This is a genomic window from Pauljensenia sp. C0254C2 (assembly GCF_056583835.1).
Window position 1 is genome coordinate 57672 of record NZ_JBWPJO010000007.1, and the last position, 57671, is coordinate 115342.

Sequence of the window (57671 nt, forward strand, 5' to 3'; positions counted from 1 at the left end):
CATGACGCCTCCTTGTGAGCGGGGACTATCGCATGGCATCCATAATACGAACCGCATCCAGCACGGGCATGTACGGCAACGGGTCAACACCTGATTCAAGGACATAGGTGGTCAGTTGGTCGCGCACCGTTGCCACCAGCTCATCACGTACCCACGGCTTGGCGATGTAATAGTCCAGACTGGCTTCATTCAAGGCGCGGATCGTGTCGCTTTGATCGGCCTGACCGGTCACCAGGACGCGCCGCGTATTGACCGTGGAGGGCTCATCCATCATGTCGATCAGGAAGTCCACGCCGTTCCGTCCGGGAAGACGGTGGTCAGCCAGGACCAGCGCAAGCTCATCGCCGTCTTCGTCAATGCTGCGGATCGCCTGCCATGCATCGTCAACATCTTCGGCAGTCTCCAGTCGCAGCGTGTCCCAGAACTCGTCACAGTCGCGTTCCAGAGCGTCACGCACTTCCGCTTCATCTTCCAGTATGAGAACAGCTAACGTCATGATCTCTCCTTGTGTTCACTGTGGGTAGGGCCGCCCTCGTGGTCGGCAGCTTTCGGCAGACGTATCGTGACCTGTGTGCGTCCGGGCTGAGATACCACGTTGATGGTGCCGCCTGCGTCTGTGATAATCGACCGGCAGATCGACATCCCCATGCCCAGACCGTAACGAACGCGGCCCGATTTGGTGGTGAAATGCGGCTCGAACATTTTTGCCAGCACGCTGGCGGGAATCCCCGGACCGTTATCCACGATGTCGACCACCACATCCGGCCCTGCTGTGCGCGCACTGACCGTGATACTCGGTGGCTCATCTCCGCGCGCCGGCTGGGCGTAGGCATCGGCTTCGTCCTCGTCTTCGAATGCTTCAGCCGCGTTGACCAACACATTCGTCCACACTTGTTCGAGTTTGGCCGGATGACCCACCACGAGCGGCTCGCTCTCGAAATCACGGAGCACCTCGACGTGGCGTAGGCGGTGCGTCGTCAGACGCAATACGTCCTCGATCCCTTCACGCACGTCAACGATGCGCGCATCGGTACCATCAGGCCGCGCGTAGCCCTTCAGGGAATCGGTCAACTGCACCACGCGCCCCGCCGCCACCGTCAGCGAGCGCAGCGAGGATCCGATCTGCGCGCCGGTCTCCACCATCGTCATATACGAGGGAGGCGCTGACGCCGCAACAAGAGGTCGCGCAGTTGCCACATCGTGTACTCCTGCTCGCACCAGGCGGCGAGCGAACTGGCGGCTGACTTTCAGTTCCGACATGAATTCGCTGACCAGTCGGCGTTCATCGGCGGTGGAACGCGGATGTGCGTCGAGCGCGCGGGTCATGGCTTCATGAGCGGCGCGCAGCTTGTCACTGGGGTCATGGTCCGCGTAGGCACTGTCCATCAGCGTTGTGATGTCGTCACGCAAATGGTCGGCAGCCCGGTCCACCGCGGTGATCGGATTGTTCAGTTCGTGCGCGATGCCGGCGCTGAGTTCACCGAGCATGGCGTAACGGGCTCGCTCCACAAGTTCTGCGCGCGTGTGCCGCAGGTCGTCAACCAGGACGCGGTTTTCGATGTGCAGATATTCTGCGCGCACGAGGCGGCGGGCCAGGGATTGAATGGCGAGGGCAGCCAACGTCGCCGCCATCGGAGGATCTTCAGCGATGACCAGCTGGAGTTGTTCATTGGTCAGGCGCACTACCTTGACCGGCGTGGTGGTCGTCGACGTGAAGAATGCGTTTTCGCCGCGCGCCAGGGACACCAACCCTATCAGGGGTCCCGATGTGGCATGGTGCAGCAGAATGTCACCCTGGTCGGAATCGCGGTGCAGGGCAACGTGACCGTCGAGTACCAGGTGCACAGCGCGCACGGGCTGACCCTGCGTGGTCAGATCGGTATGAGGGCCAACCTCCAGGATGGGGCGCGGCCCCAGGACTCGTTCAGCCCCGGCCAGAAGGTCATTCAGTACTTCCCGTTCACTGTGGTCAAGGCCAAAGAGCACAGGGCCTCGCACGGCATTGTCGGGAACAGGGCCGGCGATTCGTTCACGTTCGGCCTCGTTCATTTCATAGCGCAACAGCAGCCGCGTGATCGCACCGTAGCTTTGCGCCACCAGCGTCGGAAGGGTCCACGGCACGGAGATGACAGATGCCAGCAGCCCCGAGGCCAGGGCGCGGCTCATGTCGGTGTGCGTGCGGCTGCGCGTCACCACCACCCATTCATTGTGCTGCGTGCACGGGTATGCCTTCAGTGCCTCGAAGGCGCGGTCAAGAGAGCCGACCTCGCTGGTGACAAATCCCAGGACGAGGCGCGTACGGCTGCGCGCCAGGTATGCGCATTCGGCGTCAATGCCGTCGATGTCGGCCATTGAGCGAACCTCGATATGGCTGAAAGCACCCGTTAAGTCCTCAACCAGTGTCGCGGCAATCCCGTCCGACCCGTCGCCTATCACCAGGATGGCGCAGGCATCTGCGTGCCGCGGATGGAGTGCGGATGGGGTGCCCTCGTCAATCACCTACAGCACCCCCAGTACGCGCCACGTGAGCGGAGCGACGAAGGCGAGCAGAAGGACGCCACTGATGCCGACAACCATGCCGACTTTGACCATTTCGGGGGTGGGTGTCGTGCCTGTCGAATACGCGATGGCGTTGGGTGGGGTGGAGATCGGCAGGCACATTCCCAGCGAGCATCCCAGAGCCAGGACAACCGCGATCTGGCTCGGGGACGTGCTGACCGTTGCTGCCAGCCCCATCCCCATCGGGATGAGTAGGTTGGCGGACGCGGAGTGGGAGATAACGTTCGAGGTCACCCAGCCCACTGCTGCCAGAGTCAGCAAGAGTAACGCCATCGGGATTGCCTGCCAGGAGATTGAGCCGATGAGCCACTCGTCCAGGCCGGTTGCTCCCACTCCCGCTCCCAGGGCGATACCGCCTGCGACCAGCCACAGTACTGGCCAGTCGAGTTTCTTGACGTCGTCGCCGCCCATGACACCCAGGATCATCAGACCGGCGACAGGGATGAAGCCCACTGTGTTGGAGGAAATGTGGTGGAGCGATTCAGTCATCCACAAGCCGATCGTGATCACGGCGACCACGTAGAATATGATGGCTTTCGGGGTGCGCTCGAAGGTTGCGGATGTGTCGACGTCGAACTTGACGTCGGAGGGGATATATCGCCAGACGATGAACAGCCAGGCGATGACCAGTACAACAAGCATGAGCGGAACTGCGGCCAGCATCCAGTCAATGAATGTGACGTGGATGCCGTGGTTTTGAAGGGCGCCCAGAGCGATGGCATTGGGAGGGGTGCCCACAGGTGTTCCCATGCCACCGACATTGGCGGCCACCGGCACCGACAACGCAAGGCCGGTTCTCGCGCGTCCCTTCGGCAAGGCTGTAATCACCGGCATCATGACAGCGAACATGGTGGCGGTGGTGGCGGTGTTCGACATGAACATGCTCATCAGCGCGGTAATCATCATGACCCCCATGACGGTCATGCGCGCATTACGCAGGAAGGGTTTGAGCATGAGAGCGGAGAGCGCTTTATCAACGTTGTATTTGGCGGCTCCGTCGGCGAGCATAAATCCGCCCATGAACAAAATGATGACGGGGTTGGCCAATGAGCCGAAGATGGCGGTTGCGGCGGGCGCTTCTTCCGAGACGCTGAGCACTGCCTGGTTGGAGATCAGGAGTACTTCCATCAAGATGACGCCAACTGCCGTTGCGGCCAGCGGGATAGCTTCGGTGACCCACAGTGCGATGGCTGCAATGAAAATGCCGAACATGCGTGAGCCGCTCGCATCAAGACCGGGCAGCTGGACGAACAGGAATGTCACAAGGGCAGCGGCCGCGATGATGCGGCCGACGAGTTTGCTGCGGGTCAGGGTTGCGGGGCGCCCTGATTCGGGGCGCGGTGAACGCCTCGGGCGTTGCCTGGCGTGTGCCTGTTTTCGTGTGCCACGCGAACGCTTCGACGTCGAAGTTGGCGTGGCTGGGTTGGGCTGGGTGTGGGTGTGAGCCGCGTCAGGATGCGGCGTGTCAGCGTGCGGCATGTCATCGGACGGGGGTCGCGTCATTGCGTCTATACCTCCGCACCTACTTTATGAAGTGGTTCACACACCATGATCCGACGAAAGTCCCATGCCGTCAGAGACAGACGCCAAGCGCCGGGCAGCGGATGGCCGGCAGTGAGTGGGGATGCATGGCCGCGGGTTCTGCTGGACTGAGGCGGGGTGGGGGCTTCGGCTGGCGGGCGGTGGGCGATAGGTACGCGGCAGACTTTCCACACGATGAGGCATCGGAGCTCCTGCATGAGGGTTGCGTCGAGCCCCTCAAGCTGGTACCCCGTCAGATCCTCAAACATGAGTCGCGTCGGAACGCGTCCGTGTCGACTGATACCGAGCTGTGACCTGTGTTGCCTTTTTTCTAGCCCAATGTGCGGTAGCGTTGATGTCGCAGTCGTTATGTTCCGCTTTGCGGTGGGCATGAAACTGTGTCGGTCTCAACCGGGATCGAGGTTTTTCCCCTGCGCAGGGGCTTTTGTAGACAGGACAGCGCTTTCATGACCACTGGTGTCGTTAAATGGTTCAACGCGGACAAAGGCTACGGCTTCATCACTCCCGATGACGGATCTGCTGACGTGTTCGCTCACTACTCACAAATCGAGGCGTCAGGCTTCCGCACTCTCAACGAGGGTGAGAAGGTTGACTTTGAGGTCTCGCAGGGCCCGAAGGGTCTGCAGGCCGAGCACATCAAACGCGTCGAGGAGTAAGGCCGACAGGCCTTCATCTCAAACCTCCACGTCAATCCGGGTGATATTCGGGTTGGCTGGAGGTTTTTGTGTATTTTCGGTTGATGCCGAAACGTTGGCATGAACCGAAGCCTGGGCGCTGAATGGACCAAAAAGTGCGACGATGCTCCACCATGGCGACGCGTCTTCAATTCTCGGAGGGCGTGACCACCCCGCTTATTCGAAAGGTTCGGTGAAATCACCATGGCTGATTTCTTCTCCGCACAACGTGTCACAAACCGTGTGACCGCTATTCGCACATTGACTGGTGAACTCCTCTACCTGGTGGAGGGTGCTACGCGCGCTGCTCTCATCGATTCGTCATTGGGAATACGAGGCCTGCGAGCTTTCGTCGAACGTCTGACGAAAAAGCCGATCGTGACCATCTTGACTCATGGCCATGTCGATCATGCAATGGGCGGTCCAGAGTTTGACAACGTTTACATGAATTCTCTGGAGGTGCCGGTATACGACGAAATGGCAGTCCTGAAAGTTCGCCGTGAATACATCGACTTGTCTGTCGGTGATGCATCACCGCGAATGAACGACTCTGATTTTGTGCCACCTCACCCCTTGAACTTCGAAGATCTCACCGACGGTCAGATCTTCGACTTGGGCGGAATATGCGTGGAAGCCCTTCACTTCCCCGGGCACACTCCCGGCATGACTGCGATTCTTATCCCAGAAGAAAGAATCCTCATCACCGGCGACGCCTGCAACCAGCGCACCTTTCTGTGGGACCACAATTCAACGTCTGTGGAAGAATACCGCGACCGTGTGCTGAGCATGAAAGAGCGCACTGCAGATTCCTACGACCGGCTTTTCATTTCCCATATGACCATGGACATGCCGTTAAGCCTGTTCGATGAAGCCATCGAGTTGTGTGACCAGGTGCTGAACAAGGATGTTGATGACGTGCCCTTCGAGTTCATGGGCTCCAGCGCTCTGATTGCCAAGCGTTTCGACGAAAGCCAAGCCCGACTGGATGGAAAATCCTTCAATCTCGTCTACTCCAAAGATCGGATGTGGCGTCAGCAAATCAAGTGACGTTGTCAGTAGTCTGAACGCTTCACGACAGAGGTATCCCTGCACTGCGACGCAGGAACCTTTCCAGTATGTGTACGCCATTTAGCAAGAATCAGTCTCGTCAGCATCAGCTACGCCAACGGGGACTCGATCTACCACACGCTACCACGTGGCCCTGTGAGCACGCGTTCATTACTGTGATCAACTCAACCAGCATCGGTGCTGATAACGGGAGATAATGGAAGTGCATTGATCCACGGGGAAGAATCTGCCCCACCGGATTGAACACAATGCCGTGCGGGTGCACGGTGTGTGTCATCGGGTCTCCTGCATGGCCGACGAAGATAAACAGGAGAGACCATGACATCAACTCAATCGTATGCAATTGCACAGCCTGCCCTGACGCTTCAGCTGTCAGCACCGGCTCAGCATCGCATCTTTGTTGTTGCTCTTGTGATCAGCTTGGTCGCCCTCGTTGCCGGAATTGCCGCCGCTTCACCAGTTATCACACTGATTGCCGGACTGTGCACTCTGGCTCTGGGAGTACACGCACTGTTCACGCGTGTTCTTGATACCCAGGACTGACTGATCCCGATCGCGTCCAGCTGACGCGGCTTCACCTAGGCGATACCTTTCGGTATCGCCTTTTGCTTTGCTCGGGTGAGCATGCAGCATTCCAATAAGGGTGCGATGCCAGGTTGCGACCAGGTCCTGCGACCATGTGCCATCCACCGCGATGAGACATAGCGAGGACGGCCATACGCAACACCACATCTAGCAGTGCCGCGCACAGCCGCCCTCGTCAATGAAAAAGATCAGCGCACGGGAAGACCGGCGTCACTCTTCACGCTGGAACGACATCGTCGCCTCATAGGTCTTCTCACTGGGCCAGCGAGACGTGATCGCCTTGGCGCGCGTGTAGAAACGGACACCTTCCGGACCGTGGATGTGGGTATCGCCCAGCAGCGAATCCTTCCACCCACCGAAGGAGTAGTACGCAACAGGTGTCGGGATCGGGACGTTCACGCCCACCATGCCGGCCTCAACATCGAGTGTGAAGCGACGTGCGACGCCGCCGTCGTTAGTGAAGATTGCTGAACCGTTGCCGAAGGGGCTGGAGTTCACGATCTTCATCGCTTCCTCGTAGGTGTCGGCATGGACGATTGCCAGGACAGGTCCAAAAACTTCCTCGGTGTACACCGGCGCATCCAGCGGAACATCATCGATAATGGTCGGTCCCACGAAGTGACCACCCTCGTACCCCTCGATGACCAGGTCACGGCCATCGCGCACGATTGTGGCGCCGCGCTTTTCCGCATCGTCGATCAGGCCAACGATGCGTTCCTTTGCCTTGGCGGAGATGACCGGGCCCATTTCGACGCCCTCATCCATGCCGTAGCCAACCTTGATTGCATCGGCGTGCTTCTTGACCATCTCGGCCAGTTTCGGGCCGATTCCACCGACGGCGACAACAACCGGCAGCGCCATGCAGCGTTCGCCGGCCGCACCGAAGGCTGAGGCGGAGATGTGCTGTGCAGCGAAGTCCAGATCTGCGTCGGGCATCACGATCGCGTGGTTGTTGGCGCCGCCCAGTGCCTGGACGCGCTTGCCGTGGGTCACACCGGTGTCCTGCACGATGTGTGCCACCGGGGTTGATCCAACGAATGAGATCGCGTTGATTCCGGGGTGCTTGAGGATTGACTGCACCATGTCGCGGTTGCCGGACACGACGTTGAACACGCCGTCAGGCAGGCCCGCCTCCTTGTAGAGGCGTGCGGTCAGCAGTGCTGCCGACGGAGTCGGCGAGGCGGGCTTCAAGATGAAGGCGTTGCCTGTAGCGATCGCCAGCGGGTGCATCCACATGGGAACCATCGCCGGGAAGTTGAAGGGGCAGATGCCTGCTACTACGCCCACAGGCTGACGGGTGGTGAAGATGTCCACGCCGGTTGATACGTTGACGGAATGCTCACCCTTGAGTGCGACGTTGATGGCGGTGGCAAAGTCGAGGGTTTCGCGTCCACGCTGAATTTCACCGATTGCGTCGGAGTAGTTCTTGCCGTGCTCTTCAACGATCAGCTTGGCCATTTCATCCTGGTGATCCAGGACGAGTTGACGCATCTTGAACATGATCGCGGTGCGCTTGGCGAGTGACGTTGCTGCCCACTCTTTTTGCGCCTCGGTTGCAACCTCAACTGCGTGGTTGAGGTCGTCATCACTTGCCAGGAGCAGCTGGCTGACCACCTCACCGGTGCCTGGATTTTCGACATCGAGAGTCTTGACCGGCGTGCCTTCGTATTCGGCACCACCAATCCAGTGCTTAATTGTATTCACCTGTGACAGCTCCTTCGTCATTGTCATCGTTCGCGACCACTGTCATGGCCACACTTCCCGCGCCCGTGCCACCTCGTATTCCCTTGTTTCGATGAGGACGAGGGTGGCCTGCGCACTCACCACCTAGTATAACCACGCAGTCACACTTTGTCAGTACAAATTATGGGAGGATGTGTGATTGCCGTTCTGCCTCATCACACACTCTTGACTGTGCCATCGCTGCGACGCAGCAGGCTCGCGAACTCATTTGGCATACCAAACAGCCCACGAACCATTTAATCAAGTTCATGGGCCGTCTGGTATGCACGTTGGCTCGGTTTGTCGACCTCACCCGGCGTGCCACCGGAGCGATGCCGGATCAGGCCTGCGCGAGCGCGTCGATGATGTAGTTGTTGATGGTGGCCTTGACGCATTCGAGGTGGTCAGAGCGCACCGCCTTTATCAGGTCAGCCTGCGGCACATCGAAGGCATACTCTTCCAGGCTGGCAAGGGTTGCCGACCCGTCCTCAACTGTCGCACCGATTCCAGAATCGAATGACCCGTATCGGGTGGAGACCAGTTCTTCAATGAATCGATCCTCGTGCATCTTGGCGGCGACCAGCAGGCCTGCGGCATACGTATCCATGCCGACGATGTGGCCCAGGTACAGGTCTTCGGCGGTGAACGAGGTACGTCGCGGCTTGGCATCAAAGTTCAGTCCACCGCGCGGCCCGATCTGCCCCTCGTCGACGATTTCCCACATCACTGCAGTGGTTTCGTACAGGTCAGATGGGAATTCATCGATGTCCCAGCCAATGAGCTTGTCACCTTGGTTGGCATCGAGCGAGCCGAGCATTCCGGCGGCACGCGCCACGCGGATCTCGTGCTGGTAGGTGTGTCCGGCCAGGTTCGCGTGGTTACCTTCCAGATTGAGCTTGAAGTGATCGGCCAGGTCGTAGGTCTGCAGGAATGCGATCGACGTGGCAGCATCGAAATCGTACTGGTGCGTCGTCGGTTCCTTGGGCTTGGGTTCGATGAGGAACTGTGCGTCCAGGCCGATCTCCTTGGCGTAGTCCACGCACATGTGGAAGAAGCGGGCGATGTGATCCTGTTCGCGCTTGAGATCGGTGTTCCACAGATTCTCGTATCCTTCGCGCCCGCCCCAGAAGACGTAATTTTCCGCGCCCAGTCGCTTCGCGATTTCCAGAGAGTGCTTGAGCTGGCCGGCTGAGTACGCATAGATGTCCGCGAACGGCGAGGTGGCAGCGCCGGACAGGAACCGCGGGTTAGTGAACAGGCTCGAGGTATTCCACAGCAGTTTCATGCCGGTGTCGCGCTGGAGCTGTTCGATCCGGTCGACGACCTTATCCAGGTTTTTGTTGCTCTCACGCAGGGTGTCACCCTCGGGAGCGAGGTCGCGATCGTGGAAGCAGAAGTACTGCACACCGAGCTTGGTGTAGAAGTCGAATGCGTAGTCCACTTTTGCCAGTGCCAGTTCCATCGGATCGGTATAGCGGTCGAAGGGACGCTGAGCGGTTCCATCTCCGAACGGGTCAACCAAGCGCTGGTTGAATGTGTGCCAGTATGCCACGCCAAAGCGCAGCCATTCTGCCATTGTCTTTCCGGCAACGACGCGGTCTGGCTGGTAGTACCTGAATCCCATGCCCGCTTTCGGATCGTCGGTCCCGACGAAGGGGATAGGACCGTTTGACCACAATTCACTCATAGTAAAGACACCTCCATGTGCACGTACGCAGCTCTGTCGCCACATCACTTCAATTTGTTAATCACTAAAACAATATAGAGCATGAAGGCCTCTGTCAAGGCGGACACCATCGGCTTTCCGCGCTCCGCACCGACCAACCTCGCATGTCATAACAAATATTCGTTTGTCCTCAGGTGATACGATTCGCTCAATGACATGAACCCATCATGAGACGATCTGAAGGAACCCACAATGGCCAGTGACCAAGGAAATCTCGACGAACCCTTTGAGCTGTCAATCGATCTGGACCGTACCAGTTCAACGCCCCTGTACACCCAGATCGCCGAACCTCTCGAACATCTCATCTCCACCGGCACCCTCCTACCCGGCAGACTGATCGAAGATGAAATCTCCATGGCATGCCGCCTGTCCGTTTCCCGCCCCACCGCGCGCCGCGCACTCCAGGAACTCGTCTCCCGTGGCCTAGTGACCCGCCGGCGTGGCGTCGGCACACGCGTCACCCCCAAACACGTCCGCCGCCCCCTCGCCCTGACCTCCCTCAACGACGACCTGACAAAAGCCGGCTTCACCCCACGCACCGAAGTGCTGCGCTATGAAGTTCTCCTGGCCGACGAGGATGACGCCGCCAAACTCGGATGCACCGTCGACGAGGAAATTGTTCGCGTCACCCGCCGCCGCTGGATCGACAACAAGCCACTGGCGATCATGACGAATCTGCTGCCGGCTCGCTACGCCCCCTCATTCACAGATCTGGCGCACCAGGGCTTGTATTCATGCATCCGCGAGCGCGGCATCGAGCTGCTGTCCGCCACCCAGTCTGTCGGTGCCCGAAACGCCAGCGAGGTCGAAGCGGATCTGTTACACATAGGAACTGGAAGCTCGCTTTTGACAATGGAGCGCACGGCATATGACGGTGCGGGCGCAGCAGTTGAATACGGCCTTCACTACTACGATGCCCAGCGCTACTCCTTCAAGTTCACACTCTCATCGGAATAAACAGGCGCCGAAGAGCCCGGCCCGCTCGACGCTGCACGTGAAAGGAGCAGGGCCGTGCGCGATAATCCGTGGCGCCGTCTTGTGACATATCTACTCACGACATTCGCGATCACATGGATCTGTTGGGGCGCGACAGCACTCTTGGTCCACTTCACATCACTTCGCGCCACCGACATTCCCGCTATGGCGTTGTTTGTTCTGGGTGGATTCGGCCCGACCATCGCCGCTTGCGTGTGCCTGCCGGGTGGTTTTTCGTGGAAAAATCTCGCGCATTTTCTGACCCGTCGTGCCCCGCACGCTGCGCTTTATTTTCTCCTGTGCGCTTTGCTTGAGGTCGCCGCATTCTGGCTGTCATCACACGGATGGAGTGCACCCGCCGACTCGGCAGGCACCTCATTGATCGCCATCGTGTCCATCTTCTTGGTCGTGACGCTGGTGGCCGGCGGCAATGAAGAATGGGGCTGGCGTGGAATCATGCAGCCTCTGCTCGCGCGCCGCTTTCACAATTTCATAGCGCCAGACCTAGTAGCGGCCCTCGTTGTAGGGGCGGTATGGGCATGCTGGCATATCCCCCTGTGGTGGATCGACGGCAACCCGCATCAGGGATCCTCATTTGCGGCATTCGCACTGACCTCTTTCGCGCTCAGTGCGTGGTTGGGACTGTTGGTCGCCTTCACCAGATCAGTCCTGTGGTGCATGGTGTTCCACGGGATGGCCAATACGCTCATGACTGTGTTCCCACCGGCTGACGACATGCGCCATCACCTCGTCATTGCCGTCTGGTTCCTGCTTGCTATTCCCGCGTATTACGTGTTCCAGCGGGTGGCCCGTACCCCTTAGTTTCCTCCGGCCAGCATTGTGGTTCGAGGGCGAGCGCCCCGCATGCGCATATGCATACGCACTTCCTCAACGTCAATCATCGTCGTGTCGGTGTGACTACGGGCGGCAATATGGCGCGCATTCGTGCATTGAACATGGCGACGATCAGTCTGGTCGAATGACCGCAGCGTCGGGGTCATAGGTGTGGTGCCACGAAAAGTGTCGCGGAGTGTGCTCATCAGGTTTCACTCTCCTTCCTTGCCTTCTACCGTGCAACACTCAGCGCCGCTTGGCTACCCTCCAAACCGAAGGCAAGGGGAGATTCAGGGTAAACCCTGATGAAGTGAAGGGGTTATGCGCCCGGTTCTTCACGTCCCGTGAAGTTCGCAAAACGTGCCATATGACCCTGGAAGAGTGCGCGAATCGTCGCAGTTTCACCGTTACGGTGCTTGGCGACGATGATGTCGGCTTCACCGGGGCGTTCCTCGGAGTTGTAGTACTCCGGGCGGTGCAGCAACATGATGACGTCGGCGTCCTGCTCCAACGACCCGGATTCACGCAGGTCAGCCATCATCGGTTTCTTATCTGTTCGCTGCTCGGGCCCACGGTTCAGCTGTGCGACAGCCACGACCGGAACTTCAATATCTTTGGCGAGCAGCTTCAGCTGGCGAGACAGCGTGGACACTTCCTGCTGACGCGATTCCATCTCGCGTCCAGCTGTCATCAACTGCAGGTAGTCCACCACAACGAGGCCCAGGTTGTGCTGCTGTTTCAGTCTGCGGCACTTGGCCAGAATCTCCGTCATCGCCATGTTGGGCGAGTCGTCAATAAAGAGCGGAGCTTCGGACACTTTCGCCGTGGTGGCAGACACGCGCCTCCAGTCTTCACTGGTCATCTCACCTGCGCGCATCTTCTGCAAGAAGACGCCGGATTCTGCCGACAGCAGGCGCATGGCAATTTCGGAGCGCGACATTTCCAGTGAGAAGATCACCGATGTGACACCGTGGCGGATCGATGCCGAGCGGCAAAAGTCCAGTGCAAGTGTCGATTTACCCATTGCCGGTCGAGCGGCGACAATAATCATCTGACCGGGGTGGAGACCCTGGGTGAGTCGGTCCAGATCAGCAAACCCGGTGGGCACGCCCTTGAGCTTGTCCTTGTTGCGTTCAATTTCCTCAAGTTCGTCAAGGATGGACTCCGACACGTCCGACATCGACAGGTAATCCGTGCTCGCCTGACGTTCTGAAACAGCGTAGATTTCCGCCTGCGCCTGATTGACGATTTCATCGACGTCGCCGCCGGCATCAGCGTAGCCGAGCTGCACAATGCGTGTACCGGCACTGACGAGGCGTCGCAGCAACGATCGCTCGCGCACGATTCGCGCATAATATCCGGCGTTCGCCGCTGTGGGGACGGCTGCAATCAGGGTGTGCAGATATGTGGCGCCTCCGACGCGCTGCAGCTCGCCGCGACGCTGTAATTCGCCGGCCACGGTGACGGCGTCGGCCGGTTCGCCTCGACCGGAAAGATCCACGATGACGTTGTGGATAGTTTCGTGAGCAGGCTTGTAATAGTCCGAGCCGCGAATCTCTTCCGTGACGTCGTTGATGGCTTCTTTCGACAGCATCATCGAGCCCAGCACAGAAATCTCCGCATCCAGATCCTGCGGTGGAACCCGGTCAAAATCTGAATCTGACGCCATCGGCCTGCCAATCCTTCCATTGCCTGCGCCCGCTCGTGCGCGCATACGCGAGGTTATCCTCTTTTTCCGCCTCACGCGAAGCTCTCAAGGATCACTTGATGTGGATAACGTGTGGATAGACTGTGGACAACTCGGCAGGTCGTCCACAGTACATGTGGATAAAGTTGGGACGGGGATCTGATCCCCACCACCATGCAAATCGCTCAAGAGGCGTTTTCATGCGGAACATCACCACCAGGTTGTCCACAGATCTATGCACAATGTGTGGACAACAAATAGGAGCGTAATCAGTGGATGAACAGAAGATGAATTCTTGCGACCCTCAAGATGAACATAAAGGTACGGTTTCATCCACGTCACACTCCTCTCACAGCGCCCCCACCACCCCCTCAGGGTCACTGACCCGTCAGATTCTGTCCCTCGCAATCCCGGCACTGGGAGCACTCGTCGCAGCACCCATCTTCACCCTCATCGACACCGCGATGGTGGGCCACCTTGGCACTGAAGAGCTGGCCGGCCTGGCCACCGCCACCACCATCGTCCAAACCATCGTCGGACTGTTCGTCTTTCTGGCCTATTCCACAACCGCGCTCGCTGCACAGGCACTCGGGGCCGGTGACAGCGTGCGCGCCATTCGCTCCGGTATTGAAGCAATGTGGCTGGCAGCCGGATGCGGCATTGTCACCGCATGCGGCTTGATCCTGGGCGGTCGGGCGCTCGTGGAAACCCTGGGCAATTCACCTGACGTCATGCCGCACGCGCTCGCCTACCTGCACACGGCCTCTCCCGGCCTGGTCGGAATGTTCGTTGTCCTGGCGGCCACAGGCACACTGCGCGGCCTGCTCGATACGACCACGCCGCTGTATGTTGCCGCCGGAGGTGCAGCACTCAACGTCGCCCTCAACGCGCTGTTCATCTACGGGCTGGACATGGGAATCGCCGGGTCGGGACTGGGAACCGCGCTGGCTCAGACACTGATGGCTGTCGTCCTTGTCGCCGTCATCTTGTCCAAAGCGCGAGGCCGGCACGTGTCCTTGCGGCCATCAGGAGCGGGAATCTGGAATGCGGCTCTGGACGGCGCTCCCCTGTTCGTGCGCACCGTCGCCATGAGGATCGCCACCATCGCCACCCTCATGGTTGCCACCTCCATTTCCGTCACCGCCTTGGCGGCACACCAGGTGGTCAACGCCGTGTGGATGTTCACCGCGCTGGCACTGGATGCGCTGGCCATCGCCGCGCAGGCATTGGTGGGCTTCGATCTGGGTGCCGGACGCCGCGAGCACCTGCGCACCCTGCTGCGCAAACTCACCGTGTGGGGCGCAGCTGTCGGCCTGATTCTCGCGGTACTCATCGCTGCTTCCAGCCCGTTTTTGCCTCACTTCTTCGGCTCTGACCCATCGATGCACCACATTGCGACATGGGCGCTGATTGCCAGCGCCTGCGCCATGCCGTTGGGAGGGGTCGTGTTTTTGCTTGACGGCGTCCTGATCGGCGCGGGGCACGGCAAGACCTTGGCCTTTGGCGGTGTCTTCATGATGGTGGTCTACCTTCCGTGTCTGTGGACACTGGAGCGATGGATGGCTGCCCAGCGCATTGATGACGCACTGAGCCCAGCGGATCAAGGTATAGCAATGGTGGCGCTGTGGCTGATCTTCGGTTACGTGTTCCTGGGGGTGCGCGGCCTCGTGAACGCGTGGCGCACCTGGTGGTCACCGCGCCGCGCTATTGCCGACCTGCACTGAACATGAGCCTCCTTGCCGGCCGTTGGATGTGGCGAACTCGACCGCACAGATTCACTCCGCGGGGTAGCTAAGAGAGCCTCGAAGCGACTAAAATAGACACTCGGACCGTGTTCTGCATAAGGGACACTGTCCACGCATTACCCTCCTGTCACGGAAAGTCCGTGACCGCTAAGACCATAGGAGGTGGGTACACACGTGCGTACATATGAACTGATGGTGATCCTCGATCCAACGATCGACGAGCGCACCGTCGTCCCCATGATGGAAAAGTTCCTGGCCCCTGTGAAAGCCAGCGACGGCTCCGTCGAAAAGGTGGACGTCTGGGGCAAGCGTCGTCTTGCCTACGACATTTTGAAGCAATCTGAAGGCATCTATGTTGTCATTAACATGACAGCAACGCCTGAGGCTGCACAGGAAGCAACACGTCTGATGGGCTTGAATGAGTCCATCCTGCGCCACAAACTGATGCGCCCTGACGCACGCTGAATTAAGAGCGTTTGACCACCCACCAAAGGAGTTGACATGGCTGGAGAACCTGTCGTCACAATCGTCGGAAACCTGACCAGAGATCCCGAATTGCGTTTCACGTCATCGGGAGTAGCCGTTGCCGACTTCTCGGTGGCAATGACCCCACGCTCGTTCGACCGCAGTGCGAACGAATGGCGCGACGGAGACACACAGTTCTACCGTTGCTCCGTCTGGCGCGACGCGGCTGAGAACGTGGCCGAAACCCTGCGCAAAGGCATGCGCGTCATCGTCCAGGGTCGCCTGACTTTGCGGTCCTATGAAACGCGCGATGGCCAGCAGCGCAGTGAATTGTCCCTGCAGGTTGACGAGGTCGGCCCATCCTTGCGTTACGCAAAGGCTGAAGTGACCCGCATTCCTCGAGGCGATTCCGGCCAGGGCGGATACTCCCAGGGTGGATACCAGAGCCAGTCAGGCGCTGGCGCGCAAGGTGGTTCCGGCAGCTACCAGGGTGGATATGGTCAGCAACAAGGCAGCTACAATGCGCCCGCCGGAGGGTCCACTTCCGATCCGTGGCGCACCGAGGGAGCGTCCTCTTTCGGTGAAGAGCCGCCTTTCTAAATTCAATTGACGAGGGCGACGCTGATCTGACGCAACGCGCTTTCGCAATGCATTCTTATCGCTTCATTTTTCGTATGGGGTAATCACAGCGATTACCTGGATCCAAGGAGAACACTATGGCGAAGCCTCAACTTCGCAATAAGCCCATTAAGAAGAAGGCCAACCCGCTGAAGTCGGCCAAGATCGAATCCATTGACTACAAGGACACTGCTTTGCTGCGTAAGTTCATCTCGGACCGCGGCAAGATCCGTGCCCGCCGTGTCACTGGCGTATCCGTACAGGAACAGCGCCGCATCGCCAAGGCCGTCAAGAACGCCCGCGAGATGGCTCTGCTGCCGTACTCTTCGTCCGGTCGCTGAGATTCATAGGGAGGCTTTTTCTGATGGCAACAACGAAACTCATTTTGACCCACGATGTCGACAAGCTCGGTTCAGCCGGTGACGTTGTCGAGGTGAGAAGCGGTTACGCTCGCAACTACCTGGTTCCTCGCGGCCTTGCCACTGCATGGTCCAAGGGTGCTCAGCGCCAGATTGACGACATGGCTCGTGCTCGCCGCAAGCGCGAAATCGCGTCCGTCGACGATGCCCGCGTCGTGCGCGATCAGCTCCAGGAAGTCAAGTTCGTGACTGTTTCCGGCAAGACCGGTTCCAACGATCGACTCTTTGGCGCCGTTTCAAGTGCCGACATCGCTCAGGCCGTTCAGGATCAGATCGGCCAGACGATTGATCGCCGCAAGATCGTTATCCCTGCTCCGATCAAGACGCTGGGAGACTACACCGTCAAGGTCAACCTGCACTCTGAGGTGTCTGCAAACCTGCATGTCCGCGTCATCGCTGAGTGACAGTGACACACCACCGAGTGTGATCCCGGCGTTCCGATGAGTACTCCGTTTCTGTAAGGAGGCTCCGGGACGCCGGGCACATTCATACCGGGCCGCACCCGCGCAGTGGATTTTTTCCACACTGTGGGTGCGGCTCGATTTTCATGCAGTCGGATAGCCAACCGGCTAGGCCCACGTGCCCACCAGCGCCAGACGCCTAGGAGGATTGAGAGCCGCCCGTATCGTGGTCGTCATCGTGACCCTGACCAGGCTGGCTGGGCTGAGTCGGTTCAGCTGGTTCGGGTTGTGTGGGCTGAGTCGGTTCAGCTGGTTCGGGTTGTGTGGGCTGAGTCGGCTGGGTGGGCTGGACCGACTGAGGTTGTGTCGGCGTTGGTGGAGTGTTCTGTTGAACTGGGTTCGGTTCGGTGTACCACGAGTAGTCACCGTTAGGCAGGTCAGCAGTTGCAGCCTCCATGAATTTCACCCACACGTCAGCTGGCCAGTCGCCTCCGTGGAACTGATACAGGCCGCCGATGTTATCCAGCGAAACCGGGTTGCCGGCCTCGTCGGACTGATACATCGAGACACTGGCGACAAGGCCCGGAACCATTCCAACAAACTGTGCGGACTTCTGATCATCTGACGTACCAGACTTACCGGCCGCTTCACGTCCCAGAACTGCCGCCTTCTCACCGGTGCCACCCGGCTCCATCACTGCCTTGAGCGCCGGCATAATCGCGCTGACCGTCTCTGCATCAAAGACCTTTTCCGACTCAAGCTGCGCGCTGTAGACCTTGTTGCCAACAGAGTCACGCACCTCTCGCAGGATATGCGGGTTCATCCGTGTCCCGCCGTTGGCGATAGTGGCATACGCATGGGTGAGGTCAATGTTGTGCGTTGATGCCACACCCAACGTGTTGAGCAGCGTCGCATCGAGCCCGTTCGTGTCTTCAGGGATTCCCAGCTTCACGGCTGTGTCCACTGTCGCCTGCGGACCGACTTTCTCATTCAACGTCACAAAAGCCGTGTTGATTGAATAGGACGTTGCCTTAATCAACGACACATTACCCCACGAGGTGTTCCCCACGTTCGACACTGGTTCAGCCAGGCCGTCAAATGAGCGCGGTGAACTGCCATCAACCTGATCGTAGACACTGCCGCCCTGATCGGCATACGCCAGCAAGGTAAACGGCTTGAAGGTTGAACCGGCCTGTGCAATGTCATCAGTGACCGCATTACGTTGAACTTTTTGATAGTCACTGCCCGCAAACTCAGCGACGATCTCCCCCGTTGCAGGGTCAATGGCAGACAGCGCCACGTGCATGGAATCAGGGTTCCATCCCTCGACCTCGTTCATCATCTGGGCCGCATTGATTGCGGCTTCCTGACGAGCCTTGTCGATAGTGGTGATGATCGACAGGCCACCCGAATCGATCTGCTCATCAGTGAACGCACCTGTCTCGGCCAGCTCGCGACGCACCTGCTGCAGGAGGTAGCCGGTCGTCCCGGTCATTGACGAGGTCGTCTCCTGGAAATCAATGGTCTGCGGGAATTGCTGCTGATCTGCTTCCGCCTGGTCGATCCACCCGTCCTGCACCATCAGTGAGATGACTCGTTCCCACCGTGAGTGCGCCATATCAGGATCTTCTGCAGGATCCCACGCCGATGGTGCCGGGATGATCCCTGCCAGCAGCGCGGATTCTGACAGGGTCAGTTCTGATGCCGGATGTCCGAAAAAGACTTTCGAGGCTTCTTCGATGCCGTAGGCTCCCCGGCCGAAATAGATAGTATTGAGGTAGTTGCCCAGCACTTCGTCCTTGGTTTGCTCACGGTTGATCTTCACCGCCAGGACCGCTTCCTTGACCTTGCCTTTCAGCGAAGTAGTCTCACCCATGTAGTAGCGCTCCACGTACTGCTGGGTGAGCGTGGAGCCACCTTGTCGCGGCAGTCCTCTCAGATTATTGACGAGGGCACGCGCAATGCCTTTCAGATCTATTCCGGAGTTGGAATAGAAAGTGCGGTCTTCGGAGGCAACAACGGCCTGCCCCACATAGTCCGGCAATGTGGACGTGTCGATAATGGAGCGATTGATCTCAGAGAACTTCCCCATCTCGGAGGTGCCGTCCGCGTAATACACGGTGCTGGTCTGAGCCAAGGCCACCTGGTCGGCCTTGGGAATATCCAACGTGGCGTACAGGAACAGGAAGGATGCCAGTCCGGCAATAATGACGCCGAGGACGCTGAACACGAAGGCAAGGCCGATGCGTTTACCCCATGACCGCCTTTTGCGCCCATTCGCTGTGCGTCCACTGGTCTTGCGTGAGTTCGACCGGCTGGTTTCGCCTTTCCGTCCACCGGCATTGCCTGCCGCAGCGGAGCCAGCCTGCCTGGAAGTCCCGGGCGACGAGTTGGAAGCGGATGACCGACGGGTTCCTTCATGTCGCGCTGCGCGCTTGGGGAATGCCGGATCGGGACGCATCGCCCCTCGCGATGTGCCGTGCGATGAGCGGGACGAGTGACGCCCGTTCTTGGCCTCATCCGGATTCATCCTGCCGTTTTTCGACACGCGTTCACCTTTCGTTACAGGCACCGTCTCTATGAGCCTTGCCCTTCAGCGTAAGCATGTCGACGGTGATCGCGCCATGAACCGCGCCACTATTCCCCTCGTTTCACATGGAAATCCCAGCTTTTCCATGAAGGGAATCACACCTGGGTATGGTCCGAGCCTAGTCCCACTGTTCTTCGGGCTTGCCCTCGTCAGCCCACCGCGTGTGGAATGTTCCCTCGCGATCGACGCGCCGGTAGGTGTGCGCGCCGAAGAAATCACGCTGACCCTGAATCAGTGCTGCCGGCAGTCGGTCGGCACGCACCGTGTCGAAGTAGGCCAGGCACGACGAGAACACGGGGGTAGGAATGCCGTGCGTCGCTGCCAATGCCACAATCTTGCGCAGTGACGGGATGCATTCCTCGATCCGGGAGGCGAAGGGTTCGGCTGCCATGAGCAGAGGCAGATCGGGATCCTCGTCGTATGCCTGCCCAATGTCGGACAGGAACGTGGCACGAATGATGCATCCTGCGCGCCAGATCCGCGCCACAGAGGCCTTGTCAATCGTCCAGTTGTAGGCGTATGCCCCCTGAGCGATCTCATCGAATCCCTGTGAGTAGGCGATGATCTTGGAGGCGAACAGGGCGCGTCGTACGTCCTCAACAAAGGAGTCATGATCGGCCTGTTCTACCTTCAGTTCCTGGGCGTGGCCCTCCATGTGTTGTGCGGCTTCACGCTGCGTGGTCTGCGAGGATGCGCCGCGCGCAAAGGTTGCTTCAGCAATGGCGGTGACGGGAACTGCCAGGTCCAGCGCTGTTTGCACGGTCCACTTGCCGGTGCCCTTCTGCGATGCCTGGTCCACGATCATATCCACCAGCGGCTCACCTGTGCTTGCATCCTTGTGGCGCAGCACCTGCGCCGTGATCTCGATGAGGTACGAATTCAGCTCGCCCGCATTCCATTCGTCGAAAATGTCCGCCAGTTCGCACGGTGTAGCACCCATGCCGCGGCGCAGCACGTCGTAGGCCTCCGCGATGACCTGCATATCTGCGTATTCGATGCCGTTGTGTACCATCTTGACGAAGTGACCCGCGCCATCAGCACCCACGTGCGTACAGCACGGCTCGCCGTCCACATGGGCGGAAATCGTTTCAAACATCGGGCCAAGGCGCTTGTAGGACTCTTCGGTTCCACCCGGCATGATGGACGGCCCCCACAGAGCACCTTCCTCACCGCCTGAAACGCCAGCACCGACAAAGTGCATCCCACGCTCACGCACCCACTTTTCACGGCGAATCGTGTCAGTGAACAGGGAGTTTCCACAGTCCACGATAATGTCACCCTCGTCCATGTGGTCCGCAAGCTGTTCGATGACCCAGTCAGTGGCCTCACCTGCCTGCACCATAATGATGGCCACGCGCGGCTTTTCGAGCGATTTCACGAAGTCTTCGGTGGTTTCCGAGGGAATGAAGATGCCCTCGGATCCGTCGCCATGTTGGTCCATGAGGCGCAGCGTGCGACCGGGTGAACGATTCGTCACCGCAGTGCGATACCCGTTGCGTGCGAGGTTACGCGCAAGATTCGACCCCATCACGCCCATTCCATACACGCCAATATCAGCACTTGCCGTTTCAGGTGAAGTAATCGTCATCGTGAGCTTCTTTCATCCTTTGTCGTGGCGCGAGGGCGTCTGATCCGCGCTATGACGCCCTTCACATTCAGTGTACAGTCCGGCCACTGTTTTACGGTGCGAACGCCGTGCCTTGGGCGGCCGGCGGGTGTTTCAGTCCCTGGCACCCTGCCGGGTCCACCAGCGCAGTAGTTCCTCACGTGCCGCGTCCTGACCCATCGGGCCGTTCTCCATGCGCAGGTCCAGCAGGTGCTGGCGTGCTCGACCCACATCGCGGCCAGGTGGAATGTTGAGGATTTCCATGATCTGACTGCCATCCAGATCCGGCCGGATCGCATCGAGTTCTTCCTGTTCACGTAGTTGAGCGATGCGTGCTTCCAGATCGTCATAAGCGGCCGACAAGTGCATCGCTTTCCGGCGGTTGCGCGTCGTGCAGTCAGCTCGAGTGAGGCGGTGCAGGCGCTCCAACTGGTCACCAGCATCAGCAACGTAGCGGCGCACAGCCGAATCAGTCCAGGCCTGTTCGCCATAACCGTGGAAACGCAGATGCAGCGCCACCAGATGCGTCACCGCATCAACTGTGTGTCTGTCAAAGGTCAAGGCCTTGAGGCGTTTGCGCGTCAGTTTCGCGCCGACAATCTCGTGATGGTGGAACGACACGGTGCCGTCTTTTTCAAAGCGCCGCGTGGCAGGCTTGCCCACATCGTGCATGATCGCGGCCAGCCGCAAAATCAGGTCCGGTGCCGGCACAGGGCCATCGAGCCCGGTTTCCAGGTCCATCGCCTGATCGAGCACGGTCAGCGTGTGCTCGTACACGTCCTTGTGGCGACGGTGTTCGTCGCGCGTATCGACCAGTGCGTCCAGCTCCGGAATGACAACAGCTGCCACGCCGGTGTGCACCATGACTTCGATGCCGCGCCGCGGGTACGGGCTGACCATCAGGCGTTCAAATTCGGCCCGGATCCGTTCGTTGGACACAATCGACAGCCGTGAGGCCATCGACTCCATCGCATCCATCACATCCATGTCGACGTCGATGCCCAGTTGGGCGGCAAAACGCGCCGCACGCATGATGCGCAGCGGGTCGTCGTCGAATGATTGTTGAGCGGTGACAGGTGTGCGCAGGCGTCCGTCGGCCAGATCGTCAAGACCGTGGTGAGGGTCCACAAGTGCCATCGTCGGCAGCCGCATCGCCATGGCGTTGACAGTGAAGTCTCTGCGCGTCAGGTCTCCCTCGAGCGTGTCTCCGAATGTGACGTCAGGCTTGCGTGAGCCGATGTCATACTCGTCGCACCTGTATGTGGTGATTTCCACAACGATGTGATCTTTGCGTGCCCCGATCGTGCCGAACTTCTTGCCGATGTCCCACACGGCGTCGGCCCACTTGCTGAGCAGCTCCTCGGTTTCGTCGGGGCGTGCCGATGTTGCGAAGTCGAAGTCATGCGGCGTCACGCCGAGGAACGCGTCGCGCACAGGTCCGCCCACCAGCGCAATTTCCTGGCCAGCGTCGTCAAAAAGGTGCGCCATTTCCAGTACTTGCGCAGGTAGATGGCTGAATGTGCGTTGAGCGTTGACCAGCAAAGCTGGCACGTCCTGAGATCCGACACCCTCGAGTGCGCGTGTCTTCACACCGTGTCCTTTCAGTTGCTGGCGGTCAGCGTGGGAACCGTGCTTGTGCGTATCCATTACGTACTAGAGTGCCACGTTTTCAGGCCTCGAAAAACCTCAGGAGCCGCGACGCAGGAATGTCACGTCACCCGCCATCGCTCCAAGACTAATAGAGTGGAACTATGTCAGCCCGTCGTTATGAGCGCCGTGTGGGGACACCTCGTCCCCCACGCCACCATGCCTCGATACGGGCGTATCACTCTGCCAGTTCCCGCCTGCCGATTGTGGGAGAAACATCGGCGGGCGGCCTCGTTATCGATGTTGTCAACGGTACCCCTTACGCGGCGATCATTGCGCGACGTAACCGGGCCGGCCGCATCGAATGGTGCCTGCCGAAAGGCCACCTGGAGGGACGCGAAACCGCTCAGGAAGCCGCATTGCGCGAAGTTGCGGAAGAGACGGGGATTACCGGACGGATCATTCGTCACCTCGCGTCGATCGACTACTGGTTTTCCTCTCCTGATCGGCGTGTTCACAAGGTGGTGCACCACTTCCTCATGGGCTACGTGTCGGGATCGATCACCGTGGAAATGGACCCTGATCACGAAGCTGAAGACGCGTCGTGGGTATCCTTGCAGCAGCTGATGCGCCAACTCGCCTATCCGAACGAGCGTCGTATCGTCAGAATCGCATTGGATCTTTTGTACCGGGACGTGTGATGAAGAGCCGCGCACGCGTTTTCTCCACGGTCGTCACTGCCATTGTGACTGCCGCGTGCCTGTGCGCGCCCGCGGGTGCCTCGAGCATGCCACTAACTGACACCAGTGCGCGTGTTGCTTCTTTTACTTCCACGTCCGAGGGTGACCCGTCCGGTATTCACACCACGCGCCCCAGCGTGCTCGGTGAAGCCGATGAGGGCGGCAATCTGCAGGTGTCGATCACGTCGATCACACCCACTGTCCTTGATGACACGTCAACGCTCACCGTGTCGGGCACATTGACGAACCTTTCGGGTGCACAGGCCACCTCGTCAACTGTGCTGCGCCTGTTCATGTCCGTCCATTCAGCGGTCGCGGCACCTGACCTGAGCGCATACTTTTCGGGCCACACTGATGCCGGCATCCCGGTAGCCGAACGCACCATCGACAGGCAGCTTGGCCCGCGTCAGAAAGTGGGTTTCACCTTGTCGGTTCCCGCCGAGGAGCTGCCGCTGGATGACAGTTTTGAGTGGGGGCCGCGCGGTATTTGCGTCCAGGCGCAGGCCACCACTGATGAGGGTGATATAGACGGTGAGGACCGCTCCGTGGTCGTGTGGGATTCTTACTATGAGCGTCAGCAGACACCCATATCGGTGCTGGTTCCTTTCACGTCGACTCAGGCATTTGGCTCCACGGAGCAGTGGAAAGCTCTCAGTGAACTTGCCCGCACACCAGGCGTGACACTGGCTGTTGATCCTGAAGCGTTGACCAGTTTTGTGCGCACCGGCATTCTTGACGCCGACGGGCGGCTGCGCTCACCGACTGCGACCGCTGACCAGGCTCAATCTGCCGGGACAAGCGCCCAGCCGCAGTCGACTGCTCCGACCAGCCAGTCCCAATCCACTGCCCGTTCCGATTCTGATTCGGCCTCCCCGGCGCAATCCGGTAAAAGCAGCCAACCTGAAGGCACTCAGTCCGACAGCGCGAACGGCACGGCGGCAGATGCAGGCTCTCAATCCGGCGATCAGCCTCAAAGCGGAAGCGCCGGTCCAGCAGAGATGACTCCGTTTCCTCATTGGCCTTCACCCAGGTACCCCACACCGTCATGGTGGCATTCACCGGCAACTTCCGCGTTTGTCTCGCGCGCACTGGACACCCTCGTCGGATCGGGGGGGCAGGTTGTTGCCCTGCCCAGCATGGATGCAGACCCCGCTCGGCTGCAAGAGCTAGGCGATGAGCGTCTGACCGAACTGGCGCGTGAGTCGATGAGCGTTTTCGGCACGCTGTCCACGCCCGAGCAGGTCGTCAATCAGGCCGGTCAGGCAGATTCGACCACATCACGCACTGGTTCAGCTCAGTCAGTCAGCGTCATCGGATCAGTGCTGTGGCCACGCTCATCGACTTTCGGGCTGTCCATGCTGCCGGAGTCAACTGGCCGCACGATCATTGCACCCGCCGGTGAAGTCGCGCCTCCCGAGGACGCCTCTTTCACATCCGTGACACGCGTCGAAGTCGATGCTGATGATGGTCACACCCACACGGAGGGCGCATCTGATTCGACTCGCACGGTGCTGACCTCGACTCGTGAGCTCACGGAGTTGCTGGCGTGGGATGCGCCTACAGACAGCGATGAGCTGGATGCGCGTCAGGCAGCCCAGGCAATGGGTGCTCTGATCACGCGTCAGCTTCCCAATATCGCCCGACCTCAGCTCGTGACCGTGGCGCGCAACACCGCCGTCAACTCCGAACTGGTATCACGTATCCGCTCCCTGACACAGTCGGACTGGATGGCACCGCGTTCCTTCGCCGAGATTGCAACGTCAGAGCCCACCGATACCGAGCGTGAAGACGTACATCCCACACCTGAGGTCCCTGACCATTGGGAGCACACACTGCACACGCTGAACGAAGTACGCGCTCAGGTTGCAGCCTTGGCGACCGCACTCGACGAACCCCACCAGCTGACGAGCGTCGTCAACATGGCGATGCTCAACGCCGTCAGTGCAGGACACGACGATGATCACGCCATTGAGGCGGCGAAGAACCTGCAGGGAGCGATCAGCGAGCTGTACTCACTGGTCCATGCCGAACCATCAGCGACGATCAATGTCATTAACAAGACGGCTGCGTTCCCTGTGCGCGTGACGAATAAGCTGCCGTGGACAATCACCGTCACCGCAACGCTGAAACCTGACGATGCGCGTCTTCGTGCGACACCCAGCGCCGCTCAGCCCCTCGAGGCGAACTCCACTGGTAACGTCGAAGTTCCAGTTCAGGCCATCGGATCGGGGAATATCGACGTCACCTACATTGTGGCCACACCGCGTGGCACCATACTCGATAGCTCTCAGTCCGTCATGGTACGTTTGCGCGCACAGTGGGAGGATATTGGGACGTGGTCAATCGCGGGGCTGGTTGCAGTGGCGTTCTGCGTCGGTTTGATTCGCAATGTGCGCTCGCAGTGGCGATCACGCGACCCGTTAGTGTCGTCGCGACGCAAGCACACACACTCAGATGATGGAGACACACCATGAACCAGTCACACGATGCATCTGATTCGCGTGCCCCCAGGCAGACGTCCCTGCTGAAGTCGTCAGCCATCATGGCGTCAGGCACCCTGGTCTCCCGCATCCTCGGATTCGTGCGAACCGCGCTGCTGATCATCGCGATCGGTGAAGGTGCCGGCTCCGTGTCAGCGACCTTCCAGGTGGCCAACACGCTGCCCAACACGGTCTACAACATTCTGGCGGCAGGTGTCATCGACGCTGTCCTCGTTCCGCAGATCGTGCGCGCACTGAAGTCACGTTCTGGGGATCGTTACGTCTCGCGCCTCCTCACGCTGGCCGGACTGATCCTATTCGGCGTCACTATCGTGATGATGGTGGGCTCGCCGCTCCTGGTGACATTGTTCGCCTCCAGCTACGAGGGTCCCGCCCGCGCACTGACCATCACCTTCACATTGCTGTGTTTGCCGCAGATTTTCTTCTATGGGGTGTACAACCTGCTGGGCGAATTGCTGAACGCGCGCGGCATGTTCGGTCCCTATATGTGGGCGCCGGTGCTCAACAATGTCATCGCCATCCTGGGTCTGAGCATCTTCCTGATCTTGTGGGGCCCTCACCACGGTGTCTTCCCGATTGAAGAATTCACCTCTTCTCAGTTCTGGGTGCTGGCCGGATCGGCCACGCTCGGCGTGATCCTCCAGGCATTGATCTTGCTGATACCGCTGCGTCACGCTGACGTGAAGCTGCGCATCGACTGGCATTTCAAGGGCACGTCCTTCAAGTCCGCCTCACGCGTGGCCGGCTGGACGTTCGCCACGCTCGGCGTGAGCCAGATCGGCATTATTTCAACGACGAACCTGGCTACGCAGGCTGACCACTGGGCCACTCTGCATGACGCGTCCATTGCCGGTTACGTGGCCTACACGGCAGCGTTCATGGTGTACATGGTTCCTCAGTCATTGATCTCCGTGTCGCTGGCGACCGCGATCTTCACTCGGATGGCCAATGCGGTCACCGAAAATGATCACCGGGAGGTCGCGCGGAATTTCCACACAGGCGTCAATGTCATCACCTTGTTGACGCTGCTGGCTGCAGCCATTTTGATCGCGGCAGCTGTGCCGGTCATGCAGCTGGTGTTGCCGATGGCCTCGCCGGAGAATGTGCGCGCCTACGCGGCAGTGTTGATCGCCCTGATGCCGGGCGTTGCTTCGACCGGCATGGTGCTGATGAGCCAACGCGTCTTCTTCGCCTACGAGGATGCCAAACCTGTTTTCCTGATGGGAATCGTCCCGACGATCATTCAGATCATCGTCGGATGGTCAGTTTTCTTCCTGGCAGGACCCGGCTGGTGGACCATCGGGGCCAGCGCAGCTGAAACGGTGTGCCGACTCCTCCAGGGCTTTATCGCCGTCTTCTGGGTTGCGCGAAAGATTCGCTACGTCAACCCGGGTCTGATTGTCGCCAGCTATATCAAATACTTCACTGCCGCCGGTGTGGGGGGTCTGGCCGGTGGTGTGGCTATCTGGCTGATGGGGGCTTCCACCCCGATCGATCAGTGGGTGGCGCGTTGGCTGGTCGCAGCTGTGAAAGCCGTGGCGGTCGCCCTCGTCGTCACCATCGTGTTCGCATTGATGATGCGTCTGCTTGATCCTGCCTCCACCAGTGATGCTGTGCGCAAGGTGAACCGTCGACTACCCGTACCAGCGTTGATCCGCAAGGTGTTCGTCGTTGAAGGAGCGGGCGCATCCACCGCCTCTTTTGCTTCACACGCACGTACCACCGTGCCGCAAGCCCCCGACGCTGAGCGCGACGAGTCGGATTCAGCTGCCGCAGATCACGCGCAGCCGACAGCGGATTCTGGTGAGCAGCAAAGCACGCGGGCCGACGCGGTGGTGGACGGGTCCTCGCACGATACCGATTCGCAACGCACGCAGATTCACTTCTTTGACTGGTCAAAGTTCCTGGGTCGCGAGCAGGCTGAGGTTGGTCAGGAACTCACCGACGCGCAATACGACACCACTCTTCATGCTGACCCGTTCCCCGCTGACGCTCATCACAGTGATGACCCGGCCCAGGTGGAAGAGGATGCACAGATCCTCTCGAGCATTCTGCAAAGAGGGTTTTCACCTTCAGATCCGACGAACACGGGTGAGATGCCGGTGGTCAGCAGGTGGGGTGCCGCGACGCCGGAGCCGGATGCTCAAGACGGCCTCGCCTCGGCGGTGACGCCCGACGAAGAGACTCCACACTTAGTACAATCCCAAGCGAACGACCTGCGCGCCTCTGAACCGACGCCAGCTCACACACCTAAGGAGCATCCCGTGCCCTACCCACCCGAACCTGATGAGAACGACGAACTCGATCAGTTTGGCTCTCATGAACATGGCGCTCATCAGCCCGCGCGTCCCAGCTTCGATGAGATTGCGTTCGGCAGGCTCACCGATCATGCCTCCTCGGGTCACGAGTCGAGTGATCACTCCGTGCCGCCGGCAGCTGCCGCTTCAGGTGGCATAGGTGCGGCCGGCGCTCTAGGTACAGCCGGCACAGCAAGTACGACGGGAACAACCGAGGCTGCGGGAGCTGCGTCTGAGACCAGGCAATCTGCAGCAACCGAACAGCCCACAGCAACCGAGCAGCCCGAGCCGGCCTCGAACGCATCTTCGACGACAAGCCGTGCCCTCACCACGCGCATCAATCCCACGATTCCGACCGTGATTTTTGCGGCGATCCTGGTCATCGGTGGCGGGCTGTGGGGTGTCAAGACCATGCTCGCACCTGTATCCGGCGAAGGCTTCTCATTCAGTCCTACCCACAACGAGCAGGAATCCGGCCAATCTGCAGAACAGTCAGGATCCGGCCAGTCAGGATCCGATCAACCTGTCGAACCGGAAATCATCCGTCCGCAGGTCACCTCCGTGGATGCTTTGTCGTGGCGTAACGACAATGGTGACAACCCGGACCAGGCGATCTACGCCATCGACGGGAAACTGGACACCGCATGGAGGTCGCGTTCCTTCGACTACAACCAGTTCCCGCCCGATGAGATCGTCTCACTCAAACTGAACCTGCAGGAAAAGGCCACCGTGTCCAAGGTGACTGTCCACATGGCTCCGGGCACTACCGGAGGCGAGCTGGTCCTCACCTCCGTCGACCCGTCAGTTGACGTCACCGCTGCACGTCACGGCACAGAGCTGGCAACCACGGCAATGAGTCCGACAACTGACATCACATTACCGGAGCCTGTTGAGACCCAGGGCCTCGTGTTAATGTTCCGCTACATGCCCTCGTCTGACGAAGGTAGCAACCAGGCGTGGGTCTATGAAGTCACTGTGGAATGACAAGGTGCATCATGACTGATTTTTCCGTCTCCTCTATCCCCTCTATCAACGCAATCAGCCTGGGCGACAGTCAGGCGGACGATGCAACGGCCCCTCAAACCGCCGACCAGGCCACCGAGGCTACACAGTCTCACACCGACGGCACCGTTCATGACGTCATCATCGTCGGATCAGGCCCCGCCGGATACACGGCAGCTGTCTATACCGGGCGCGCCGGCCTGAAGCCCATCGTCATCGCAGGTGAACTGGACGCAGGTGGCGCCCTGATGAACACGACGGACGTGGAGAACTTCCCCGGTTTCCCTGAGGGTATCCTCGGGCCCGAACTCATGGAGAATATGCGTGCCCAGGCCGAACGCTTCGGTGCCGATATTCGTTTCGAGGATGCCCGCAGCGTCAGCCTCGAGGGCGACGTCAAGACCGTGACACTCGATGACGAGACACTGCAGGCTCGCACCGTGATCCTTGCGACCGGCAGCGAATACCGCCACATGAACGTGCCAGGTGAAGATGAGCTTTCCGGCCACGGCGTCAGCTACTGCGCCACCTGCGACGGCTTCTTCTTCAAGGACAAGGACCTGGCGGTCATCGGTGGCGGCGACTCCGCAATGGAAGAAGCAACCTTCCTGACTCGTTTCGCACAGTCCGTCACGATCGTTCACCGTCGCGACGAACTGCGCGCCTCCAAAGTGATGGCAGACCGCGCCAAGGCTGACCCGAAGATTTCCTTCGCGTGGAACTCGACAGTAGCCAGCGTCGAGGGCGACACCGAGGTGGAAGGCCTCGTTTTGCGTTCCACCGTTGACGACTCTGAGACCACCTTGCCCGTCCAGGGCGTGTTCGTTGCGATCGGACACCTGCCACGCACCGACATCGTGCGCGGCCAGATTGACCTGGACGAAGCCGGTTACATTACCGTGAACGAGCCGTCGACCCACACATCACTGCCTGGCGTATTCGCCTGCGGTGACGCAGTGGACCACATGTATCGGCAGGCCATTACGGCAGCGGGATCAGGGTGCCGAGCCGCCCTCGACGCTGAACGGTACCTGGCAACACTGTGAAGCGTGTCGACCTGCGTGAACTCGACACGCTCCTTTCCGACGACCGCATCGTTTTCATTGCATGCCTGGCCCACTGGAGTCCCGAATCGCGCATGGTTGAGCCGGTTTTCGACGAACTTGCAGGTGAATTCGCTGCAGATGTCACGGTTGTGGCTGTCGATACCGACGCCCCGCAGTTCGTCACCTTTGCGAAACGATGGCATGTGACGTGGGTTCCCAGCGCCGTCCTGATCAATCCGTATGACGACGAGCAGCCCACCCGCACGTGGGATGGTGCGCAACCGAAAACCGAGTTGCGTCACGGACTGGACAGTGCTTGCGCGATGAAACATCGGCGCGCTAGTGTGACCTGATTCATCATATGTCGCCTCACGAGTGTCACCGTTACTGACCGTGTGTGAAGTGGTGGCACACTGGTGATAGAACGTGTGATCAGCACTTGCGTAGCACAATGGAAGGAAATCGTTGTGAGCCAGATGCCCGGCCGGGAAGCCGCTCAGCATGGAAACCGTCTCGACCCATGGTTTGACCATTATGCCGAGCGAGCTCACAACCTGCGCGCCTCTGAAATCCGCGCGTTGTTCTCGGTAGTGTCGCGCCCCGAAGTTGTTTCACTGGCTGGCGGCATGCCCAACCTGAAGGACCTGCCTATTGAGCGCCTGGCTGACTCGGCGCGCGACTTGATTGCACGCAACGGCTCGGTCGCAATGCAATACGGCTCCGGTCAAGGCTGGGAACCGCTGCGCGAACAGATCTGCGACGTCATGTCCTATGACGGCATCGCAGGTGCCGACCCCGATGACGTTGTCATCACCACCGGTTCGCAGCAGGCCCTGGACCTTGTTTCCGAATTGTTCATTGACGAGGGTGACGTTGTCATCGCGGAGTCGCCGTCATATGTGGGAGCCCTTGGTGTGTTTCGTGCGCGTCAAGCCGATGTGGTGCACGTCGACATGGATGCCGATGGCATCATTCCGCAGGCGTTGGAGGATATGATCCACTCTCTGCGTAAGTCTGGAAAGACGATTAAGTTCCTGTATACGATTCCGAACTTCCACAACCCAGCGGGCGTGACGCTGAGCGAGGAACGCCGACCGCACATCGTTGAGATCTGCCAGCGTGAACACGTGCTGATCGTGGAAGATAACCCCTACGGACTGCTCGGCTTCGGGTCAGATCCGCTTCCCGCATTGAAGTCCTACGCACCGGAAGTCGTGGTCTACCTGGGATCGTTTTCCAAGATGTTTGCACCGGGCTTCAGGATCGGATGGGCCTACGCACCCCACGCAATCCGCGACAAACTGGTCCTGGCCAGCGAGTCAGCGATCCTGTGCCCCTCGATGGTGGGTCAGATGGCGATCGGCGGGTACCTGGTTGATTACGACTGGTACAGCCAGGTCAAAACCTTCCGTTCCATGTATCACGAGCGTTGCGACGCAATGATGAAGGCGTTGGCTGAGTACATGCCGGACTGCACGTGGACACATCCTGAGGGCGGCTTCTACACGTGGGTCACGCTGCCCGACGGCCTGAACGCCAAGGCGATGCTGCCGCGCGCGGTGCGAGCCCAGGTCGCTTACGTGGCCGGAACTGCCTTCTACTATGATGGGCGTGGTACCAATCACATGCGATTATCGTTCTGCTACCCCACTCCCGAGGAAATTCGCGAGGGTGTGCAACGTCTGTCCACTGTGGTCAACGCTGAGAAGGAGCTGGTGGACATGTTCGGTGTCGGGTCGGTCCCTGCGAACGCGCACATCGATGTCGAGCCCACACTGCCGACTTCAGATAACTGAATAGGTCCGTGAACCTGCCTGAGCGCACTGTTCACACCACTCACGTTCTTTGACAGATATTGCCACGACTACCTCAGGAGGTATCGACGCTATGACTCGTCAGACAGATCACCCACAGCGGGTGTTGATCATTGCTGGTGGACTTACCCACGAGCGCGACGTGTCCGTGCGGTCGGGCCGCCGCGTGGCATCCACCTTGCATCACCTGGGCCACAAGGTATGCGTGTGCGACCTGGACAGTGAATTGCTGACAGGTATCAAGGATTTTCAGCCCGATGTGATCTGGCCGCTGATTCACGGCTCCCTGGGCGAGGACGGATCCTTGCAGGGCTTGCTCGAAAACCTTGATATTCCCTTCGTCGGGTCGAACTCGGCTCAGGCCATGATGGCGACCAATAAGCCCACAGCCAAGAGCCTGGTTGGTTCATCGGGTTTGAACACTCCCGGATGGGTGACACTCCCTCAGCAACTTTTCCGCCAGGTTGGCGCCTCCGGTGTGCTGGATTCACTGGATCAGACAATGCACTACCCGGCGATCGTGAAGCCGGCTGATGGTGGATCGGCCCTGGGTCTGTCGAAAGTGACCTCGGCTGAGGAGCTGCGGCTGGCGCTGGTTGACGCCTTTGCCTATGGTGAGCGCGTCATGATCGAGAATTTCGTGGAAGGCACCGAAGTTGCCGTCTCTGTTCTTGACCTGGAGAACGGGCCCACGGCCTTGCCGCCTATTGAGATCGTCACCGATGACGGGCGTTACGACTACGATGCCCGCTACACCACGGACAGCACGGAATACTTCGTGCCCGCCCGTCTTGACCAGGATGTTCTCGATCATGCCCAGGGAGCAGCGTTGGAGATCCATGCGTTGCTGGGATTGCGTCACCTCTCCCGCATTGACCTGATCGTTGATCCTGCTGGAACTGTGTGGTTCATCGATGCGAATGTGGCACCCGGAATGACAGACACGTCGTTGTTCCCTCAGGCTGCAGATGCGCAGGATTCATTCAGCGCGGTGTGCGACCGCATCGTGCATTTCGTGGCCTCAGATCTGTGAGGTTGTGGTCGAGCGTGCTTTCCGAAGGCGCCCTCGTCACTTCAGCACTTCAGCGAGTGTCTGCAGCTCGTGTCAGCTCGCTGCGACGCATTCGTCGAGCAGGTTGAGGTTGACCAGCGCCTCACGCGCGGTGGCTGGGTCGGTCCACTGAATGGTGTGCATTCCTGCCAGTGTGGCGGCGCGAATATTGGGCTGTCGATCGTCAATGAAGAGAATGCTGTCCGCTGGCACCCCTGAACGGGCGATTGCTTCTTTATAAATGCGTTGTGCCGGCTTGCACACGCCCAGCGGAGCGGAGAATGTGAAGTGGTCGAAGGCCTCAGCCCAGGACAATTGCGGGAAGCGGTCGGCAATCGCGTGCGGCGCGTTGGACAGGATCCCCAGGTTCATTCCGCGGGCTTTCAGTTCGCATACGAGTTCGAGGGCGTCCGGGTCAGGCAGGTCGAAGCGTGTAATGTCTTCCTGGACGAGAGCGGCGATCGTGGCATCGCTGAGTTCACCCAATCCGCAATCTCCTGCGACGTGGTCCCAGAATTCACGGTCTGAACAGCCAGCATCGTAGGCATCACGGTGGAACCAGATGGAATGATCAACCAGCTTGACGGTGTCTGACGGGGTGGTATCCATATTCATGACCTGAGCCATCTTCGCCGCATCAGGTCGGTGTGTGACAAGCACACCACCAATGTCGAACAATACGGTGCTGATCAGGCACTGCGCATTCCCCATTGCTGCTTAATCTCCTACTGGACCGGTGGACGGACTCACCGCTGGTTGCGCTGGTAGCGTTTCCGGCAGCTCACCCGTATTCGTATCGCTGCTCTGATTGTCTCCGTTTTTCAGATGTAATGGGATAGTTTGTGATCATTCACACCGGCTTCACGAATAGTATCGATCACAGTCTGCGGCGCACGGCCGGTGAATTCACGGGTGCATTCCTCGGCGCCTTGCGCCACCGCATCACATCATCACGGTGTGACAGCGTCATGGCACCATGCCGCTAGCGCATAGCATGACAGCGCGACACCCATATCATCTCTAGTGGTCTAGTCCTCAAGACTCATTAACCCATCCTGAGACGCTTGTTGACAATAAATGTCGGCATCACGATCGCGCACGTGCGGCCCTGTCTATATCTGCGTACGCGTTACCTGGCCTGTGCGCGCAGGACTGCTGCGATGCGTTCCAGGTCCTGTGCGCCGGCAAACTCAATGACGATCTTGCCTTTGGTGCTGCCTTCGTTCACCGTTACACGGGTATCGCACAAATCAGACAGTTCCGCTGCCACGTGGCGCCCCAACTCAGAGAGCTGCTGAGGTTTGCGGATGCGTTGTACCCGTGCAGGCTTAGGCTTGTTGAGCCGAGCGATTTCTTCCGTCGTCCTCACCGAGAGCCCTTCTGCTACGATTCGGTCAGCCAACAGCTCCATTTCATCTGGTGTTGGCAAAGAGAGCAGGGCTCGTGCGTGGCCAGCAGAGATCACGCCCGAAGCAACTTTTCGCTGCACGGCGGGTGGGAGTTTGAGCAATCGCAAGGTGTTGGCAATCTGCGGACGCGATCGTGCAATGCGCCTTGACAGCTCTTCCTGCGTTGCTCCAAAGTCCTCCATCAGCTGAGCATAGGCCGAGGCTTCTTCAAGTGGATTGAGCTGGGCGCGGTGGAGGTTCTCCAGCAGGGCATCTCGCAGAAGGTCTTCATCTTGGGTCCTTCGGATAATGGCGGGAATGGTGTCGACCTCAGCGATTTCAGAGGCGCGCAGACGTCGCTCTCCCATGATGAGTTCATAGCGCGCTTCCGGCTTTTCCTCGATGTATTCACGCAATGTGTCAGGCGTATCAGACGTGATTTCGATGGGTCGAATGACAATCGGCTGCAGCACCCCGACTTCTCGAATCGAAGCGGCCAGTTCATTGAGGTCATCTTCGTCAAAAACGCTCCGAGGCTGACGGGTATTCGGCACAATCCACTGAGTTGGAATCTCAGCAAAGGTCGCACCGGGAACTTCGACCAGGTCAGACTTCTCGTCACCAGTACCTGCGTGACCAGCGTCTGATCTCGGCACTGCTTCTGCGTTATTTGATCCCGAGTTTTCTTTCGGCGCGTGATCTCCGTCAGGTCTTGGCGAATCGGCGGCCGACGGCGGTGTTTCACGTGAAACATTCGCAGGTGTTCCTTCAAGGACCTCAGCAAAGAGCCGTGACCTCGACTGACCTTTACGAGGTGACGCACCCTCACCTTTTCGCGACACTGCGCCGTCATCCGATTGTGATTTGCGGGCTGCACCTTTTCTTGTTCCAGCAGATGTTACACGATTCTTTCTCGTTGAATCCTTGTGGGCGCGTTCAGAACCCAAGTTGCGGGACTGACTGGATGCAAATGCGTCCGACGACTCTGACACAACGGTTGTTGAACTCCCCGTACCTTCTGACTCGGGCGTGGTCGTGCCCTTCCGGGTGTGTGCTGTCCGACGTGACGAGCGCGGAGACAACAAATCTCGTTGTGACCCCCCACGAACTGGAGCATGGCTACCCGTATGCTCTGGAAATAAGACATCAAGCGGCCGCGACACCGAATGTGGATTCTCGCTCTGAGAATCTGGAATCAGTGCCGCCAATCCACGTCCCAGTCCTCCGTGCCGACGAGTCGATTTTCCTGAATCGGACGATTGATGTGCAGTGTCTTTCTTCCTGGCCATCGTTCCCAGCGCTTCACTTTCTTCGGTCGTATCGATGCTTTCGATTCTACAGTTCTCTGAGCGCCAACGAATGTTTCACGTGAAACATTGCTGTGAGCACATTCGATTGCAACCTTGTCCACCCTCCAAACAAAGGGCGCTCGATATCACGAGTTGCAGGAGTCCCTATCCACCATCATGTCGGGTTCACATCGCGCCTGGTCATCTAACTTGACCGGGCTTTTGTCATCACTGACCAAACGGGCCTCTTCGCGAATGTTTCACGTGAAACATCTCCTGCATTCGCATACAACCTGACTGACTCACAGGCCCGCCACCCGCACAGACACTGGAACTGTAATTATCCTTCACAGGTCACGGCCACGCAAAATGACGCGATCAGTTACTTCTGTGCCCATCGCTGCGTCAACTCAAGCGCCGCCTTGCGGTACGCAATAGCACCGGTCGATCGCGGATCATAGGTTACTGCAGTCTGCGAGTAACTCGGCGCCTCGGAAATGCGAACGGATCGTGGGATGACGGTTGTCAGCGTGATGTCCCCAAAGTGTTCGCGCACTTCAGCTGCAACCTCTTCGCTCAACTTGGTACGCTTATCGACCATCGTCAGCACAATCGTCGAGATCCTCAACCGCGGATTGAGTTCAGATCGAATCCGTTCGATCGTTGACCATAGCTGGGTCAAACCTTCCAGCGCGTAATATTCGGTCTGAATCGGAATCATGACCTCGTCGGCACACACCAGTGCATTGAGCGTTACCAATCCGAGCGACGGGGGACAGTCAATCAGGATGACATCCACGTCACGGTTCACTGACAAGAACTCCGAAACCGCATCGGACAGCAAAAACGCACGACGCGGCAAATCCACCATTTCAATTTCAGCACCCGACAAGTCAATGGTCGATGGGCACACCCGCAAGCCTTCCACATCAGGGCAGTCCTGAATCACGCCTGCCAACGATGCTCCCTCCACCATCACGTCATAGATTGACGGAGTGCCCACGCCATGTTCTGCACCCAACGCCGTCGACGCATTTCCCTGGGCATCAGCATCAATGACCACAACATTCAACCCGCCAAGAGCCAGAGCTGCAGCAAAGTTGACGGCGGACGTCGTCTTTCCAACGCCACCCTTCTGGTTGGCAACGGTCATGACCACAGGGCGCTCTGGCCGCGTGAAGACCGCGTGCTCGAGCATACGAAGATCAGCATAGTTCTGCTGAAGACGCCGCGATAGGGGAGCGTCACCTTGCGTCAATTCGCTCATCTCAGCCTGCCTTCTTCTTGTCTACTCTGTCAGCCGCTGGTTCCGAGGTCACACATCGCGACGGGCAACGACCACATAGGTCGATTCATCTTCCATCACCGACGGTACTTCATGAACCTCAGCGAGGAGATGATGGCGCTTCAATTCGTTGCGTGCGTCCTCAACTTCGAGCGCAGCACGACGACCTTTCAACGCCATCAACTGACCATGAGGAGCAATCAGCTTGGACGTCATTCGCACGAGCTTCGACATTTTCGCCACCGCACGAGCCGTCACCACATCAGCACGACCCTTACCGCGCAGATCTTCCGCGCGAGCCTGGTGGATTGTCACATTGTCCAAACCCAGCTCATCGATTGCGTCCGCCAACCATTCACACCGACGCTCCATCGGCTCTGCCAAGTGAACGTCAAGTGATGGTTTACAAATGGCAATAATTAGGCCAGGAAATCCCGCGCCTGAACCCACATCAAGCACCTGTCCACGCTTAGGCAGAAAATCCAATACCGCAGCTGAATTCACAATGTGGCGCGACCACAATCGTCCGGCTTCACGCGGTCCGATCAAGCCGCGCATCTCTCCCTCGTCAAGCAGCATGTCGACCAGGTGCTCCAATGCCGAGAAGCTGGTACCGAAATACTCGCGCACAGCTTCGGTGGGCTCTTCGGGGATCACCAGGTCAGCGTCGCCGGTGCCGTCAGGTACACTACCGGCCGCAGGCGCCGCATCCTCACTCATCGTCGCGCTCAGCAAGTTCCGAGGTTGCCTCCGCTACATCAGAAGCCGGAGCAACAAAGTCGCCTTCCTGCAATTCCTCCAGAGCGCGCACCTCGTTAACAGATTCGTCATCGCTGTCTGAATCCTCGAAGTCCGCGTCGTCATCAACGTCGTCGCTCTCATCGTCACGCGGATCGGAGATCACGACATAGCGATGTGGATCTGCGCCTTCCGATTCGGAGTGCAGGCCAGCCTCGGCCACCACGTCGTGACACACCTTGCGCTCAAACGGGTTCATCGGTTCAAGCTTTTGCGGCTCACCCGTCGCATTCAGGCGGTTAATGGCCTCTTGTGTCAGCTCACGAAGCTGGACGCGGCGATCGGCACGGAAGCCCGCGATGTCCAGCATCAAGCGTGAGCGTTCGCCCAGCTCGGTTTGTACTGCCAGGCGCGTGAGTTCCTGCAGGGCGTCGAGAACTTCACCGTCCTCACCGACCAGGTTTTCCAGACCAGTCGCGTTGTCAGCCACGATTTCCACCGACGCGCGACCGTTCTCAACGTCGATCTCAATGTCACCGTCAAGATCGGCAATATCGAGCAGTTCCTCCAGGTAATCTGCCGCGACTTCGCCTTCTTCTTCCAGACGTGACAACGTTTCGTCTTTCTTCTCACTCATTGAGATGTCCTTCCGTGGGGCTCCACTTGTTCAGGTGCGGGGGATCGGCGGTGAGTGTCACTGTCGCTGTGTGTCAGTGCCACCACTTTCCGATCATTTTCTCTTCTTCTTCTTGCGTTGGCCTGGGTTGTTGCGTTGACTCTTGCGCTGTGCGCGGCGGCGTTCCACCTCTTCAGGGGTCAGCTCGCTCTTGGCACGGTCGCTCGCCTCGCGGCGAGCTCGCCGATTCTGTTCGGCACGTTCATGCTCGGCAGCCAACTGACGTTCCTTAGCTTCTGCCTGCTTGCGCTGTTCACGACTCATCCGTCGGGGCTGTTCACGCTTCGCAGCCTTCTCCTGGCGCACCACGCTGCGCTCCTTGGCACGGTGGACGCCACGCATCCACGTTTCGTCAGGCAACGTCGTCCACTCCTGCAGCGCCAGGTTACGGTATACGCCCACCACTTCACCCTCACTCATTGATTCAGGGAAGTTGCCGGCTACGCGCTGGCTCCTGGCCTTGCTCTTGATTTCCTTGAGCGATGTTTGGTTCAGCTGTGCGACAGCCTCAGGATCAGATCCGAGTTCCTCACGCTTGCGGTCGTATTCCTCGAAGTAAGGCTTGGCCCACTCCTTGTACCCACGTTCACGCTTGGCCAGCACGTCCTTGTAGGCCGGTGAACCGGGGGTCGGCATCACAGTCATCATCACCATCTGCTGGCCGAAGGTCCACGCGGTGGAGATCGACAGATAGATCATGATGCCCATCTGCACCACAAATGCCGTGAAGACAAACATCAACGGCATCAGGTACATCATCATCTTCTGGGTGCGCATCATCGGGTTTGATGAATCCTGAGCCTGCTGCGGCATGTTGCGTTCCATCGAGATCTTCATCGTCAGGAACTGCAGCACGACCATGAAGATGGCCAAGATGATGAAGACCGCCAGGCCCACACCCGTCGATTCGGTCAAGCGCCCTGACAGTGACACACCTGCCACCGTCGTCCGCTCGATTTCCTGAGCCAGCGCCTGATCGATCGGACCGATGTGGTCGCCAAGATTGAACGTTCCCTGCGCAACGGCACCCGCGTTCCACAGTGCGCGGTACATACCGAACAGAATCGGCATCTGAACCAGCAGCGGCAGACACGAGGCAAAAGGATTCGTCCCGTACTTCTTGTTGAGCGCCTGCATCTCCTCGCTCATCTTGAGACGAGATGCCTGGTCCGTCTTGCCCTTGTACTTTTCCTGAATCTTCTTCATTTCAGGCTGCATGACGGACATGGCTCGCTGCGAACGCAGCTGCTTGACGTACAGAGGTGTAATCAGTGCGCGCACCACAATCGTCAGCACGATGATCGACACAATCCACGCCACACCTGGCCCACCGCTCATTCCGAGCGCCACCAGCATATCGTGGATCTTTACCCACACCCATGCGATCGCAACGGTAAATGGGTAAATGATCTTGTCAAACCACATGGACATCTCCTTCATGTGTGTCTCGCACAGGCGAATGTGCGCATGTCTGATCGATCGTATCGTGAGTGCACGAGGGCGACTCGTCACAATCGCTAAGCCCCATTACGGGGAAGTCATCGGGGTCCAGATAACCCGCCCAATCGTCAGGCGGAACCCAGGGGGGTGCACTCCACTGGCCGTGAAGCGGCACATGGTCGACACCACCATTGGACCACGGGTTGCATCGCAGGAGCCGCCATGACGCCAGGAGTGTGCCTTTGATGATGCCGTGAACTTCGATCGCACGCACGGCGTAAGCCGAACATGTGGGTGCGTACTTGCATCGTGGTGGCAAACCGGGAGAGATGAAGCGCTGGTAGAAACGTATGGGTGCCAAAGCGATGGTGCGCAGGAGGCTCATTTCTGGCCCCGTTGCTGCTCGCGTTCATCCCACTTGCGCCATGCCCGCGTCAGTGCCCGATCCAGGTTGACGCCCAGTGTGGCCGAGTCCTGACCCAGAGCTCGGTGCCCTGCGCGGACAACAATGCGCGCACCGTCGGGCTGGTCAGCTACTCGCGCGGCCATGAGGTGGCGCAGGCGACGCTTGATGGTGTTGCGTCGTGTTGCCAACGCGACTTCGCGCTTGGGCACGATGAAACCGACGAGGCGCTTGGAAGCATCCTCGTCGGTTCGGCAATGCACCACGACCATCGCATTACCGCTGCGAGAACCATGACGGATTGTCGTTGAAAAATCGGTCGAATCCACCATGCGATGCGCGCGCGGCAACACCGAAGTCTCAGGCAGAAAGACGTGCGCGGCCTTTGCGGCGACGGTTGGAGATCACCGCGCGACCTGCACGTGTCCGCATACGCAAACGGAAACCATGCGTACGGGAACGACGACGGTTACTGGGCTGATAGGTCCTCTTCACCATGACGCTACTCCTTGACGGTGGAACCCCTCGTTCCACTCTTCCTTTATTTCTTTCACCGCGAGTATCCACCGAGTTGTTCTCGCAGGACGGTTCACGGCGTGCTCATGCGAGCACAGACAGATTTCAAGCGTAGGGGTTTGACCCAGAGCCGTCAACGCAATCGAGGCCAATTGTCACCGGTTCCACACTCCCAATTTTCGTCCACAACTGTGGACTGGCCCGTGGATAACTTTTTCCACATCCGTGGATTTCCACATGTTATCCACAACGGTGTAATTTACGGATTTTCCGCAGCATCTCTGAATTCGGCTTTGTAACTACACGTGTGTCATTTGCCAGCGTGTTTTCCACAGACCTTTCCCCAACTTGTGGATTACGCTCAGATCGATACAGTGAGTTATCCGGACGTCGTCACAAACTGGTAGCGTTCAAGTGTTGAATGTCACGTCGGTTTCGCAGGTAAGGTAAGAACAGTGAGCAAGTCGTTATCCGATGCGTGGGCAGACGCCCTCGAATCGTTGAAATCCGTTGATTTAGGGCCATTGGCGGCGTCATTCATCAACATGGTGAAACCTCTGGGCGACATCGAAGGCACCATCTTACTGGCCGTCCCCAACGAATTCACCAAAGGTTTCATTGAGACACGCGTTTCCGACGACGTCACGCAGTCACTGTCCCAGGCACTGGGTCGCAACGTGCGCATCGCTGTCACCATTGACACCTCGCTTGCACCGCTTGAAGACGAGAGCGCATCACCCGACGATGATCATGTTCCACCTTTGCAAACTCCGCGCGACGCCGGGGCCTCGCGCGTGCTCGATGCTGTGAATATCGATTCAACGGAAACCCGGCTCAACCCTCGCTATACGTTCGACACATTCGTCATTGGCCCCTCGAACCGTTTTGCCCATGCGGCGGCAACGGCGGTGGCTGAAGGACCGGCCAAGTCCTATAACCCCCTGTTTATCTACGGTGGGTCAGGACTGGGAAAGACTCATTTGCTGCACGCGATCGGTCACTACGCACTGTCGATGTATCCGCATCTGCGTGTGCGCTACGTCAATTCCGAAGAATTCACGAACGACTTCATTAACGCTATTCGCGAAGACCGCGCGGAGGAATTCCAGCGCCGCTACCGCGAAGTGGACATTCTGTTGGTGGACGACATCCAGTTCATTCAGGGCAAAGAGCAGACCGTCGAGGAGTTCTTCCACACCTTCAACACCCTGCATAACGCTAATAAACAGGTCGTTCTGACTTCGGATCTGCCGCCCAAACAGCTGTCAGGCTTTGAGGACCGGCTGCGTTCGCGCTTCGAGTGGGGTCTGCTCACCGACGTTCAGCCACCGGACCTGGAAACGCGTATCGTCATCTTGCAGAAGAAGGCCGTTGGCGAGGGGATCGAAGTGGATCCGGCTGTGCTGGAGTACATCGCCTCGCGCATTTCGTCGAATATTCGAGAACTCGAGGGTTCGCTGCTGCGCGTGACGGCTTTCGCCAATATCACGCAGCAACGCATTGACTTGCCGCTGGCTGAGATGGTCCTCAAGGACATCATTTCTGATCCCGATGACACGGAGATCACGTCCGCACTGATTATGGGTCAGACCGCGCACTACTTTGATGTCACGCTGGATCAACTGTGTTCAACTGACCGTTCCCGCACGGTGGTGGAAGCACGCCAGATCGCCATGTATCTGTGTCGCGAGTTGACAGATCTTTCATTGCCCAAGATTGGCGCAGCGTTCGGCGGTCGTGACCACACCACGGTGATGCATGCCAATAAGAAGATCACCGAGCAGATGGCGGAAAAGCGTGACATTTTCAACCACGTCACCGAGTTGACCAACCGCATCAAGCAAAAAGCTCGCAATTCGTAAGGATCGCCCGTACCGTTGAGCCACGAATTGACGAAGGGGGCGCGTCCAGCCGCATATTCCTTACTTACCCACCGCTGGGGATAAAACTGTGGATATCCTGTGGGTAATGACAAGAAATTTGTGATTCGATCTGTGGATCGATGCCTGCTCGTTGTGGATGCACGGACCGGTCTTGTGTGAATCCACAATCGGCTCATAAAGTGTCCACATCTCGTGCCCACATTTGTCCACGTAACGAATCGTTGAAATCGCGGGGGTTGACGGGCTTTTCCACACTTTCCACATGTCCTATGACGATGAAGAAAAAGAAATAAAAGATGAAAAAGTGGAAAACTCACAACAAACGATGGGTGGCCGATTAGTGAGTTCGCGAAGAGCTCGACGAAGCTCATCACACGGGTTCGTGGTCAGTTCTGATTTAATCCACATATTTCGCCTTGGGGTCAACTTCTGCATGAGAATCGAGTAGAGTTGGTTCGGTTCATCAAAACAGCTAATGAGTGCTCGCACGGGGAGTTGGAGGGGTACAGAATGAAGTTCACTGTCGCCCGTGACATTTTGTCGGAAGCCGTATCGTGGACTGCCCGAGCGTTGCCGCAACGGCCACCCAGCCCGATTCTGGCAGGTGTCAAACTCAGCGCAGATGCTGAGATCGTCACGCTGTCGTCATTCGACTACGAGGTATCCGCGAACTCGCATATTCCTGCCGAAGTACATGAGCCCGGTGAGGTTCTCGTATCGGGTCGCCTGCTGGCCGACATCTGTAAGTCACTGCCGCAGCGTCCGGTCGATTTCACTGTTGACGGACCGAAAGTGACGATCACCTGCGGATCGTCTCACTTTGTGCTGGCCGTGATGCCACTGGATGAGTACCCGCTGCTGCCCGAACATCCCCAAACACGCGGCACTGTTGATTCTGAAACACTTGCCCAGGCCATCGGCCAGGTCTCGATCGCCGCGTCGCGCGACGACACGTTGCCACTGTTGACGGGTGTGCGTATGGAGTTTGAAGGTGAGCGCATATCGCTGATCGCCACTGACCGCTACCGCCTAGCTGTGCGTGACCTGGAATGGGAACCCAGTGACCCGCAGTTCTCCGATGCGGCACTGGTGAAGGCCCGGATTCTGAGCGACGTGGCCAAGTCCACCGCATCAGGGTCGCGCGTGACGATCGGTCTGTCACGTGAATCCAAGCCAGGAGCATCATCTCTGATTGGTTTTGAGGCATCGGGTCGACGCACCACCTCCACGTTGATGGACGGGGATTACCCGCCGGTATCTCGACTTTTCCCGGAAACCACACCGATTCAGGCTGTATGTGATCGTCACGTGCTGCTTGAAGCGGTCAAGCGTATGGCGCTGGTGGCTGAGCGTAAGACGTCGGTGCGGATGGCATTTTCAGAAGGTCAGGTGGTCCTCGAAGCCGGCCAGGGTGAAAGCGCCCAGGGTTCGGAAGCAATTGAAGCTCAGGTCAACAACGAGATCACCACAGGATTCAACCCGTCGTATCTGATTGAAGGCCTGTCGGTACTGTCGGCCGACTTTGTGCGCTTCGGCTTTACACACCAGTCCAAGCCGGTTGTCATGACTGGTCAAAGTGAACTCGATGGGGGAGAGGACACCAGTTTCCGCTACCTGCTGATGCCCATCCGCTTCGGAGCGTGAGTGTGTGCGTATCTCGCACGTCGCACTTGATGATTTCCGTTCCTACCGTCACCAGGTGTGTGAACTTCCCGCTGGAGTGAGCGTTTTCGTTGGCCACAACGGTCAGGGAAAAACGAATCTTGTTGAGGCCATCGCCTATTTGTCAACGTTTTCGTCTCATCGGGTCGCTGCCGACACGGCACTGGTGCGGGTACCGACCGGCGAGGAGGCTCCTCCTGGTGGTGCCATGATCCGCGTGAAATTGGTGACAGGGGAGCACACGACGTCGCTGAGCGGGGACAACAGTGACAATGCTTCGGATACGTCACAGGCAGGTGAATCCTCCGAAAGGCGCGATCAAGCCGGCAGGCGCGACCAGGTGGTGGAACTGGAAGTGGTGCGCGGAAAAGCCAATCGGGCGCGCCTGAATCGCACCACGCTGGCGGCTAAGAAAATCCTCGGAATGGTCAGGACCGTTGTGTTCGCACCCGAGGATCTGTCCATTGTGCGCGATGCACCGCAGGTCAGGCGCCGTTTCATCGACGAATGCGCGATCCAGCTTCACCCGACGTTCAGCGCCGTTCGTGCAGATTTTGACCGTGTGGCACGCCAACGCGCCGCAGTGCTCAAAGCTGCCAGTGCACGTGTGCGTCGTGGACAGGTCCCTGACCTGTCAACGCTGGAAATCTGGGATGACCAATTCGTGGAACTGTCTGCGCAGGTCACACTTGAGCGCCACCGCGTCGTCATGTTACTGAGTACACCGGCATCTGATGCCTATAGCAGTGTGGCTGACTCGCCTCGAGAATTTTCAGTGGGCCTGGAAGCCTCCGTGTCAGCCTTCAGCGATATCGACGTCACTGACCCGACCGCGCACATTGAGGCATTAAGACAGGCCCTCCAGCATGTTCGAGACGATGAAGTGCGACGCGGTGTGAACCTTGTGGGTGCCCACCGCGACGACCTGGAACTGACTTTGGGACACTTACCCGTTAAAGGCTATGCATCTCACGGCGAATCATGGTCGGCTGCCCTGGCACTTCGCCTGGCATCCTTTGAAGTCCTGAGTGACGAGGGAGAACGGCCAATCCTCATCCTCGATGATGTCTTTGCTGAACTCGATGCGCAGAGGCGTCAAGCCCTTGTCGAGGTCATCAGGCAGGCAGATCAGGTGCTCATTACTGCGGCAGTTGAGAGCGATGTGCCCGATCAGCTGGACGCTCACATTTTTCGCGTCCACTGGGATCCAGAAGATGGCTCGGTGATTGAGCGTGAATGAAAATTCCGGACTGCTTTCTGATGGTGAGCGCACCGATGTGATCGCGCAGGCCACTGCTCGCATGCAGCGTGCCATGCTGGCTCGGGGAGCCACGCGCAGCACTCATCCGCGCGCTGCCGGCTCTTCTGGGCGCACTCAGCGCGATGAGTTCGCCCATGGCGCTCACGCTGGTGCAGGTGACACCGGTGCATCGAACGGTGATACACACAGTGGTCAGGTCACCCTCGAACCTCGCAATGCACGCGAGGAACTGCGTGCGCGCGCCATGCTGGGACCCCTGTGGGCATTGCGGCATCGAAGCGGGGCTGGGCGCGCCGGGCGTGTGGGACTGGCTTCTGGTCGCTTGCGGTGGAATGAACCGCGCTCCATTGGACGTGTCATCAAGAAGACCACGCATGATCGCGGGTGGGATTCCTCGACCGCGATGGGGTCCGTTATGGCGCAGTGGCCGGTGATTGTTGGAGACAACGTCGCCCAGCACTGTTCAATCGAAACCTTCAATGACCGCACACTCATTGTGCGCTGTTCATCAACGGCGTGGGCCAAACAGCTCGTGCTGCTTCTGCCTCACATTGAGCGCCGAATTGCCGAAGAAGTCGGTGCCGGAGTGGTCGATCAGGTCATCGTCCGCGGCCCGTCGGGTCCCTCCTGGAACAAGGGCCGATGGTCAGTGAAGGGCAGAGGTGTGCGTGACACGTATGGGTGACCCCTCCCACACTTCACAAGAACCTGTCTTTTCGCAGCTCACGAGGACTTTAGCGTGGCCTACACCAACGTGAAATCAAGTCGAAAAACCCTGTTTTTTGGTAAAATATAAACAGATTATGAGTAGTGTGTCATGTGGACACACGGTCCCGGAATTTTCCGGGAGGGCAGCCAGCCCGCGGTGCGCAGCACCATCACAATGAGGGGAGCCGGTGAGTGGCGGACGAAGGGATCAATTCCCAGCCAAATGAGGACCAGGGGCATTACGGGGCATCAGACATCACCGTTCTGGAAGGTCTGGAGGCTGTTCGTAAGCGGCCTGGCATGTATATCGGTTCAACGGGAGAACGCGGCTTGCACCATCTGGTGTATGAAGTGGTCGACAACTCCGTTGACGAAGCTTTGGCTGGATACGCCGACCACATCGAGGTAACGATCCAGGCTGATGGCGGCCTGAAGGTAGTCGACAACGGGCGTGGTATTCCAGTGGATATTCACCCTACCGAGGGGCGACCAACTGTTGAGGTCGTCATGACGATTCTGCACGCTGGAGGCAAGTTCGGAGGCGGCGGGTACGCTGTTTCCGGCGGTCTGCATGGCGTGGGTATTTCCGTCGTGAACGCTTTGTCCACCCGGGTTGATACTGAGGTGCGTCGACAGGGGTACGTGTGGCGCATGTCCTTTGCCGATGGCGGGGCAGTGGTCTCTGAGCTCGAACGTGGCGAGGAAACCGACGAAACGGGCACTACCCAGGTGTTCTATCCAGATCCACAGATCTTCGAGTCCACTGAGTTTGACTTTGAGACGCTGCGTCACCGCTTCCAGCAGATGGCGTTCCTCAATAAGGGGCTGCGCATCACGCTGACCGATGAGCGCCCCTGGGTTCAGGACGAGGGCGACGAGATCACCGGGGATGACGAAGGCCCAGCTGACGATCCTGTTCCAGGGTTCCGCCGCGTGTCCTACATGTATGAACATGGCTTGCGCGACTACGTGGAATTCCTGGATTCGAGCCGCAAGACTGACGTCATTAACTCCGAGATCATTGATTTTGAAGCTGAAAACGATCCGGGCACGATGTCGCTGGAAATTGCGATGCAGTGGACAACGGCGTACTCGTCGAGCCTGCACACCTACGCCAACACGATCAATACGACCGAAGGCGGCACACACGAAGAGGGCTTCCGCACGGCACTGACCACGGTGATCAACCGTTATGCCAAGGAGCGCGGAATCCTCAAGGACAAGGACGAAAACCTGTCCGGTGAAGATGTGCGTGAAGGTCTGACGGCGGTGATCTCCATCAAGCTGACCGAACCGCAGTTCGAAGGCCAGACCAAGACCAAGCTGGGGAACACAGAAGCCCGCACATTCGTCCAGCAGCAGGTCTACCAGCACCTGCAGGACTGGTTCGATGCGCATCCTGCCGACGCCAAGGCGATCATCATGAAAGGTCAGCAGGCTCAGTTGGCGCGCGTCGCGGCACGCAAGGCCCGTGAAGCCACTCGGCGCAAAACCGCCCTGGACACGCTGTCGATGCCGACGAAGTTGCGCGACTGCTCATCCAAAGACCCCTCAGTGTGTGAAATCTTCATTGTCGAGGGTGACTCGGCAGGTGGTAGTGCCGTCGGTGGGCGCGACCCGGAACACCAGGCGATTTTGCCACTTCGCGGCAAGATCCTGAACGTTGAAAAGGCTCGCCTTGACCGCGCGCTGAACTCTGAGACGATCCAGTCTCTCATCAGCGCCCTGGGCACCGGCATTGGTGAAGAGTTTGACATCAACAAGTTGCGCTACTTCAAGATCGTGCTGATGTCAGATGCTGACGTGGATGGCCAGCACATCGCGACCTTGCTGCTGACGTTCCTGTACCGCTATATGAGACCACTGGTGGAGCAAGGCTACGTGTACCTGGCGACACCTCCGCTGTATCGACTCAAGTGGACGAATGCTCCGCACGAATACGTGTATTCGGACAAGGAGCGTGACGACTGTCTTACTGAAGGACTCAAGGCCGGTCATCGCCTGCCCAAGCACGGTGGCATCCAGCGTTACAAGGGCCTGGGTGAGATGAACGACCAGGAATTGTGGGAAACCACGATGGATCCTGCGCACCGAATTTTGAAGCAAGTCGAGGTGGGCGAAGCAGCAGCTGCCGACCAAATCTTCACCCTGCTGATGGGTGATGACGTGGAATCCAGGCGTTCGTTTATTCAACGAAACGCTCAGGATGTGCGATTCATTGACGCCTAGCGCCGCGGCGCAACGACAGTGATCCGACCATCGTCAACAACCTACTGATCAGGGACCAAGGAGAGTTTCATCGTGAGTGACGAGCCCACCACAGAGATTGAATCAACCGCTCCGCACGGACGGATTGATCAAGTCGACCTCGAAATGGAAATGAAGAGGTCGTACCTTGATTACGCCATGTCGGTCATTGTGGGCCGCGCCCTTCCGGACGTGCGAGACGGCCTCAAGCCGGTTCACCGCCGCATCCTGTATGCCATGTACGACGGCGGATACCGCCCCAATGCAGGTTTCTACAAGTGCATGCGCGTCGTCGGTGACGTGTTGGCGCACTACCACCCTCACGGTGACAGCTCCGTGTATGACGCTTTGGCTCGCCTCATCCAACCGTGGTCAATGCGTTACCCGCTCATTGCCGGTCAGGGTAACTTTGGTTCTCCCGGTAACCTGGGGCCTGCTGCCCCTCGTTATACCGAATGTAAGATGGCGCCCCTGGCGATGGAAATGGTGCGCGACATTGATGAAGACACTGTTGACTTCCAGGACAACTACGATGGGCGCACCCAGGAGCCTACGATCCTGCCGTCGCGTATTCCGAACCTGCTGATCAACGGGTCGGAAGGTATTGCCGTGGGTATGGCCACGCGCATCCCGCCGCATAACCTGCGTGAGGTGGCCGAGGGTGTGCAGTGGGCACTTGAGCATCCTGATGCCACGCGTGAAGAACTGCTGGCAGCTCTCATGGAACGCATCAAGGGCCCGGATTTTCCTTCCGGTGCGACGATCCTGGGTCGCAAGGGCATTGAGGATGCCTACCGCACTGGCCGCGGCTCGATTATTCAGCGCGCCATTGTCGAGGTTGAGGAAATCCATGGCCGCACGTGCCTGGTTGTCAAGGCGCTGCCTTACCAGGTCAACCCCGATAACCTGGTCCAGAAAATTGCCGACATGGTCAAGGCCGGCCAGATCCAGGGTATTGCGGATATCCGTGACGAAACGTCGGGCCGTTCAGGCACGCGCCTGATCATGGTTCTCAAACGCGACGCGGTTGCCAAAGTTGTCCTGAACAACTTGTACAAGCGCACGCAGCTGCAGGACTCGTTCCCGGCGAATATGCTCGCCCTGGTGGACGGCGTGCCGCGCACACTGTCGCTGGATGGATTTATCCGTCACTGGATCAGACACCAGATCGAAGTCATTGAGCGGCGCACTCGCTTCCGTTTGAACAAGGCGCGCGAACGCCTGCACATTCTGGAAGGCTACCTCAAGGCGCTCGATGCCCTCGATGAAGTGATTGCGCTGATTCGTCGCTCTCCAACAGCCGACGATGCGCGCACCGGCCTGATGGACCTGCTCAACATTGATGAAGCGCAGTCTGATGCCATTTTGGCACTGCAGTTGCGTCGCCTGGCCGCCCTCGAACGTCAGAAGATTCTGGACGAGCACGCACAGTTGCGTGACCATGTGGCCGACCTGGAAGACATCCTGGCCACCCCGCAACGCCAGCGCGACATTGTGTCCACCGAGCTGGCGGAGATTGTCGAGCGCTACGGTGATGAGCGTGTCACCACGATCGTGCCGTACGCGGGCGAAATGTCGATGGAGGACCTCATCCCCGAAGAGGACGTGGTGGTGACCATCACCCGTGACGGTTTCGCCAAACGTACCCGCACCGACAATTACCGTTCGCAAAAACGCGGCGGCAAAGGTGTGCGCGGCACTCAGCTCAAGGGCGATGATGTGGTGGAGCATTTCTTTGTCACAACCACGCACCAGTGGCTGCTGTTCTTCACGAACCTAGGTCGTGTTTACCGCGCGAAAGCGTACGAGATTCCGGAGGGCGGTCGCACCTCCCGCGGTCAGCACGTTGCGAATCTGCTTGCGTTCCAACCCGATGAGCGCATTGCACAGGTCCTGGCTATTCACGACTACGACGAGGCTGACTACCTGGTGCTGGCCACACGGTCCGGTCTGGTGAAGAAAACGCGCCTGTCGGAATACGACAGTGCCAGAACCGGCGGCATTATTGCGATCAACTTGCGTGATGATGACAACGGAGAGCCTGATCAGCAGGTGTCTGCTCAGCTGGTGAACGCTGATGATGATCTGATCCTGGTGTCCCGTAAGGGGCAAGCGGTGCGATTTACTGCCAGCGATGAGCAGCTGCGTCCGATGGGGCGCGGCACGTCGGGTGTGCGCGGCATGAAGTTCCGTGACGGCGATGAGCTGCTGGCGATGGAAGTTGTGCGCGAGGGTGCTGACCTGCTGATCGTCACAGATGGTGGCTACGCGAAGCGCACCCCGTTGAGCGAATATCCTGTGAAGGGTCGCGGCATTTTCGGCGTGCGAGTAGGCAACTTGGTGGATGAACGAGGTGCACTGGTGGGCGCCCTCGTTGTCGACAGTGACGAGAATGTCATGGTGATTACCGAATCCGGTAAACTTGTCCAAATCAACGCGTCCGACGTGCGTGCCACCGGGCGCAACACTATGGGTGTCATTTTCGCTCGACCGGATGACGATGACCGCATTATTGCGATTACGCGTCACACGGAGGATGACGAAGATGAGGCCGTTGATGAAACCGCCGACGAATCAGCTGCACAAGAGGCTGATGAGCCTGTAGCGTCAAGTGCAGAAACTGAGGAGGACGAGCAATGAGCGATCTTGAAGACCTCGATCAGCCGATCCTGGATGAGGATGTACCGCGCAGAGTCGACCTGTCGGTAGCGCGCGTGGACCCGTGGTCAGTCATGAAGGTTGGCTTCCTGTTGTCCGTGGCGCTGGGGATAGCGTTGGTGTTCGCCACCCTGGTGTTGTGGCTGATGCTCGACTCCATGCACGTTTTCGGCGACATTGAGGAATTCCTCAAGAATCTGAGCGCGGAACGTTTCGTCACGCTCATGGAGTACCTGCATTTGTCGAAGGTGCTGTCCTACGCGACCATTGCGGCGGTGGCCAACGTCATCATGATCACGGCGATGTCGACGCTGGGTGCGTTCCTGTACAACATCATCGCCTCATTGGTGGGCGGGGTGCGCGTGTCCTTGATGGATGAGTAGAGGCGCGAGCGGTGGAAGATGGCGACTGTGGTGTCGGTGAATGTCATAGACGTCACTAGGCTCTCGTTTTGTTGTCGCACCGATGCTCGGGTACGATAGTTCGGTGCCCTTGGGGCGCGGATGGGCCTATAGCTCAGTTGGTTAGAGCGCAGTCCTGATAAGACTGAGGTCGCTGGTTCGAGTCCAGCTAGGCCCACTGTCCACACTCAGCTGAATGGGAGGCGGAGCGGTGAAGAAGGCGATCACGACCATTGCGGCGCTTGCCGGTGCTGCGATAGCGGGGATTGTCGTTCGTCAAATTGCTCAGGACCTGTCCAATAACGCTGATCTGTGGAGGTCCGTCACCGACGAATATGAGCCGGAATCTTCCACCGCTCATTAACGACGGCGACCCGACCCGACCGCTTTCTGGGCGGTTGTCTGGAGCTGTCACCGTCAGGTACGGTAGGAACTCAATAACGGGGCTATGGCGCAGCTGGTAGCGCACCTGCTTTGCAAGCAGGGGGTCGTGGGTTCGAGTCCCACTAGCTCCACGTAAGATGAGAAAATCGAAACTTGCCCCGCCTGATGGCGGGGCAGTTTTGTTTCTGCGGTGACGTCCGCCGGGGCGTCGATGCTGGTGTGGGCGAGGACGCTGGCGGTGGTCTCGTCGGGTGTGTAGGTGGCGTTCTCTTCGTCGTCGATGGTGATGCGGGTGAACAGGGCGCGGTTGAGGATGCGTCTTTCGGCTGGTTCGCACTTGTTGTAGAGGTCGTCGAGGTCGACGAGGAGGTCGGTGAGCTGGTCCACCGCCAGCCGAACAGCAACCGGCCACTGCTCCTGCCAGCGGCCCAACTCGGCCACATCAGGCAAGTCGCACGCCACCTGCACCCCCGCTGCGCGAATCTGGTCTGCCACCACCGGGATGGTGCGCAGCTCACCGGAGACGTCCATCGTCTCGGTGGTGCGCAGCATGTGAACCATCGACCGCGTCTCGGCCAAGGCCTGTCTACTCACGCCACGGATGGTCTCCAGCGCCGTCCGCTCACCGGCAGGGTCACCCACCGCCAGAGCCGTCGCAGCCTGCACGTTCACGTCGCCCGGGAGGCATCGGTCTACCTCATCGAGGACGCCTACGTGATCGCACGCCGAGTCACCAACGAGATCGCCGCCCGGCTCCACCATCGACAAGCCCTCGACACGCCAGAGCACCTCAAGTACCTCACCCTGCCGGAGATCGCGACGGCGCTCACCGAACCTGCATCGACTCAGGAAACACGCGCGACCGCCAGCCAGCGTGAGGCTGACCGACCGCACGCAGCTGCAGCTTGGTGGGCGCGGGCCGACCAGCCCGCGGACACCAGACTCGCCGGGGCCGCCGGCAGCCCGGGCCAGGCCACTGGCCCAGTACGAGTCATCACCGGGCCTCAGGACTTCGACCAGCTCCAGCCCGGCGACATCCTCGTGTGCCACTACACCGACCCGTCATGGACACCCCTGTTCAGCCTCGCCGCCGCCATCGTCGCCGACACCGGAGGGCGTCTCTCCCACGCCGCCATCGTCGCCCGCGAATACGGCCTCCCCGCAGTCATGGGCGCCGCAGGAGCCACAACCACCCTGACCAACGGCCAAATCATCACGATCAACGGCACCACCGGCACCATCACCATCTGACATCTGCAGCATGCGAGGCTCGCGGCAGAGTCGAACGCCAGCCGGAGGCTACGTCCTCAGCGCGACAGATTGGCGCGTCTGCGGTTGACGCCAGAATGTGCACAACGAGGCGTCAAATCCAGGGTTTTGTGCGAGGAAGCGGCGGGACTGGGTTGGAGGTGCGCAAGAGACGGTGAGTGGGGTGAATGAGCCGAGGATTCGGCGCGATGAAGGTGGTGGACGAGGGGAGGACGCATGATTGACACGCGTGTACGAGGAGAGGGCGCACGACCTATCTGCGCAGCGCGTGATCTTCGGCCCAGTCGCTGCCAACACACGTCAGGCGGAAATCACTGCACCACGAAGTGACCCAAACTACTTGATGTGACGTAGTAGTGGGTGTACAGTATTTACTACATCAGACGTAGTACTTCACATGGAGTACTTGCTGAGGGGCATACACATCACCACAACAGTGCGGCGACGGGATCACAAAGGGAGGAACCCACATGGTCAGTAGTGAAGTTCTGCGCGGATGCACGGAACTGATGATTCTGCGAGTTCTGCTCGACTCGGACAGCTACGGCTACGAAATATCCAAATCCATCACCGAACTGAGCAACAGTGACTTCGTCATGAAGGAAACGACGTTGTACTCCGCATTCAAGCGCCTTGAAAAAGACGGATATGTGACCTCGTATCCCGGCACCCGAACCGGCGGAAAACCTCGGACTTACCTCCATATCACCACAGAAGGACGTACCTATTACCATGACAAGTGCTCCGAGTGGAACGACACCAAAACCCTCGTTGATCAATTCATTCGTTGAGGAGTAATCATGAAAGCCATCAAGCAATATCTCGATTACATGTTCTCATCCCTTCCCCACACCCCTGAAACCGACCAGGCCCGCAGTGAAATGCTCGAGCTGATGGAAGACAAATACGACGAACTCCTGGCGCAGGGACTGCCCGAACACTACGCACTGTCCCAGGTCATCGCTGACTTCGGAGATGTTGATGAGTTGGCAGCAGAAATGGGAGTAGCCGCTCCAGCCCAGGCCGCATCACCCCAGTCGGCAGCGGCAAGCCAGGCGGGCGATCCCCAGGTGACAGCACCGACCGAGCGCACAGTCACCCTGGCTGATACACCGATTCAGATCAGTCCTGAACGAGCCGCCGAGTTCATTGAGCATCGACGCAAACGGGCACGCCCCATCGCCTTGGGAGTGGCAGCATTTATCCTGTCTCCAATCGTTTTGATCTGCGGTGGCATGGTGGCTGACGGACGCGGCGAGACCGTTGAGATGATCGCTGGTGCCATCGGATTGACAGTAGTGGCAATTCTGGTCTGCCTCGGACTGTACTTCATGCTGAAAAACCCCTACTCAGGTGAGTATGAGGACATGTCGAAGAAGGTTCTGGCGCCCACCATTGCCGCAACGTATCGAACTGAGCAGCAGAAGAAGGAGTTTAAGCCGACATATTCGCGTGCCGTTACGATCTCCGTGATCTCCTACATCGTCGGGCTACTGATTTTGATATTTGGCAGTATACTGTCGGACGTGTTCGGGGACGGGATACTGGCAATCTGCTTTGCTCTCTCCCTGATCGTCTTCGCCGTCGCGACCTACAGCATTACTGCAGTTCAGACTGTTATGAACGGCATGAACGTCATCTTGCAGGTTGAAGAGTACGACCTGGCCAAGAAGACCTCACACAGCCCTCTGGGCATGATCAGCGGAGTGTACTGGCTGCTGACCGTTGCAATCTTCCTGGCGGTGTCATTCCTGGGCAGTTGGGAAACCTCGTGGCTGGTGTGGCCGATCGCCGGACTGATTTACGGCGCGATCGTGGTGGCCACGAACTACATGTTCAGCAAGGAAAAGTAGAAGCATCGCAATCATCTGAGCTTCACCCCGACGGACGGTCCCTCGAGCGGCCCGATCGACAAGGTGAGGTGTCAAAGGCTGGAGCCTTTGTGGTGTCGGCCTCAAGTGATCGTAGTGAGATCCTCGGGATGATCCAAATGCTACGATGAAGAATGGCAGCTCGTTACTGAACCGTTGTTGTCCGTTCAGGATCTCGAAAGATTCGGCGCAAGATCCTCCTACAGTGACGTTTTTCCAACGAGTATGGCCGGTTGGTGGGATACGGATCATCATCCCTGCTCCGTAGGTCAGACACAGAAGGTGAGCGTCGTGGGTCGCAAAGAAAAAAGTGCGCCCGTTTCGCGCGACCCTTACACTGCAGCGGAAGTATCGGCTGATTCGCATATCCAGACACTGACTGACGAGGAATACGAGGCATTCCTGTCACGTGCGCAGTCATTGGTGCCGATCGAGGCGACAGTGCAATGGGATCGCGTGGACGCACTGCATGAGGGCCGCGACCTTTTTGAGGGGTCCCGTCACCTGTGGACTGATGGGCACTATGAAGCAGTCTTAACCTTGAAGTCGTATGAGACTCATCGTGTACCGTTCCTGTGGTCTCGTGGCGGGCCGGTCTGGAATGAGCGCCCCCCTGCCTCAGTTGAACGACGCATGGTCGATAACCTGGCCGCGTACGTCAAGAAATCACGCAGTGATGCCACGTTCCTCAGAATTGTGGCGAGCCCTCAGGCGCAGTGCCTGCCGTGCAGCGAAGCCGTGGCCTACGACCGTACGGTGATGCTGGACCTTAAGGGCGATGAGGACTCCGATGTGCTCGCTCGCATGAAAAAACGAGGGCGACGCGATGTGCGGAAAGCCCTGCGCGAGATCGATCAGAGTGCCATTCACACCTATACCGCTTTGAGCGCCGAAGAATTCCACCCTCTTGTCGAGATCATGAACAGTCTGGGCAGCGCGGAACACTTCGCCACCTTCACGGGCGATTACTACCATGACTTCCTGACTGCATTGGCACAGGGGGATGCGGCAACACTGATAATCTACGCCCCCGAAGGTCAATCTTCGGCCTGGTTGATGATGACCCATGCGTACGGCCTCGCCACCTACTACTTTGCCGCTGCCACGCCTCAGGCCAAACGCGAACTGGCTCCCGACGCCTTGGTGTGGAAGATGATTCAGGCGGCCCGCGAACGCAAGTGCCACACCCTGGATCTGATGGGAATCGGCTCAGAAGACGCTCCCCAGTTCGCCCACCTCGATACGTTCAAGACGAAATTTGCTGCCGAACCGACACAGGTGTGGACGTACGGGGAAATCCCGATCAACATGCTTCGTTACCGCCTGGTCCTGCGTCTCACCGAACTGCATGATCAGCTGGCGCGCATTCGAACAGTGATGCGGCACGCCCCTCGTCAATAACGAGGGAGCCAACTGTCGGGCAGGGACGCGATCACTGCACGATGTGACGTTGCATAAGACATCCCGCCCGGGCCTTGATGCGGTGGCGCCTGAGCGAAAACCGTGACTACGCTGGATCAAAACGGCTGACGATGAACGGGCAGGAGGTATCCATGACACGCGGATCATCTCCAGCGCCGGATCCCGAACCCGCAGCAGACTCCGTGCCGGCACTGACAACACTGCCGTTTCCACATGTGCGCACCGAGGCCCCTTCCCTCGACGGGACACCTCTGGCACGCGAAAGATTTCCTTTCTCCGTCGTTGCCAAACCCGCTGGTGCGGCGTGCAACCTCGACTGTCAGTACTGCTTCTTCCTGTCGAAGGAACTGCTCTACGACGTGCCGCGCCAACGCATGAGCGAGGACACGCTGGAGCGATACATCGCAGAGTTCCTGGCCGCCAGCGCTGACGGCGAGGTGACGATGCTGTGGCAAGGTGGCGAGCCCACCTTGCGCGGACTCGACTTTTTCAGACGTGCCGTCCAGCTGTGCGAGGATTACCGCCGCCCCTCGCAACGCGTTGTCCACGCGATTCAGACCAACGCCACTCTGATCGACCGCGACTGGGCGCAATTCCTGGCCAAGCACGACGTCCTGGTTGGTGTGTCGATTGACGGGCCTGAGGCGCTGCACGATGCCTACCGACTGAATAAGGGTGGCCGCGGCACACACACGATGGTGATTCGAGGGTGGCGATACCTGCAGGAAGCCGGTGTGCGCTGCAATGTCCTGTGCACCGTTCACCATGCGAACGAACACCACGCCCGCGAAGTGTACGAGTACTTCCGCGATGAGCTGGGCGCTGAGTTTATGCAGTTCATTCCCATCGTGGAGCGCGTCGACCCCGAATATGCTGATCTGGCTGAAAACGGCTGGCGCGGCGAAGGGGAGCGCGC

General features: G+C 58.8%; 49 protein-coding genes, 2 tRNA genes and 1 pseudogene (2 of these 52 cut by a window edge). 32 read left to right on the plus strand and 20 right to left on the minus strand.

The window, feature by feature from the left end; all coding sequences use genetic code 11:
• The 4 genes in view from rbsK to AC1DA5_RS06810 are tightly spaced (at most 22 nt apart) and all read right to left on the minus strand, a layout consistent with a single transcriptional unit that may run on beyond the window.
• A protein-coding gene (rbsK, locus tag AC1DA5_RS06795; protein ID WP_070726045.1) for a ribokinase crosses the window boundary here: on the minus strand, nt 1-3 show its start. The gene continues 939 nt to the left of window position 1, outside the view; 3 of the gene's 942 nt are visible here — the first part of the coding sequence; its start codon is at nt 1-3; the stop codon falls past the left edge of the window.
• Between the two features lie 22 nt (nt 4-25).
• Complete coding sequence (locus AC1DA5_RS06800; protein ID WP_058237613.1) at nt 26-496, minus strand: response regulator; 471 nt, start codon at nt 494-496, stop codon at nt 26-28.
• The gene (locus AC1DA5_RS06805; RefSeq protein WP_480289664.1) at nt 493-2499 is read right to left on the minus strand and encodes an ATP-binding protein; all 2007 of its coding nucleotides are present in this window, start codon (nt 2497-2499) and stop codon (nt 493-495) included. Before AC1DA5_RS06805 ends, AC1DA5_RS06800 begins: the two co-directional genes overlap by 4 nt.
• Nucleotides 2500-4062, minus strand: a complete 1563-nt coding sequence (locus AC1DA5_RS06810) for an SLC13 family permease (RefSeq protein ID WP_480289666.1) — start codon at nt 4060-4062, stop codon at nt 2500-2502.
• Between the two features lie 485 nt (nt 4063-4547).
• Here AC1DA5_RS06810 and AC1DA5_RS06815 point away from each other — a divergent pair, with 485 nt between their 5' ends.
• From AC1DA5_RS06815 to AC1DA5_RS06825, 3 genes are all read left to right on the plus strand, one after another.
• Nucleotides 4548-4757: a cold-shock protein gene (locus AC1DA5_RS06815; protein ID WP_058237610.1), complete on the plus strand. Its 210-nt coding sequence runs from the start codon at nt 4548-4550 to the stop codon at nt 4755-4757.
• 222 nt (nt 4758-4979) lie between these two features.
• On the plus strand, nt 4980-5822 hold the full coding sequence (locus AC1DA5_RS06820) for an MBL fold metallo-hydrolase (RefSeq protein ID WP_058237609.1): 843 nt from the start codon (nt 4980-4982) through the stop codon (nt 5820-5822).
• A gap of 339 nt (nt 5823-6161) precedes the next feature.
• Nucleotides 6162-6386 carry a hypothetical protein gene (locus AC1DA5_RS06825; protein WP_092648039.1) on the plus strand — a complete coding sequence of 75 codons (225 nt, stop codon included), beginning with the start codon at nt 6162-6164 and terminating at the stop codon, nt 6384-6386.
• Nucleotides 6387-6638: 252 nt separating this feature from the next.
• Here AC1DA5_RS06825 and AC1DA5_RS06830 read toward each other — a convergent pair whose 3' ends face one another.
• Nucleotides 6639-8132 (minus strand): CoA-acylating methylmalonate-semialdehyde dehydrogenase, encoded by a 1494-nt coding sequence (locus AC1DA5_RS06830; protein WP_058237940.1) that lies wholly within the window; start codon nt 8130-8132, stop codon nt 6639-6641.
• A 358-nt stretch (nt 8133-8490) separates the two neighbouring features.
• Complete coding sequence (gene xylA, locus AC1DA5_RS06835) at nt 8491-9837, minus strand: xylose isomerase (protein WP_070726050.1); 1347 nt, start codon at nt 9835-9837, stop codon at nt 8491-8493.
• 231 nt (nt 9838-10068) lie between these two features.
• Between xylA and AC1DA5_RS06840 the strand changes: the two genes are divergently transcribed.
• Both AC1DA5_RS06840 and AC1DA5_RS06845 read left to right on the plus strand, forming a co-directional pair.
• Nucleotides 10069-10833, plus strand: a complete 765-nt coding sequence (locus AC1DA5_RS06840; RefSeq protein WP_058237606.1) for a GntR family transcriptional regulator — start codon at nt 10069-10071, stop codon at nt 10831-10833.
• 183 nt (nt 10834-11016) lie between these two features.
• On the plus strand, nt 11017-11673 hold the full coding sequence (locus AC1DA5_RS06845; protein ID WP_157886257.1) for a CPBP family intramembrane glutamic endopeptidase: 657 nt from the start codon (nt 11017-11019) through the stop codon (nt 11671-11673).
• On the opposite strand, the gene AC1DA5_RS06850 is transcribed toward AC1DA5_RS06845, so the two are convergent.
• Both AC1DA5_RS06850 and dnaB read right to left on the minus strand, forming a co-directional pair.
• The gene (locus AC1DA5_RS06850) at nt 11670-11891 is read right to left on the minus strand and encodes a hypothetical protein (protein ID WP_058237604.1); all 222 of its coding nucleotides are present in this window, start codon (nt 11889-11891) and stop codon (nt 11670-11672) included. The two genes, AC1DA5_RS06845 and AC1DA5_RS06850, sit on opposite strands and share 4 nt — an antisense overlap.
• 113 nt (nt 11892-12004) lie before the next feature.
• Nucleotides 12005-13354 carry a replicative DNA helicase gene (gene dnaB / locus AC1DA5_RS06855; protein ID WP_058237603.1) on the minus strand — a complete coding sequence of 450 codons (1350 nt, stop codon included), beginning with the start codon at nt 13352-13354 and terminating at the stop codon, nt 12005-12007.
• 290 nt (nt 13355-13644) lie between these two features.
• Here dnaB and AC1DA5_RS06860 point away from each other — a divergent pair, with 290 nt between their 5' ends.
• The 5 genes from AC1DA5_RS06860 (at nt 13645) to rplI (ending at nt 17023) form a co-directional block, all read left to right on the plus strand.
• Nucleotides 13645-15096 (plus strand): MATE family efflux transporter, encoded by a 1452-nt coding sequence (locus AC1DA5_RS06860; RefSeq protein ID WP_227469238.1) that lies wholly within the window; start codon nt 13645-13647, stop codon nt 15094-15096.
• 195 nt (nt 15097-15291) lie between these two features.
• Nucleotides 15292-15582 carry a 30S ribosomal protein S6 gene (rpsF, locus tag AC1DA5_RS06865; RefSeq protein ID WP_058237602.1) on the plus strand — a complete coding sequence of 97 codons (291 nt, stop codon included), beginning with the start codon at nt 15292-15294 and terminating at the stop codon, nt 15580-15582.
• A 36-nt stretch (nt 15583-15618) separates the two neighbouring features.
• Nucleotides 15619-16182 carry a single-stranded DNA-binding protein gene (locus AC1DA5_RS06870; protein WP_070726052.1) on the plus strand — a complete coding sequence of 188 codons (564 nt, stop codon included), beginning with the start codon at nt 15619-15621 and terminating at the stop codon, nt 16180-16182.
• 116 nt (nt 16183-16298) lie between these two features.
• Nucleotides 16299-16541, plus strand: coding sequence for a 30S ribosomal protein S18 (gene rpsR, locus AC1DA5_RS06875; protein WP_058237600.1), 243 nt, complete (start codon nt 16299-16301; stop codon nt 16539-16541).
• A gap of 23 nt (nt 16542-16564) precedes the next feature.
• The gene (gene rplI / locus AC1DA5_RS06880; protein ID WP_058237599.1) at nt 16565-17023 is read left to right on the plus strand and encodes a 50S ribosomal protein L9; all 459 of its coding nucleotides are present in this window, start codon (nt 16565-16567) and stop codon (nt 17021-17023) included.
• Between the two features lie 196 nt (nt 17024-17219).
• Here the strand turns inward: rplI and AC1DA5_RS06885 are convergent, their stop codons facing one another.
• From AC1DA5_RS06885 to AC1DA5_RS06895, 3 genes are all read right to left on the minus strand, one after another.
• Nucleotides 17220-19568, minus strand: a complete 2349-nt coding sequence (locus tag AC1DA5_RS06885; RefSeq protein WP_480289670.1) for a transglycosylase domain-containing protein — start codon at nt 19566-19568, stop codon at nt 17220-17222.
• A gap of 160 nt (nt 19569-19728) precedes the next feature.
• Nucleotides 19729-21198 (minus strand): NADP-dependent phosphogluconate dehydrogenase, encoded by a 1470-nt coding sequence (gndA, locus tag AC1DA5_RS06890; protein WP_070726055.1) that lies wholly within the window; start codon nt 21196-21198, stop codon nt 19729-19731.
• A gap of 132 nt (nt 21199-21330) precedes the next feature.
• Entirely contained in the window at nt 21331-22755 is a 1425-nt protein-coding gene (locus AC1DA5_RS06895) for a CCA tRNA nucleotidyltransferase (protein WP_083314423.1), read from the minus strand.
• 212 nt (nt 22756-22967) lie between these two features.
• Here AC1DA5_RS06895 and AC1DA5_RS06900 point away from each other — a divergent pair, with 212 nt between their 5' ends.
• The 7 genes from AC1DA5_RS06900 to AC1DA5_RS06930 all read left to right on the plus strand — a co-directional run bounded on the left by AC1DA5_RS06900 (nt 22968) and on the right by AC1DA5_RS06930 (nt 33236).
• Entirely contained in the window at nt 22968-23504 is a 537-nt protein-coding gene (locus tag AC1DA5_RS06900; RefSeq protein WP_082628632.1) for an NUDIX hydrolase, read from the plus strand.
• Complete coding sequence (locus AC1DA5_RS06905) at nt 23504-26017, plus strand: DUF6049 family protein (protein WP_070726057.1); 2514 nt, start codon at nt 23504-23506, stop codon at nt 26015-26017. Before AC1DA5_RS06900 ends, AC1DA5_RS06905 begins: the two co-directional genes overlap by 1 nt.
• Nucleotides 26014-29325 carry a murein biosynthesis integral membrane protein MurJ gene (murJ, locus tag AC1DA5_RS06910; protein ID WP_480289672.1) on the plus strand — a complete coding sequence of 1104 codons (3312 nt, stop codon included), beginning with the start codon at nt 26014-26016 and terminating at the stop codon, nt 29323-29325. Before AC1DA5_RS06905 ends, murJ begins: the two co-directional genes overlap by 4 nt.
• 11 nt (nt 29326-29336) lie before the next feature.
• Nucleotides 29337-30389: a thioredoxin-disulfide reductase gene (trxB, locus tag AC1DA5_RS06915; RefSeq protein WP_070726062.1), complete on the plus strand. Its 1053-nt coding sequence runs from the start codon at nt 29337-29339 to the stop codon at nt 30387-30389.
• Nucleotides 30386-30742, plus strand: a complete 357-nt coding sequence (locus AC1DA5_RS06920) for a thioredoxin family protein (RefSeq protein WP_070726064.1) — start codon at nt 30386-30388, stop codon at nt 30740-30742. Before trxB ends, AC1DA5_RS06920 begins: the two co-directional genes overlap by 4 nt.
• Nucleotides 30743-30865: 123 nt before the next feature.
• The gene (locus AC1DA5_RS06925; RefSeq protein ID WP_480289704.1) at nt 30866-32185 is read left to right on the plus strand and encodes an aminotransferase-like domain-containing protein; all 1320 of its coding nucleotides are present in this window, start codon (nt 30866-30868) and stop codon (nt 32183-32185) included.
• Nucleotides 32186-32276: 91 nt separating this feature from the next.
• Nucleotides 32277-33236 (plus strand): D-alanine--D-alanine ligase family protein, encoded by a 960-nt coding sequence (locus AC1DA5_RS06930; RefSeq protein ID WP_070726068.1) that lies wholly within the window; start codon nt 32277-32279, stop codon nt 33234-33236.
• A gap of 72 nt (nt 33237-33308) precedes the next feature.
• On the opposite strand, the gene AC1DA5_RS06935 is transcribed toward AC1DA5_RS06930, so the two are convergent.
• The 9 genes and pseudogenes from AC1DA5_RS06935 to rpmH all read right to left on the minus strand — a co-directional run bounded on the left by AC1DA5_RS06935 (nt 33309) and on the right by rpmH (nt 40971).
• A complete protein-coding gene (locus AC1DA5_RS06935) occupies nt 33309-33965 on the minus strand; it encodes an HAD family hydrolase (RefSeq protein ID WP_070726070.1) in 657 nt (218 codons plus the stop codon).
• A 418-nt stretch (nt 33966-34383) separates the two neighbouring features.
• Nucleotides 34384-35298 (minus strand): ParB/RepB/Spo0J family partition protein, encoded by a 915-nt coding sequence (locus tag AC1DA5_RS06940; RefSeq protein WP_413772595.1) that lies wholly within the window; start codon nt 35296-35298, stop codon nt 34384-34386.
• 1015 nt (nt 35299-36313) lie between these two features.
• Nucleotides 36314-37198: a ParA family protein gene (locus tag AC1DA5_RS06945; protein WP_058237591.1), complete on the minus strand. Its 885-nt coding sequence runs from the start codon at nt 37196-37198 to the stop codon at nt 36314-36316.
• Between the two features lie 48 nt (nt 37199-37246).
• The gene (rsmG, locus tag AC1DA5_RS06950) at nt 37247-37936 is read right to left on the minus strand and encodes a 16S rRNA (guanine(527)-N(7))-methyltransferase RsmG (protein ID WP_070726072.1); all 690 of its coding nucleotides are present in this window, start codon (nt 37934-37936) and stop codon (nt 37247-37249) included.
• Nucleotides 37937-38087: 151 nt separating this feature from the next.
• Nucleotides 38088-38591: pseudogene (locus AC1DA5_RS06955) on the minus strand (Jag family protein); the annotation flags it as partial.
• A 93-nt stretch (nt 38592-38684) separates the two neighbouring features.
• Nucleotides 38685-40055: a membrane protein insertase YidC gene (gene yidC / locus AC1DA5_RS06960; RefSeq protein WP_070726181.1), complete on the minus strand. Its 1371-nt coding sequence runs from the start codon at nt 40053-40055 to the stop codon at nt 38685-38687.
• Nucleotides 40045-40455: a membrane protein insertion efficiency factor YidD gene (gene yidD, locus AC1DA5_RS06965; protein ID WP_070726074.1), complete on the minus strand. Its 411-nt coding sequence runs from the start codon at nt 40453-40455 to the stop codon at nt 40045-40047. The genes yidC and yidD overlap by 11 nt, the downstream gene beginning before the upstream one ends.
• Nucleotides 40452-40826 carry a ribonuclease P protein component gene (gene rnpA, locus AC1DA5_RS06970; protein ID WP_058237587.1) on the minus strand — a complete coding sequence of 125 codons (375 nt, stop codon included), beginning with the start codon at nt 40824-40826 and terminating at the stop codon, nt 40452-40454. Before rnpA ends, yidD begins: the two co-directional genes overlap by 4 nt.
• Before the next feature lie 7 nt (nt 40827-40833).
• The gene (gene rpmH / locus AC1DA5_RS06975) at nt 40834-40971 is read right to left on the minus strand and encodes a 50S ribosomal protein L34 (protein WP_083314406.1); all 138 of its coding nucleotides are present in this window, start codon (nt 40969-40971) and stop codon (nt 40834-40836) included.
• Nucleotides 40972-41444: 473 nt separating this feature from the next.
• On the opposite strand from rpmH, the gene dnaA reads away from it, so the two are divergent.
• The 15 genes from dnaA to AC1DA5_RS07050 form a co-directional block, all read left to right on the plus strand.
• The gene (dnaA, locus tag AC1DA5_RS06980) at nt 41445-42851 is read left to right on the plus strand and encodes a chromosomal replication initiator protein DnaA (RefSeq protein WP_070726077.1); all 1407 of its coding nucleotides are present in this window, start codon (nt 41445-41447) and stop codon (nt 42849-42851) included.
• Between the two features lie 531 nt (nt 42852-43382).
• Nucleotides 43383-44516, plus strand: a complete 1134-nt coding sequence (dnaN, locus tag AC1DA5_RS06985; protein ID WP_480289675.1) for a DNA polymerase III subunit beta — start codon at nt 43383-43385, stop codon at nt 44514-44516.
• A gap of 4 nt (nt 44517-44520) precedes the next feature.
• Nucleotides 44521-45774, plus strand: coding sequence for a DNA replication/repair protein RecF (gene recF, locus AC1DA5_RS06990; protein WP_070726080.1), 1254 nt, complete (start codon nt 44521-44523; stop codon nt 45772-45774).
• Nucleotides 45767-46480, plus strand: coding sequence for a DciA family protein (locus AC1DA5_RS06995; RefSeq protein ID WP_083314407.1), 714 nt, complete (start codon nt 45767-45769; stop codon nt 46478-46480). The genes recF and AC1DA5_RS06995 overlap by 8 nt, the downstream gene beginning before the upstream one ends.
• 215 nt (nt 46481-46695) lie before the next feature.
• On the plus strand, nt 46696-48732 hold the full coding sequence (gene gyrB / locus AC1DA5_RS07000; protein WP_070726082.1) for a DNA topoisomerase (ATP-hydrolyzing) subunit B: 2037 nt from the start codon (nt 46696-46698) through the stop codon (nt 48730-48732).
• 72 nt (nt 48733-48804) lie between these two features.
• A complete protein-coding gene (gyrA, locus tag AC1DA5_RS07005; protein WP_257590334.1) occupies nt 48805-51390 on the plus strand; it encodes a DNA gyrase subunit A in 2586 nt (861 codons plus the stop codon).
• Complete coding sequence (locus AC1DA5_RS07010) at nt 51387-51791, plus strand: DUF3566 domain-containing protein (RefSeq protein WP_070726086.1); 405 nt, start codon at nt 51387-51389, stop codon at nt 51789-51791. Before gyrA ends, AC1DA5_RS07010 begins: the two co-directional genes overlap by 4 nt.
• Before the next feature lie 122 nt (nt 51792-51913).
• Nucleotides 51914-51987 (plus strand) — tRNA-Ile (locus AC1DA5_RS07015).
• A gap of 33 nt (nt 51988-52020) precedes the next feature.
• Nucleotides 52021-52173 carry a DLW-39 family protein gene (locus AC1DA5_RS07020; protein ID WP_227469239.1) on the plus strand — a complete coding sequence of 51 codons (153 nt, stop codon included), beginning with the start codon at nt 52021-52023 and terminating at the stop codon, nt 52171-52173.
• A gap of 78 nt (nt 52174-52251) precedes the next feature.
• Nucleotides 52252-52324 (plus strand) — tRNA-Ala (locus AC1DA5_RS07025).
• Between the two features lie 88 nt (nt 52325-52412).
• A complete protein-coding gene (locus tag AC1DA5_RS07030) occupies nt 52413-53444 on the plus strand; it encodes a PEP-utilizing enzyme (protein ID WP_480289678.1) in 1032 nt (343 codons plus the stop codon).
• A gap of 488 nt (nt 53445-53932) precedes the next feature.
• Complete coding sequence (locus AC1DA5_RS07035) at nt 53933-54253, plus strand: PadR family transcriptional regulator (RefSeq protein ID WP_480289679.1); 321 nt, start codon at nt 53933-53935, stop codon at nt 54251-54253.
• Nucleotides 54254-54262: 9 nt separating this feature from the next.
• The gene (locus AC1DA5_RS07040; RefSeq protein ID WP_480289680.1) at nt 54263-55315 is read left to right on the plus strand and encodes a permease prefix domain 1-containing protein; all 1053 of its coding nucleotides are present in this window, start codon (nt 54263-54265) and stop codon (nt 55313-55315) included.
• A 309-nt stretch (nt 55316-55624) separates the two neighbouring features.
• A complete protein-coding gene (locus AC1DA5_RS07045) occupies nt 55625-56734 on the plus strand; it encodes a lipid II:glycine glycyltransferase FemX (RefSeq protein ID WP_480289682.1) in 1110 nt (369 codons plus the stop codon).
• 152 nt (nt 56735-56886) lie between these two features.
• Nucleotides 56887-57671: the 5' portion of an anaerobic sulfatase maturase gene (locus tag AC1DA5_RS07050; RefSeq protein ID WP_083314424.1), read on the plus strand. 592 nt of this gene lie beyond the right edge of the window; 785 of the gene's 1377 nt are visible here — the first part of the coding sequence; the start codon lies at nt 56887-56889; its stop codon lies beyond the right edge, outside the window.

Coding starts and splice junctions, on each gene's coding strand:
- AC1DA5_RS06900 (WP_082628632.1), top strand. CDS start 22,968: ATGTCAGCCCGTCGTTATGAGCGCCGTGTGGGGACACCTCGTCCCCCA.
- AC1DA5_RS06820 (WP_058237609.1), top strand. CDS start 4,980: ATGGCTGATTTCTTCTCCGCACAACGTGTCACAAACCGTGTGACCGCT.
- dnaB (WP_058237603.1), bottom strand. CDS start 13,354: ATGGCGTCAGATTCAGATTTTGACCGGGTTCCACCGCAGGATCTGGAT.
- AC1DA5_RS06815 (WP_058237610.1), top strand. CDS start 4,548: ATGACCACTGGTGTCGTTAAATGGTTCAACGCGGACAAAGGCTACGGC.
- AC1DA5_RS06935 (WP_070726070.1), bottom strand. CDS start 33,965: ATGGGGAATGCGCAGTGCCTGATCAGCACCGTATTGTTCGACATTGGT.
- rpmH (WP_083314406.1), bottom strand. CDS start 40,971: ATGGTGAAGAGGACCTATCAGCCCAGTAACCGTCGTCGTTCCCGTACG.
- AC1DA5_RS06905 (WP_070726057.1), top strand. CDS start 23,504: ATGAAGAGCCGCGCACGCGTTTTCTCCACGGTCGTCACTGCCATTGTG.
- AC1DA5_RS06925 (WP_480289704.1), top strand. CDS start 30,866: ATGCCCGGCCGGGAAGCCGCTCAGCATGGAAACCGTCTCGACCCATGG.
- rpsR (WP_058237600.1), top strand. CDS start 16,299: ATGGCGAAGCCTCAACTTCGCAATAAGCCCATTAAGAAGAAGGCCAAC.
- AC1DA5_RS06825 (WP_092648039.1), top strand. CDS start 6,162: ATGACATCAACTCAATCGTATGCAATTGCACAGCCTGCCCTGACGCTT.
- AC1DA5_RS06845 (WP_157886257.1), top strand. CDS start 11,017: ATGGCGTTGTTTGTTCTGGGTGGATTCGGCCCGACCATCGCCGCTTGC.
- AC1DA5_RS07040 (WP_480289680.1), top strand. CDS start 54,263: ATGAAAGCCATCAAGCAATATCTCGATTACATGTTCTCATCCCTTCCC.
- AC1DA5_RS06810 (WP_480289666.1), bottom strand. CDS start 4,062: ATGACGCGACCCCCGTCCGATGACATGCCGCACGCTGACACGCCGCAT.
- AC1DA5_RS06870 (WP_070726052.1), top strand. CDS start 15,619: ATGGCTGGAGAACCTGTCGTCACAATCGTCGGAAACCTGACCAGAGAT.
- yidC (WP_070726181.1), bottom strand. CDS start 40,055: ATGTGGTTTGACAAGATCATTTACCCATTTACCGTTGCGATCGCATGG.
- murJ (WP_480289672.1), top strand. CDS start 26,014: ATGAACCAGTCACACGATGCATCTGATTCGCGTGCCCCCAGGCAGACG.
- trxB (WP_070726062.1), top strand. CDS start 29,337: ATGACTGATTTTTCCGTCTCCTCTATCCCCTCTATCAACGCAATCAGC.
- AC1DA5_RS07010 (WP_070726086.1), top strand. CDS start 51,387: ATGAGCGATCTTGAAGACCTCGATCAGCCGATCCTGGATGAGGATGTA.
- gndA (WP_070726055.1), bottom strand. CDS start 21,198: ATGACGATTACTTCACCTGAAACGGCAAGTGCTGATATTGGCGTGTAT.
- AC1DA5_RS06945 (WP_058237591.1), bottom strand. CDS start 37,198: ATGAGCGAATTGACGCAAGGTGACGCTCCCCTATCGCGGCGTCTTCAG.
- AC1DA5_RS06840 (WP_058237606.1), top strand. CDS start 10,069: ATGGCCAGTGACCAAGGAAATCTCGACGAACCCTTTGAGCTGTCAATC.
- AC1DA5_RS07035 (WP_480289679.1), top strand. CDS start 53,933: ATGGTCAGTAGTGAAGTTCTGCGCGGATGCACGGAACTGATGATTCTG.
- yidD (WP_070726074.1), bottom strand. CDS start 40,455: ATGAGCCTCCTGCGCACCATCGCTTTGGCACCCATACGTTTCTACCAG.
- rsmG (WP_070726072.1), bottom strand. CDS start 37,936: ATGAGTGAGGATGCGGCGCCTGCGGCCGGTAGTGTACCTGACGGCACC.
- rplI (WP_058237599.1), top strand. CDS start 16,565: ATGGCAACAACGAAACTCATTTTGACCCACGATGTCGACAAGCTCGGT.
- xylA (WP_070726050.1), bottom strand. CDS start 9,837: ATGAGTGAATTGTGGTCAAACGGTCCTATCCCCTTCGTCGGGACCGAC.
- AC1DA5_RS06850 (WP_058237604.1), bottom strand. CDS start 11,891: ATGAGCACACTCCGCGACACTTTTCGTGGCACCACACCTATGACCCCG.
- AC1DA5_RS06800 (WP_058237613.1), bottom strand. CDS start 496: ATGACGTTAGCTGTTCTCATACTGGAAGATGAAGCGGAAGTGCGTGAC.
- AC1DA5_RS06930 (WP_070726068.1), top strand. CDS start 32,277: ATGACTCGTCAGACAGATCACCCACAGCGGGTGTTGATCATTGCTGGT.
- dnaN (WP_480289675.1), top strand. CDS start 43,383: ATGAAGTTCACTGTCGCCCGTGACATTTTGTCGGAAGCCGTATCGTGG.